We start from the raw sequence: 57,671 nt of genomic DNA, 5'->3' as shown, positions 1-57,671 counted from the left end.
CGGACAGCAAAACGCCCGCCGTCATTGCGTCGGGCTGGCTGCACACCGCCAAATTCCTGACCACCGCGCCGCAGCTGCACCACCTGCCGGCGCTGGACGTGCCAGAAATTGCCTTTGTCGGGCGCTCCAATGCCGGCAAATCCACCTGCATCAACACCCTGACACAGCAAAAGCAGCTGGCCTATGCCTCGAAAAAACCGGGCCGCACCCAGCACATCAACCTGTTTTCGCTCGGCAAGCAGGGCGTGACCGACGCCGTGCTGGCCGATCTGCCGGGTTACGGCTACGCGGCCGTGCCCAAGCAGGACAAGATCCGCTGGCAGCAGGTGATGGCCAACTACCTGGTGACGCGGGAGAATCTGGTCGGCATCGTGCTCTTGTGCGACCCGCGCCACGGGTTGACCGAACTCGACGAAATCCTGCTCGACGTGATCCGCCCGCGCGTCGAAGCCGGCCTGAAATTCCTGGTGCTGCTGACCAAGGCAGACAAGCTGACGCGCGCCGAAGGTGCCAGGGTACTGTCCATTGTGCGACTGCAGGCCGGCGGCGGCGAGGTCAAACTGTTCTCCGCACTCAAGAAGCAGGGCGTGGACGAGGCGAGCCAATTGCTGTGGCAGTGGGCGCACCCGGCTGGCACCGCACCCGCGACTCCCGCGCCGCCCGAAAACCCTGCACTTGAGGGAGAAACCGACGCCTAACCCTTGATCCACGGGCGCTGGCAGCTACTGGACTTATAGCAAGGCGAGCACCCATGATCGACACGTTTCTGCAACCCCTGCCGCACGGCATCACCCTGAGCTGCCGGGCCACCGGCCAGCGCGGCCGTCCCGTGCTGATGCTCCTGCACGGCTTCCCCGAAGCCGCCTTTGTCTGGGACGAAATGTTGCTGCACTTCGCCCGGCCCGAGAACGGCGGCTACCGCTGCGTGGCGCCGAACCTGCGCGGCTTCGAGCAATCCAGCGCGCCCGTGGAGGTCAGCGCCTATCGCCCCAAGCACCTGGTGCAGGACATCGCGGCGCTGATCGCGCTGGAAACGGCCACCGCAGGCGGCGCGCTGGCCTGCCTGGTGGCGCACGACTGGGGCGGTGCGGTGGCCTGGAACCTGGCGAATCAGCGGCCCGAACTGACAAAAAAGCTGGCCATCGTGAATTCGCCGCATCCCGGCACCTTTTTGCGCGAGCTGCAGACCAATCCGAAACAGCAGGCCGCCAGCGCCTATATGAACTTCCTGATCCGCCCCGACGCGGAGCAGCGGCTGGCAGAGAACGACTTCGAGCGCCTGTGGCCCTTCCTGACCAGCGGCCATGGTGGCGGCGGCACGCCGTCGTGGCTCACCGAATCGGTGAAAAACCAGTACCGCGCCGTCTGGGGCCCGCGCGCCGATGGCGGCAGCGGCTTGACGGGCGGCTGCAACTACTACCGCGCCTCCCCGCTGCGCCCGCCCCGGCCCGAGGACCCGGCCGCAGCCAGCGTGACCTTGCCGCGCGAGATGCTGACGGTCGCACTGCCGACCCTGGTGGTGTGGGCGCTGGACGACATCGCCCTGCCGCCCGAGTTGATTGACGGGCTCGGCGACTACGTCGCAGACCTGACGCTGCACACCGTGCCAGGGGCCACGCACTGGATCGTGCATGAGCAGCCGCATCGGGTCGCCAAGTACCTGCAAGACTTTTTGCTACGATATAGATAGCTAAATGCGTAGACAGGGTAAAGGCTACAGGCCTTAAATGCTCAAGAATTGAGAAAGCCGGCGCGACCCGTCAATACACTGACGGCTCACCCGGCGGGCGCGTCTTGAAGCGCTTGTGCACCCAGTAGTACTGCTCGGGCATGGTGTCGATGTAGTCCTGCAGGCGCCGGTTCATCAGGGCCGTGTCGGCCACCACGTCGTCGCTCGGAAAATCCAGCCAGGCCGGCAGCACCCGCGTCTCGTAACCCTGCGCCGTGATGCGCGTGATGACCGGCACCACCTTGGCGCGCCCGAGCCGGGCGAAGCGCGACAGCGACGGCACGGTGGCAGCCGACACGCCATAGAACGGCACGAAGATCGACTCCTGCGGCCCGAAATTCATGTCGGGCAGCAGATACAGCGGCTCGCCCGCGCGCAGGCTGGCCACGATGGTCTTGGTCCCGTCGAACCGGGTGAACAGCCGGGCGTTGCCAAAGCGCCGGCGCCCTTGCGAGATCCAGGCGTCGACGATCTCGTTGCGCTGCGGCGTGACGATGGTGTTGAAATTGCGCGGCACCTGCTGCGACAGGGCCGTGGCACCGGCGTCCATGCCCAGAAAATGCGGAGCAAAGATCAGGGTCGGCTCGTCGCCGTCGAGCTGCGCCACCTCCCCCGTGAGCTTGAGCCGCCTGAGCGTGACCTGCGGGCTCGCGTGCCAGAGCCAGCTGCGATCCAGCCAGGTCTGCGCAAAATAAATGAAGTTTTGCAGCACCAGCGCCCGCCGTTGCTGCACAGTATGCTCCGGAAAACAGAGCATCAGGTTGGTGCTGGCAACGCGCCGGCGCGGCACCGCGAGCACATACAGCACGCAGCCCATGCCCCAGCCCAGGGCGCGGATCCACGCCAGCGGCAGCCGGCTGAGCCCGCGCATGAACCATATTCCGCCATGACTTGCAATCTTCATACGTCCACAGTTTCCTTGCGCGGCTGCTTGTAGCGCGCATAACCCCACAGGTACTGCTGGGGGCACTCGCGCACCAGCTGCTCCATCTCCCCGTTGATCTGCAGCACGGCCTGCGCCAGGTCCGGCGCCAGCGGCCGGGCCAGGCCGCGAAAGTGCAGACGATAACCCCGGCCCCAAGCCAGCCGCTCGCCCCAGGCCAGCAGCACGGTGGCGCCGCCCTGCTGCGCCAGCCGTGCGGCCAGCGTCATGGTGTACGCCTCGCGGCCAAAAAATGGCGCCCACAGGCCCTGGCCCTCGGGCGGCACCTGGTCGGGCAGCAGGCCCACGGCCTGGCCGCGGCGCATGGCCTTGAGCATCTTGCGCACGCCCGCCAGCGTGGTGGGCGCGGTGTCCAGGCCCGGCCGATGGCGCGAGGACGCCACCACCTCGGCCAGCCAGGGCTGGCGCGCCGGGCGGAACATCACGGTCAACAGGCCGTATTGCGCGCCATAGCGCGCGGCTACGGCCTGCGCGGTGACCTCGAAGCAGCCGATATGCGGCGTCAGGAATACGATCCCTTGCCCTGCCTGATAGGCCGCCTCGATACAGGCCTCGTTGTCCCATTCCAGGCGCACCGGGCCGCCCAGCCACAGGCGCGGCAACTCCGACACCATGCGGCCGGCGTGGCCCACCGCCTGGTGGACTTCGCGCAAACGATAGCCGGCCTGTGCCAGATTGGCCAGGAAGCGGCGGCGATAGGTGGGTGAGGCCAGGAAGGTGAGCCAGCCCATCCACCAACCCAGGAGATGCAGTAGCCATAGCGGCAATATGGACAGGACGCGGAACAGGAAAAGCATGGGTTGACTACAATGCAGGGGTCGCTGAGTTACTGAACAACTTGCAGGGCGACCAGGGCCAGCCAGTATAGAGAAGCTGCGGGCCCGTTAAATAAGTCTGCTAAAGCGTTCGCCAGGGGGCTCCGAAGCCAGAGGCAACGCAACAACGTATGGCCACTCGCAACACAGGAGCTTAAACACAATGGCGAACGACTTCCTTTTCACCTCCGAATCCGTCTCCGAAGGTCACCCCGACAAGGTGGCCGACCAGATCTCGGATGCGATCCTCGATGCGGTCTTCAAACAGGACCCGCTGTCGCGCGTAGCCGCCGAGACGCTGACCAACACCGGCCTGGTGGTGCTGGCGGGCGAGATCACCACCAATGCGCACGTCGACTACATCCAGGTCGCGCGCGACACCATCAAACGCATCGGCTACGACAACACCGAGTACGGCATCGACTACAAGGGCTGCGCCGTGCTGGTCGCCTACGACAAGCAGAGCAACGACATCGCCCAGGGCGTGAACCGCGCCAGCGACGATCACCTGAACACCGGCGCCGGCGACCAGGGCCTGATGTTCGGCTACGCCTGCAACGAAACCCCCGAGCTGATGCCCGCGCCGATCTATTACGCGCACCGCCTGGTCGAGCGCCAGGCGCAGTTGCGCAAGGACGGCCGCCTGCCCTTTTTGCGGCCCGACGCGAAGAGCCAGGTGACGATGCGCTACGTGGACGGCAAGCCGCACTCAATCGACACCGTGGTGCTGTCGACCCAGCACAGCCCCGACCAGAGCGAGACCCCGACGAAGATGAAGGCCTCGTTCACCGAAGCCATCATCGAGGAAATCATCAAGCCGGTGCTGCCCAGGGAGTGGTTGAAGGAAACCCGCTACCTGGTGAACCCGACCGGCCGCTTCGTCATCGGCGGCCCGCAGGGCGACTGCGGCCTGACCGGGCGCAAGATCATTGTCGACACCTATGGCGGCGCCTGCCCGCACGGCGGCGGTGCGTTCTCCGGCAAGGACCCGACGAAGGTCGACCGCTCGGCCGCTTACGCGGCCCGTTACGTGGCCAAGAACATCGTGGCCGCCGGCCTGGCGCGGCAATGCCAGATCCAGGTGGCCTACGCGATCGGCGTGGCCAAACCCATGAACGTCACGGTCTACACCGAAGGCACCGGGGTCATCTCCGACGAGAAGATCGCCGCGCTGATCAACGAGCACTTCGATCTGCGCCCCAAGGGCATCATCCAGATGCTCGATCTGCTGCGCCCGATCTACGAAAAGACCGCCGCCTATGGCCACTTTGGGCGCGAGGAGCCCGAGTTCAGCTGGGAACGCACTGACAAGGCCAATGCGCTGCGCGCCGCAGCGGGCATCCGTTAGCCACCCCGAGGCCCAGACCAGCGACTACGATCGCGCATTCGCGCACTCGCCGCGCAATTTTGCGTGGCGAAAGCTACTCTGAGGCCTCAGCTCTGCCGTCACGCGAGTTCTGCCTGACCAGCAGGACAGGCACGGGACTCATTCGCACGACGAGGTCCGCATCGCTGCCAAGCGCCATGCGGCTGAAGCCGCGCCGGCCGTGTGTGCCCATGACGATCAGGTCGCAGGCGGAAGTCCTGGCCTCGTCCACCACGGTGTTGGCGATCCGGCCTTCGATGATCTCGCGCAATACTGGACTGGCTTGTACGCCCGACTCGCTGGCCAGCTTCTGGGCGCCGGAGAGAAGTTGCTGTCCATAGTCACGCAGTTTCTGCAGTGATGCGTCGAAGCTCGTGACGCTGGACAATTCCACAAGCATCGAAAAGTCATCGAGGACGTACAGCAGACGCAGCCGGGCTTTCTGATCCACAGCCAGGCGAATGGCTTCGCGAAGACCCTGTTCGGCGGTCTTGCTGCCGTCGATGGGAACGAGGATGTGTTGATACATGCTTCTTCCTTGCGAGCCGCGTCACGGATGGGCTCACCGCCGGCCGCTGCGGCGAGTTCATCCATTCTTCGCCAACCGCAAGCGGCGAGGCTTGCGCCAGATCAAGGTCTGCTGTCCCCCGGGGGGCCCAGGCACCCGTTGCGAGGCTATCGCTCACGGCAATGACAATTCGGCCCGCTGCGACGATCGGCGCCAGATCGGGCACCGCCGCCGGCGTTTGATCGCGCACAGGCGAAACGCCGACCGTTCCCGATTGATGGAGACATCGTCTGTCATTGCGCTGCATCAAGGTGTGGGCCAGGTGGTTGCGCGATGCTGGCTCATCGTCGTCGCTGGCAGTTTCCCGGATGCGGCGACGTGGATGAGGAGCGGCTCCATGATCATGCAACCCTTTTCAGCATACGTTCTGGCCGTCGCGGCGCTGTTCGGCGTGCCAGCCCATGCTCAGTCGCGCGGAGAACTCCTGTACGCGACGCACTGCATTGCCTGTCATACGACGCAGGTGCATTGGCGAGACCGGAGACTGGCCGAGGACTGGAACAGCCTGCAGGCGCAAGTAGTGCGTTGGCAAGCCACGGGATCGTTGAACTGGAGCGAGGAAGACATCGTCGCTGTCACACAATACCTCAACGATCGCTTCTATGGATTCAACCCGCCCTCCGCTGCGCCCGTGGTCCTGACGCCGGCGGGAAGCGAGCGCCCCTGATCGCGGTATGAAGAACCGGGTACAGCTCAACCTGGGAACCGTGCTTCTCGCGATCGCGCTGATCGTGATTGCGTGGGACTACTGGGAACAGAGTCGCAGCATCGAGATGGTTCCCTACAGCGCTTTCGAGGAGCAGTTGCGGGAAGGGAAGATCGCGGAGGTCACGGTCGGTGATTCGATCATCACCGGGCGCCTCAAGATCCCCGAGAGCGGCGGCAAGCAAACCGTGGCGGCGATCGTGATGGAGCCGCAAATGGCGGAGCATCTCGCAGGCTTCGGAGTTCCCTACCAGCGGGTGCGAGGCTCGAACTGGCTGCAGGGCCTGCTTTCCTGGATTCTTCCCGCCCTGCTGCTCTTTGGCCTCTGGAGCCTTGTGCTTCGGCGTGCCGGTGGTGGCATTGGCGGCGGGCTGCTGGGCATCGGCAAGAGCAAGGCAAAGATCTACATGGAGAAGAGCACGGGCGTGCGTTTCGCGGACGTTGCCGGCGTCGACGAGGCAAAGTCCGAACTGCAGGAGATCGTCGACTTCCTCAAGAATCCGAAGGAGCACGGACGGTTGGGCGCGCGCATCCCAAAAGGGGTGCTCCTGATGGGGCCCACCGGCACCGGCAAGACGCTGTTGGCGCGCGCCGTGGCGGGCGAAGCGGGCGTTGCCTTCTTTTCGATCAGCGGCTCGGAGTTCATCGAGATGTTCGTCGGCGTGGGGGCGGCGCGGGTGCGCGACCTGTTCGAGCAGGCCCGCGCGAACGCGCCCGCCATCATCTTCATCGACGAGCTCGATGCGCTCGGCCGGGCCCGCACCGCCTTCCCGATGGCCGGGGGACAGGACGAGCGCGAGCAGACGCTCAACCAACTGCTGGTGGAACTCGATGGCTTCGATCCAAGCGTCGGTGTCGTGCTGCTCGCTGCGACGAATCGGCCCGAGACGCTGGATCCGGCGCTGCTGCGTGCCGGGCGCTTCGATCGCCAGGTTCTCGTCGACCGGCCGGACCGCATCGGCCGTGCCGCGATCCTGCAGGTGCATGCCCGCAAGATCCGCCTGGCCGAGGACGTGGATCTCGACCAGGTCGCGGCCATCACGGTCGGATTTGCCGGCGCGGATCTCGCGAATGTGGTCAATGAGGCCGCGCTGATCGCCACGCGGCGCAACGCCGATGCGGTGACGCTGGCAGATTTCACGCAGGCGATCGAACGCATCGTTGCGGGGATCGAAAGAAAGAACCGCATCCTTGGCCCACAAGAGCGCGAACTGGCGGCCACGCACGAACTCGGTCATGCACTGACGGCATTGGCCCTGCCGGGCGCCGACAAGGTGCACAAGGTGTCGATCGTCCCGCACGGCATCGGCGCGCTGGGCTATACGCTGCAGCGTCCCTCGGAAGACCGGCACTTGCTGCGCCGCGGAGAGCTGCTCGACAGGCTCGCGGTATTGCTCGGCGGCCGCGCCGCCGAATTGCTCGTGTTCGGCGAGCCCACGACGGGAGCGGCCGATGACCTGGTCAAGGCGACGAACCTGGCACGTGACATGGTGCTGCGCTACGGAATGGACAGCGGCCTCGGACCCGTGGTCTATGCCGAGCAGCGTTCTCCTTTTCTGGACTCACCGACCGATGCGGCATCCACGACCACCTCTGCCGCAGCCGGTGAAAAGACCGCGCAGCGCATCGACGATGCCGTTCAGGGCCTGATCGAACAGGAGACCCAACGAGCGACCCAATTGCTCCGCGACCGGCGCGAGATCCTGGACCGGTGCGTGCGCGCACTGATCAACAGGGAAACGCTCGATGAGGCCGAATTGCTGGCACTCGTCTCAAGCCCGGATGCGTCCCGCAGTGCACCTGCCGGAGGCAGCCTGGAGGCGTAGCCGAACTCATGCTGGCGCAATGAGTCTGGTCAACGGCTCGGCGTGCCCGGATCGACGCTTTCGGCCGTCGTCCTGACATTGACGGCCGCGCCGACCCGCTGAGCGGGCGGCGGCTTGTCCATCGTCCCCGACAGAAGACTTCGCAATGCGCCCAGGCTTCGGGTGTTGAGGACGTCGCCCGGTTCCAGCCAGCCGCGTCGCGCCTGACCGATGCCGAAGCGCAGGTTGTCGAACTCGACCGAGCTGTGCGCATCGGAGGCGATGCTCACGAGCACACCTTCGTCCTTCGCCATGCGGCAGGCGATGTCGTTCAGGTCGAGCCGGGCGGGATGTGCATTGAGTTCCAGGAAGCAGCCGCGTTCACGCGCCTTGCGGATCACGCGAGGGAGATCGAAGTCGCAGCCAGGCCGCTCGTCGATCAGGCGCGCAGTCGGATGCGCCAGGATGCTGAAACACGGATGGTCCATGGCGTGCAGCAGCCGGTCGGTCTGCTTGTCGCGCGACAGGTCGAAGCGATGGTGGATGGCGCCGACGACCAGATCCAGGCGCCGCAGGACGGCATCTGGCAGGTCCAGCCTTCCGTCCTCCAGGATGTCCACCTCGATGCCCTTCAGCAGTACGATGCCATCGAGCCGGGCATTGAGCGCGTCGATGCGATCGATCTGTTGTGCGAGCCGGCCGGCGTCGAGGCCATGGGCCAGCGCGAGCCGCGGCGAATGGTCGGTGACCGCCAGGTACTCGAGGCCGCGCGCGCGGGCCGCCGCCGCCATGGCTTCGAGGCTCTCGCGGCCATCGCTCTCGCGTGTATGCGCATGGAGGTCGCCGCGCAGGTCGCTGCGCTGCACCAGCGCAGGCAGGCTGTGCGACAGCGCCGCATCGATCTCGCCGAGCTGCTCGCGCAGCTCGGGTTCGATGAAGGGAAGGCCAAGGGCGAGGTACACGGACGCTTCCGTGTCGCCCGCGATGCGCCGCTCGCCCCGGAATACGCCGTACTCGTTGAGCTTCAACCCTGCTTCGCGCGCACGCTGCCTCAGTGCGATGTTGTGCGCCTTCGAGCCGGTGAAGTAGAGCCATGCTGCGCCGAAGCTTTCGCGCGGAACCGCGCGCAGATCGACCTGCAATCCGCTGGCCAGCACGACACTGGCCCGGGTGCGTCCCTTGCTGAGCACGTGCCGGCCGTCCGCGGCGGACACGAAGCGGTCCATGACCGGGCTGTCGCGTTCGACGGCCGCCACCATGTCGAGGTCGCCCACCGTATCGCGTTGCCGGCGCAAGCTGCCCGCGACCTGGACCTCCAGCACGCCCGGCACCCTGGAGAGTTCCAGGCACAGCGCTTCGCCCACTTGCGTGGCCAGCGAGAGCTTGTAGCGTCGCGGTGCCTTCAGGCGGATGGCCGTGGCCTCAAGGATGGACTGCTGTATCTTCGGCCCGATGCCCTGCACGGTGCGCAATCGGCCTTGCTCGGCGGCCCGATGCAGATCCTGCAATGTTCCGATACCGAGCGCCTGGTGCAGCGCGCGTGCGCGCTTGGCGCCGATCCCCGGGATTTTCAGCAGTTCGGTAACGGCCGGCGGCAACTGGGTGCGCAACTCGTCCAGCAGGGCGCAGTGCCCGGTACGAACGACCTCGCTGATCTTGCCTGCAAGATCAGGGCCGATACCCGGCAGCGCATCGAGGTCCGCGCCGCGGTCGATCATGGATTTGATGTTCGTTCCAAGCTCACCCAGCATGTGCGCCGCATTGCGGTAGGCACGCACGCGGAAGCTGTTGGCACCTTGCACCTCGAGCAGATCGGCGATCTCCTCGAAAACCCCCGCAACATCGGAATTGACGATCGGCATGTACTGAGGCGATCGGCGCCGGGCTGGTGGTCATTGCGACGCCGGGATAGGACCCCAGCCGGCACTGTCTGCGGTAATCATGTGAATCTCCTTGTGGACAGGAATACCGGTGCGCATCGAAACCGCGGGCTTCTGCGCAGAAAAGTCCATCAAAACGAGAAGGCCCGCCATTCCCTACGGAACGGCGGGCCTGGTGAAGGTCCCCACCCAGGCGCCATGGCACACGAGCGGTCTGAGGTTGCCTTCACCCCACGGCATCGGGCAGATACCGCGAACTCCCCGCAACGGGGGAACCCTCACTTTCACCTTCGAGGATCCAGTGTTTCACCTTTTCCTCTCCAGTAAGCACAGTCTAGTTCGGCCCTATGCGGAATGCCTTGATATAGATCAAGGCAATGCTGCGTGTTTTCAAACCTCTGTGGAGCCGAAGGAGCAGAGTAACGAATCGGCATGGAGATTCCCCGGTCACAGTCCGAAGGGATAGGTGTCGGGCAGGCCCTCGGTTGTCTCGGTTTCGAGGGGTGTGACGGCGCGGGTCTGGTCCAGCCAGATGTACTCATCGAATTGCCGCGTAAGCACGGCCTGGAAGTAGTGACTCTGCAACTCGGTCTCGGGCCGGTAGATCACGCCGATCGCGCGCTCCAGCCGCGGCTGCGACAGGCCCGCCACCAAGTCCGCAGACGCCGGGTTTGGCAGCGGCAGGATAAAGCTTGCAACATTCGATTCGTGGCAAAGCCGCTCGTAGCTCCCGGCCATCGATACGCGTACCGGCTTGATCTCCATCGGTCCGTCCCAATCGGATGCCGCGGCGACGGAGCCGGTGTGCGTGCCAAACCCGATCAGGTAGGCGCCAAGGCCGAAGTCCATCCGGCACAGCTGCCCGATGTTGTGTTCGCCGCGATGCGACATCTCGGTGGCCCTCGCATCGCCGACGTGCGAGTTGTGCGCCCAGACAATGGCCTTGCTCTGCGGTCCGTGAAAATCCAGCAAACTCTTCAGGGTCTCGAACATGTGGCCGTCGCGCAGATTCCAGGAGGCGCGCGAGCCATAGTACATCGTGCGGTAATAGCGCTCCGCATTGGCGACAAGGCGGGCATTCTGCACGGCATCGAGAAAGCGTTCGCCGTCCTGCGCGGCGTAGCGCTGCTCCCTGCGCAGCAGGTCTCCCAGCATCGAAACCACTTCTGGTTCGCAGCTGCGATATTGCGCATTCAGCGCCGCGTAGCCATAGCTGGCCGGATCCGACTGCCAGGGCGTCAGGCATCCATAGCGTCGGCGCGCAATTCCGGCAGTGGGCGGATCGACATCCTCCAGGTAGCCGACGACCGAATGGATCGAGTTGTAGAGGCTGTACAGGTCGAGGCCATGGAATGCGACCCTGTCGCCCTCGGCGAGCCCGGCATTGTGGGTCCGGAGCCAATGGATGAAGGTGCGAACCTCCTGGTTGCGCCACATCCACACCGGAAAACGAGCGAAGGCAGACCATTGCGAAGGGCGGTGACCGGCATGGCGCACGTAGCGGTCGATGCGGGCCGCATCGGGCCAGTCGCCTTCGATGGCGATGAAGTCGAAGTCCTTGCGCTCGATAAGTTCGCGCGAAATGCGCTCACGCATCCGATAGAACTCCGAGGTGCCGTGGGTCGCCTCGCCAAGCAGCACGACGCGGGCGTCGCCGATGCGATCGAGCAAAGGCGCCAGATCCACGGATTCGATGGATTCGAACCGTTCGCAAGCCCCGGCGATGGTCTGTGCCAGGAGCGCGTCCGCCGAGCCAGCCCGGGGCCATTCAGCCTGGCGGGAGCGGATCCGTTCGGCGTCTACATCCAGCGGCGCCACCCTGACATCGGCGATATCCTCGACCGTGTAATCGTCGGGCCCTGTACGCGTCACGCGAATCAGTTCCCGAACGGCCGGATCGGTGCCTGCCGATACCACCATGCGTCCCCCTATCGCGAGTTGCGGTTTCAGCGCCCCTACGAACTCCGACCCGCCGGGATTTACGAAGATCGCATCGAAAGGTCCATGCTCCGGCAGCCCCCGGTTGGCATCGGTGTGCACGATCTGCACATGGGCACATCGCAGGCTGTGCAGGACGGCCGCCGCTTTCGCCGCCAATGCGGCGTTCGACTCGATGCTATAGACCTTTGCGGCAAGGCGGCAGAGGACCGCCGTTGCGTAACCAGAACCGGTGCCGATCTCGAGGACCCTCGCATGCTCGCGGATCGACAGCGCTTCGGCCATGAGCGCGACGAGGTAGGGTTGAGGGAGGGTTCGTTCCTCGTCAATCCTCAGCGCTGCGTCCTCGTAGGCAAACTCCTGCAGCGGCTCCGGCAGGAACACCTCGCGAGGCACCGCGCGCATGGCCTCAAGCACGTCGCTAGCGCGCACGCCCCGGCCCGCAATCTGATCTTCCACCATGGCGACGCGAAGTTGCTCAAAGTCGATATTCGACATGATGACCCCTTTTGTTTATCGGAACCAGTTTGAACTCTGATTTCGAAAGCTGGGTTGCGCTGGCTCAAACAGTTGCCAAGGAATCGGCCGTCGTCTGCCACGCTGCCCAGAAATATCGACAACGTCCGCGTAGGCGGCAAGCGCCTTTCTTGAACCTGTTTCAGGTGCGCAGGAAATTCCGGCTTTTCCCGGCTGTGTGCAGACAAGGGACCCGAGGAGGACCACGGTAAAACGAGGCGATGTTTCTTTGATCTGGATCATGTTGATCACGGCATAGGGTCCTAGAGTAACCACATTGCAACCATGTGTGATCCGGATGCTGGACTTTGTCCGATGCGAATGGAACCTTGAAACCCGCGACGCATGTTAGTCATTCACAAGCTTTTTTGGAGAAACCTATGGAGATGAGCAGGCTTTGTACCCGTGAAATCGTCAGCATTGATGCGCAAGCCTCTCTGCGCGATGCCGCTGCGCTCATGGGTGAAGAGCACATAGGGGCGCTGGTGGTGGTCACAGGCGATCAGCCGCCGCAAGTGGCAGGAATCGTCACTGACCGTGATCTCGCTCTCGAGGTGCTGGGGAAGAGACATGATGAAGCGTGTGCTGACGTCCGCATTGGCCAGTTGGCAAAGACTCCGCCTATCGTCATACCCTCCAACGCCACGCTGGGTGAGGCCATCATGTCAATGGAGCGGAGCGGCGTGCGGCGTTTGCTCGTGGTGGCCGACGATGGTGGCGTGGTCGGCCTTGTTTCCTCCGATGATCTTCTCGAAGCCCTCTCACAGGAATTCGAAAGCCTTGCGCGCGCCTTGCGCAACGGCATCATCCGCGAGAAGACTGAACGGCCTGTGGTGTCCGGTCCCGCGCGAACGCGGCTGGTGTATCCCGCCTTCGGTACGGTCGCTGTGCAATAGCGAAAAGCATTGAAAGGCTCCGTCGATGTCTGCCAAGAAATTGTTATTCGGCGAGGATGCCCGCAACAAGATGCGACACGGTGTCGATATTCTTGCCGAGGCCGTCAAAGTGACCTTGGGTCCGCGCGGCCGCACTGTGGTGCTGGACCGTGAGTTTGGCGCCCCGCAGATCGTGAATTCCGGTGTGGTGGTCGCCAAGTCCATCGAGCTGGAGGATCGTTTCGAGAACATGGGTGCGCAGCTCTTGCGGGAAGTGGCGGCACGCACGAGTGAAATGGCGGGCGACGGAACAACGACCGCCACTGTGCTGGCCGATGAGATGATCCAGGAAGGCCTGAAATTCCTGGCCGCCGGCATGAACCCCATGGAGCTGAAGCACGGCATTGATCGAGCGATCGAAATCGTCGTCGCCGAAATCGGGAACATGGCACGCCCATGCACTACCTCGCAGGAAATATCCCATGTTGCCGCCATATCCGCTAACAACGACCATTCCATAGGTGACCTCGTCGCCAGGGCAATCGACAAGGTTGGCCGCGACGGCGCGGTATCGATCGAAGATGGATCCGGTATGGCCAATGAACTTGAGGTCGTCGAGGGCCTGCAGTTCGACCGCGGCTATCTCTCGGCGTATTTCATCAACAACGCCGAGCGCCAGTCGGCCGTACTGGAAGACGTGGCCGTGCTTCTATACGACCAGAAACTCTCGGCTTTGCAGGAATTGGTACCGCTGCTCGAATCGGCGGCCAAAGCCGGGACGCCGCTGCTGGTCATCGCGGAGGAAGTCGAGGCCGAAGCGCTCGCCACACTGGTGGTCAATAGCATCCGTGGCGTGATCAAGACCTGTGCGGTCAAGGCGCCGGGCTTCGGAGATCGGCGAAAAGCCATGCTCCAGGACATCGCATTGGTGACGGGCGGCCAGGTGATCTCGCCGGAAACGGGCCTTAGCCTGGAAAAAGCGCAGCTGGAACATCTGGGCCGGGCGCGTCGCGTCGTGGTCGACAAGGAAAGCACGACTATCGTCGGCGGCGCCGGCGACCCCCAGCGTATTCGAGACCGTATCGACACTCTCAAGAAAGAGCGCGAAGGCCTGGCCAGCGGCTACGACCGTGAAAAACTGGATGAACGGATTGCCAAACTTTCCGGCGGCGTGGCCGTCATCAAGGTGGGGGCCGCGACCGAAACCGAACTGAAAGAGCGAAAGCTGCGGGTCGAGGATGCGTTGCACGCTACACGGGCCGCGATCGAAGAGGGAATTGTGCCCGGCGGAGGTGTCGCATTGCTCCGCGCTCGCAAGGCACTGCAAGGCATCAGCCTGGCGTCGATGGATGAGGATTGCGGGCTGAAAATCGTTGTGCGCGCCCTGGAAGAGCCGTTGCGCCGGATTGTTCTCAATGCGGCGCAGGAGCCCTCGATTGTGCTGGAGCGCGTGAGCTCCTCGGACCAGTACAACTACGGCTACAACGCCGCGAGCCGGGCTTATGGCGACATGCTGGAGATGGGGGTGATCGATCCTGCCAAGGTAACGCGCCTGGCCTTGCAGAATGCGGGCTCCATCGCCAGCCTGATTCTCACCATCGACTGCATGATTGCCGATGCGCCGAAGAAAGAAACTCCCGCAAGCGCCAGCCAGCCTGAAATGTATTGAATAGCAGACGGCGGGCAGGATTCTTGCTGCCCACCTGTATCGGTGGGTCGGACTGATCGAGCCGAGTGTCGATTCCCATTTAACCTTGTATCCAAGCTTCATATATATCAAGGACTTAGGATCAGGTTACGCAGGGAGTCTTGAACCATCGTTTCACTTAAGTCTGAATTTTCTGGCGTTTTTCTCACTTAACTCTGAATTTTCCCCAATCGCAAAGGCTGAGTCCTGCTGCGTCAAGAGCTGGCCCGGCCTGTATCACCATGATCGGCACTCCGCGTGCAGTTGCCTAACCGACGCATTCACGGCGCGGCGCGTCAAATTCGCTCGCTCCAAAACTTCGTTGACACTAACCACCGCCGAGTCAGAGCGCAGACGCAACAGCAAATTTCGAACCGCTGGCTGGCACGGACCCTATGGCGCCAGGGGCTTTGCGAGAAACACCTTACACATTACTGCCTGCAGAGCTATGCAGACTGCAGACGTTGGCGACGAGCAGGAACTGGCCGCTCAGGCCCCTCGCACAGAACGTCCCGGCTTGGTCGCCGGTATTGCCGCCGAGGTGCACGAAGGTGTCCGGCGCAGCTTCAAGTCACACGTTCGTCAAGTACGAATGATCAGAAACCGTCGTGGGGAACCTTATTCCACTGCCTTGAATGTCCGCGGAAATGTCGCGGCCTGGTCCCTGTTGCGGATCCGATACCCCATGGCAACCCTGCCGAAGGGCCCCTGCGCCATCCCGGCTTCTTCCAGAAAGCCGGCATCGAGCATGCGCTTCCTGAATGCACTCTTGTCCACAGCGCGTCCCAGCACCACTTCGTAGGTATGCTGCAGCTGCGGCAGAGTGAAAGTCTCAGCCAGGAGAAACGCCGGCAGTGATGTGTACTCAACCTTTGCGCGCAACCGGGCAATGGCCGCCGCCAGGATCTGGGGGTGATCAAATGCCAGGCGCTTTCGGTTTACCTCATCGACTTGCACCCACTGCGAATCGGCCGACCCCCGCCGGCCGGCCTTCTCGTGATCGGTCGGCACGTGAATCAGCGCGAAGTAGGCATGCGTGGCGGACCACCCCCGGGGATCGCGGACCGCATCGCCCCAACTGCCCAACTGCTCAAGGTAGGGCGCGCTCACCCCCGTCTTCTCCTTGAGCTTGCGCGCCGCGCAATCCTCCAGTGACCGGTCCTTCTCCACGTTCACAAACCCGCCCGGCAGCGCCCAGCGCCCCGGAAACGGCTCCTGGGCGTCGTCGGGCCGGCGCACCAGCAACACCTTTAGCGCATCGTCCAGCACAGAGAAGATCACCACGTCCACCGTCACCAGCGGGCGCTCGAAATCCAGGTTGTTGGCGCGAGAGCGAATTTCTTTCATGAGGCCTTGACTTTACCCATTAAGGTTGTACTATACAACTCATATTAGGTTGCACAGTACAACTCAAGAAAGGAAGAAACCATGCTCGGCATCCAGTTCATCAAGACCCAGCCCACCACCCACCTGATGCAGTTCCGCAAGGGCCGCCTCGTGCGCGAAGGCGCCGGGCTGTCGTTCTTCTACTACGCCCCCAGCAGCACCCTGGTGACGGTGCCGGTGGCCAGCCAGGACAGCGCTTTCATGCTGGAGCTGGTGACCAGCGACTTCCAGAGCGTCACCGTCCAGGGCCAGATCAGCTACCGGGTCAGCGAGCCCAAGCGTACGGCAGCCCTGATGGACTTCTCCCTGACCCCCACCGGCAAAGGCTATGCCTCGGAAGACCCCCTGCGCCTGGGCGACCGGGTGGCGATGCAGGCCAAGGTCATCGTCCAGCAGGCGGTGCAGGCGCTGGACCTGAAACAGGCGCTCAAGGCCTCGGCCACCATCGCCCGGGCCGCCCAGCAGCAACTCGGCTCGCAGCCCGAGATCCAGGCCCTGGGCCTGGAAATCCTGGGTGCCTCCATCGTCGCCATCAAACCCACCCCGGATATAGCCCGGGCGCTGGAAGCCGAGGCCCGGGAATCCAACCTCAAGGCGGCCGATGACGCCATCTACCTGCGCCGCATGGCCTCGGTGCAGAACGAGCGCTCGATCCGCCAGAACGAGCTCGACACCGAAATCGCCGTCGAGCAGAAAAAGCGCCAGATCCAGGAAACCCAGATGGAGGCCAAGGCCGCCGTGATGCGTCGCCAGAACGAGCTGCGCGGCGAGCAAATGGGTGCCGACATCGAGCTCGAGCAGCGGCGCAAGGACCTGGTCGAGGGCCAGGCCGACAACACCCGCAAGCTGGCCGAGGCCGAAGCGCACAAGGTCAGCACCCTGATGCTCGCCCTTGAAAAAACCGATCCCCGCGTGGTCCAGGCCTTGGCCGCCGCCGGCATGCAGCCCGGCCAGTTGATCGCCCAAGCCTTCGGCGGCATCGCCGAGCGGGCCGAGCGCATTGGCCAGCTCAATGTCTCGCCCGATCTGCTGAACTCGCTCATGAGCGCCGCACCGCAGCTGCCCACGGGCGTGCGCAAGGGGGCGGCGTGAGCGTCAATGCTGGCTCAGGACGGATCGCCGGGGGCGTCGAGCGCAAGGTGGTGCTGGTGACCCGGCGCACCCGGCTGGAAGAACTGGTCGCGCGTCACAACACCCTGGCGCAAGCCAGGTTCTATGTGGAGCACCTGGGCGCCGACTTTGGCGACTACCTCGCAGAAAGCGAAGCCTATGCCCACAGCCTGCGCATCACAGTGCAGGCACTGGAGGGCTGGGGCCGCTACCAGGTCCTGGATCGACCGATGCTGTCCAACTTCGTGTTCGCACCGTCGGACATCGTGGTGGCGCTCGGCCAGGACGGGCTGGTGGCCAACACCATGAAGTACCTGGACGGCCAGCCCTTGATCGGGCTGAACCCGGAGCCCAGCCGCTGGGACGGCATCCTGCTGCCGTTTGGCCCGGCGGAGCTGGCCAAGGTGCTGTCCGAGGTTGCCGCGGGAAAGCGGCCGGTCAAGGCGGTGACCATGGCCGAGGCCCGGATGTCGGATGGCCAGACACTGCGCGCGGTCAACGACTTGTTTATCGGGCCGCGCAGCCATACCTCGGCGCTGTATGAGCTCGGCTACGCCGGCCAGACCGAGTTTCAGTCTTCCTCCGGGCTGATCGTCTCCACGGGCCTGGGTTCGACCGCCTGGATGAAAAGCGTGGTGACGGGCTCCATGGCGCTCGCCCGGTCCATGGGGTTGGTGGGGGATCAGTTCGCTTACCAGCCGATGCCCTGGGATACGCCCACACTGGAGTTTGCCGTGCGCGAGCCGTTTCCGAGCCGGGCTTCGCAGACCAGCCTGGTCTATGGCCAGTTCGGCCGGGAAGAGCCGCTGCGCGTCCGCTCGCGCATGCCGGACAACGGGGTGATCTTCTCGGATGGGATCGAGGCGGACTTCCTGCGGTTTACCGCTGGCATGGAGGTGACGGTGTCGATTTCGCCGGTGCAGGGTAGGCTTGTTGGGTAGGCGGTGGTTTGGCCCTGCAAGAGCCAGCAACCTCGTCCAATCTCAACGGGGATCCGCATGAAAAAAACGATCCAGCTTCTCATCATTGATCCGCAGAACGACTTTTGCGATTTACCTGCCGACTGGTGTCCCGTCGATGCCACCACGGGCGCCCCCTTGCTTCCCGCCTTGCCGGTGGCAGGCGCTCACGCGGACATGCTGCGTCTGGCCGGCTTGATTCGAGAGGGTGCTGCCGGCATCTCCGCGATCGCGATAACGCTCGACTCGCATCACCGGTTTGATATCGCACACCCCACATTCTGGAAGACCGCGCACGGCAAGGACGTCGTGCCCTTCACACCCATCACAGCGGCACAAGTGCGCGCTGGCGACTACCTCCCACGGGACCTGTCTGCGCTTGCGCGAGCGCTTACCTACCTCGACGAGTTGGAGCGACATGGCCGATACAGCCTGATGGTGTGGCCCGTGCACTGCGAAATCGGCAGTTGGGGCCATAACGTGCACGCGGCTGTCAAGGCGGCGTACAACCGCTGGGAGGACAGCCGGCTCGGCGTGGTGCACAAGATCGAGAAGGGCAGCAACCCATGGACGGAGCATTACAGCGCCCTGCAAGCGGAGGTTCCGGACGAGGATGACCCCGCTACCCAGCTCAACATGGGATTGATCGCCGCACTCGACCGATCAGATTGTGATCGCCGGCGAGGCCAGCAGCCACTGCGTGAAGGCGACGACCGAACACATCGTCGAGAATCTTCCCTCGCGTCAACTGGGCAAGGTCGTTCTGCTCACCGACTGCATGAGCCCGGTCAGCGGATTCGAGGCTCAGCATCAGGCGTTCCTGAATGACATGAGCTGGCGCGGAGTGGTTTTGTCCACCAGCGACAAAATGCTTTCTGCCTTTGTGGCCAACAGCTAAGCGGTGGGCTGCTGCCGATGTAGGCATCGCTGCGCAGTCTGGTGCTGCCCACTTGCTTGAACGACCGGTCTAAGCCTAACCGTCAGGCAGGTTCAGACTGATCTGAGTCATTCACGGTCCAGTGCCTGAACGGCAGCAACCGCCACCACCGGACTTTCGGTGGACAGCGGCTCATATGACCGCTGCGCCCTCGAGACCGGGCACTCAAGGTGGCTCGGTCGTGGTCTCGTCGTGAATGACAGGTCGGGGGCGAAACCAACGGGCGCTGCCGACCCGTTGCGGCCATAGAGACCATCGCAATTGGCGCCATATTGCTGATATCTCAGAACACGAGGGCGGAATGACTCTACCCGTCGCGCCATTTACTACTCCCGTTCCAGCGCCTCCTGTTCTGCAACAAACCCGGCCTCACGCATCGCCTGCCCCAATTCGGGCCATCCTGCCACACAAGCGAAGTGGTGAATACGCTCCAAGGTCCGCGCTGAGGCCCTGACCCGAATTTCCAATGGCACGTCCTCTGGCGACATCCCGTAAGGCTGCAGGGAAAAACCCGCCCCCCTTGCTACAGCTGCGATCGTCGAGGCGATTCGAAAACCTCCCTCGTCAACGTCACCCCAGTGATAGATCGGAGTGGTCGGCGGCAGGCTCTCCAGCAGACGCCTGTACATTGCCCGCCAAGCTGGCGAAGGCATGCCCGCTGTGTAAATCAGAAGCACCTTGTCGTCTTGCCGGCGTTTGGCCTCACTGTGAAACGTGGTCTTGTTCTCGATGGTGATGACCTCCGTGACCAAACTGAGCCCCCCCAGAATGGTTGCCGCCGGTAATCCCATGTAGGGTGCGTCAATCAAGCCGGTCGAGCGATCCCGCGCGATGTGCACGTGTCCGGCCAACAGCACGGGATGCTCTTCTCGGAACAGGCCCAGCTCCTGCCAAACCTGGGCCGTAGCTCTTGGGCTGTCCTCAACGCTGCCACTCAGCAGGATGTCGAGTTGAGGAGTGAGTACCTCAATTCGTTTACTGTCCAGAAACAGCCGCGCGCTGAATTCACGCACCGGGGCAGCAATCGCCTCCTGACTGCGCGCGGCGCAGGCCCGGATGATCTTGGCAGCATCGATCCAGGCGCCCGAGTCTTGAGGGCCCAGTCCCCGCACTTTGGCCATGCTGCGCCAGCGCCCAATCACTTCCAGGATCACTGGGAATTCCGCTTTCAGCTGCTCCAGTTGCCCAATGGTTTGGTTGAGTTGGTCGGCATAGGTGCTGCTGCCCAGAAACCTGGCCAACGCCTGCACGTCCACGAGATCAATGCGCTCAAACAGGCCATCGTTCGGGTTCAGCTTGTCGCGCTGCAAATTGACAGCACCAGCGTCGCGCGCGGCCAGAAACGTTTCATCGCATTCCTGTTTGTATTGCCAGCTCCGCAGCTCTCTGTAGGGCTTCAATTGCGTGGCCGTCAATGCTGGAGCGCGCGTACGTGCTCCGGCTGCATGCTTGTTGCCCGCATCCAGCAGCTTGACCAGCAAGTCCTTGGCAATGGCACTCGCGCTCATGGTGCTGGGGTGGCAACAAGCGGTGCCATGGGCTCCTGGCGGACGGCTAACAGCTCAGCTTCCAGAAGCTCAGGGTAGTACTCCCACATATCCTCCCGGAACTGCTCCCGCATGGCTTCGCTCACCCGCCGCTCTTCCACCTGGATCACATGGCGGGTTTCGTCCTTCATGATCTCGAAGTAGCGGTGCAGGAAAGCGGTGAGCGTGGGCAGGTTCTCGCCCGGGCTGGCCAACAGCACCTGCAAACCGAGTTTTTCGAGGTAGCGCATGGTGGCCACGATGTTGGGCGTGTCCATCTTGTCAAAGGCTTCGTCCAGGAGGATCAGCCGCAGCCCGTCCTGGTTGTTTTCATCCATACGGTAGGCCGAGGACAGTGCCGCGCCGGCGATCACGTACAGCGGTGCGCGGTGTTCGCCACCGGAACCCGGGCCAATGCGCTTGCTCAGGTGTCCGATGGTCTTGGTGACACCGGTGACTGGGTCGTCGGTCTCAATTTCGATGTCGAATTCGAAGAACTCCCGATAGTCATCCAGCGGGCTCTTGACCGCGGCGTTGCCGGTGGTGGTCTTCTCCCGCAGCAGCTCCGCGAACTGGGCAGGGATTTCCCCGGGCTCGCCAAACAGCCCGCCGTCGGCGCCGAAGTCGGCGATGTTCTCGATGAACTTCTTCAGTGGCATTAGGTCTGGGCGAACCTTGACCTGGAACTGGTACCGCTCCCCATTGGTGAAAGCGGGGGAGGCCTTGAGCGCATCGTTCAAGCGCTTGAAGGTGGTAGTCTGGTACTTGAGGTTGGCGTGCAGGGCCAACGCCACGTCCTGACGGAAGGTGTTCTGCGATGCAAGGTAAGCCTCCTGAGCCTGACCTTTGTACTCGGGCAGCTCCGTGTTCTGCAGCCTGGTGACTTGCTGCTCCATCCAGGCCTTGGCTTTACGCCAGTCGGACGTCACCTCATCGCTCACGGCTTCGCGGTGGTCAGTCAGAAAGGTTCCCAGCAGCGTCTGTGCCGGGCCCAGGTGACGCACCATGGAGGCGTTGCAGCGTTTGGACTGGGATTCGCAGTGGTCGGCCATGGCCTGGTAGTTGTCGCCGAATTGCTCCAGCAGCGAGTCCCAGCGATCGGACGCGTAGCCTGGGTCATAGTCGACATGGCCACGGCAGGCCTCATGCACCGATCGTTTGCCTTCGAGCTCCTGCAGCTTGGCAGTGCATTCCTTGGTCAATCGGTCCAGCACCGTCTGGGCCCGTACAACGGCGTCACGGGCATCGCGGGCATCCTTCTCCAATTGCGGCCTGCGTTTTTGCAGTGCCTGTAGCTTGGCGCAGAGGGTCTGGTACTCAGCACTGGTGCTGCCCGAGATGCGCTGGTGGGTGAATTCTCGTTCTGTGAGCGCCTCGTCCAACTGGGCCGCGAAGCCAAGTAGAAGGCGCAGCGTCTCCGGCGACGACAAGCTCTGCACGGCCTGGCGGATCCGATGAATGTCTCCCTGGCGTCCTTGAAGGTCGGCTACTTTTCGGTTCAAGTCACGAGATTCGGCCCTGAGCCCGTCGACCTGCCCTTTGGCACCGGCACCGATCTGCAAGTCTGCTTCTGGTATCAGGCGCAGTCGCTCAAAGTCGCCGGGGCCTACCAGCATGCCGTCTAGGGTCAGGGTCCGCTCGCCACGCAACGCCTCTTGGGCGGTATTGGCGCGCTTGAGGTTACCCAGCTTGCCGCGCAAGTAGGCCACGGCCACCTGATTGCTTCCCTGAATTAGGCTGGCCACCGTGTCGGCCGCCGGCTGGCCTTGCCCAGGCCGCGCTCTGTCGGAGCGTACGATCTTGACGCCATAGATGGTGCGTTTGCCCTGCAAAGCCTGGTAGATGCCAAAGGCTTTTTGTTCTTCCTCCGAGTCCCGCAGCAAGATGGCTTCCACGTTCTTGGCCAAGTAGGCTTCGATCGCAGGCTGCCATTTGGGATCGGTCACCTTCACCAGGTCGCAGACGGGGGTAGGGTGCAATCCATGGTCCGCGAACTCATGCATCAACCGGGCCGTGGATTCGCTGACCTGCGCGCGGTTGGTATTGGCGCGCTCCATGCCCAGGCCGATCGTCGAGAGCCGTTCTTTGGCGAGACGGATATTCTCCTTAACGATGTCGTATTCCTTGCCCAGGTGCGTAGCTGCTGACTGCAGCGTGTCACCCAGACCCCGGACTATCTGTCCCAGCCCATCCTGGTCGACTCGGTTCTGCTCCCACGAGAACTCGCCAAGCTGCTGTGCGGCCAGCGCAAGCGCAGGCTGCCATTGGGCCATCAACTCGTTGGAACTGGCGTTTTGAAGCAATTGCCTGAAGTTGCGCAGTTCCCGCTTCAGCTCTTCTTCCCGGCGGGTGGTTTTTAGTTGCGCCTGCGCCAAGTCTTGCTGGGCGCCCGCGTTCTCAGCATGGTCCGCGTGGGCGCGCTGAAGGCCAGTCAGTTGATCTTCTTCGAGAGTCCAGGTCGCCAGCGCTTCATCGGCGGTCGTGCTGGCTTGGGTGCATTCACCAACCACCTCCTCCTGCTCAAACTTCTCACCTGTCAACTTCTCGTGCGCGGCATTGCTCATCTCGTACGCTGCGGAAGCCTGCAACCCGGTCCACGTGACGGATTTGCGGGCCTCGACCAGCGCCGCGTCAAAGTTCTTGCTGACCTCCAGGCCCTGTTTGATTTTTAGCTCGACCCCCTCGACCAATAGGTTGATTCGTTTGAAGGTCTCCACCAGTTGCTTGAATCTGGCGATGTTGGTGGGGCGATCCTCCAGGACGTCCTGGCGCACGATCTGGTCCACCGACTTGGAGAAGCTCATGCGCAGCGCGAAGCGGAAGGCGCGCGCAAACGCATCATAGGACGCCGGGCCTGCCTTGCCGCGCAGCATGAACAGCACCTGCTTGACATAGCTGGCACCATCGTCGAACAGCGGTTCTTCACCGGTGACCTTGGACTGTTCCAGCAGCCGATGACGGAAACTGCTCCAGGGCAGGGGCATGGTTACACCGTCCATCGTCTGCAGGTGCTCGGACATGGTCAGTTCAATGCCACGGATGACATAGCGTCCCAGCACCTTCTCCGTCTCGTTGCCCAGCGAGGCCTCAATGCACACGCCCATGGAGACCGGCTCATTGGTTTCGGTATCCCGCCAGACCAGCGTGATGTAGGTGGTGGCCTGCGGCCGCGCGCACTGCTCGATGGAGTCGCCATATTGCCCAAGGCAGTAGGACCGCAAGGTACGGCTCTGGTGCGACTTGGCGTCTGCCTGGGCATTGAAGTGCATCAGGTTCTTGTTGGCGCCCATCATGGCGATCTGCACGGCATCGAGCGCCGAGCTCTTGCCGCTGCCATTGCGGCCGAACAGACCAGTAATTTCTTCCAGTCGGAATTCCTGCTGCTCGTACAGCAGAAACTGCACCAGTTTGACGCTCTCAAGCCGCTTCATCATCCCCTCCCTGGTTGTCCTCGATCGCCATGGGCTCGTCGGCGGCACCATCCGCATGCGCCACTTCCCGTGCCGCGCCCCACTGCGCCAGCCGTATCAGGGCAGTCTCGCCCAGCACGTCGACAATGGCCGGGCGGATGGCCACGCCACCGGCAGACTGCTCCTGCAGAGACGTCAGATGACCACTGTCATCGTCCTCCAGCCGACGGGCGATGCCCCAGCGCTTGGCGAAGCGCAGTAGCGTGTCGAGCTCGCCACGAGTGGGCAGGTCGCGCCCGGTCATGAGGTGGAACTTCTCCTGTAGCTCGATGTAGTCGCACAGCACCTCGCCGTCTTCGGTAAGCCCGCCGGCGCGCACGCCTTCGTCGTACAGGCCGCGCAGTACCAGGGCAAACAGCGTCTGGGCCACGGTCGCAGTACTGGCTTTGGCGTGCCGTGGCAGAGCTGTGACATAGCGCAGCTGTCGGTTGATCGACAGGGACACACCCAGCGGGGCCAGCACCTTGGCGAACTCGCGCTCGTAGAGGTCCAGGATGGCATAGGTCACCCGGCTGCTCCGGTCAGAGTGGTAGATCACCTGTTCGGCCACTAGCCGATAGGCTGCAGTCTCAAAGTCTTCGACGGTATAGACACCATCCAGCCTGCTGGCCAGATCCTCCCAATCCCGTAGGTTGCTCATTTAGTCTCCCTGTTTCTAGTCTGGCGTTTGCGCCAGCTCAATGTGAATGGCTTGCCGCTCAAATACGGGTGCTCGGCGGCTTCGTCGCTGGTGTAGCGCAGCTCCATGCCCGGCGCAGACGCCCGGCCTTCCATCTCCAGCCTGGGAATCCGGGAGTTGGTTGCCATGGCCACGCTGGTCAGGGCCTGGAAGGCGCGCAAGTCCTCAATGGATCCGCAAGGCAGAGTCTCGCTACCAGCGGCGACCGTGTCCTGGAGCACTTTCTCGGCATAGGCGCGCAGCTTCATGGGCGTGATGGAGCGGCGCTCCTGGGCGCGGCGCACCAGGTTGCTGATCGCGCGCGTGCGGTCAGAGATGATCACTTGGCGCAAAGGTGTGGGTGCCAGCCGCGGCACCTCCTTGCGTGGCTGGGCCAGGCGGGCGCCTCCCATTAGGGCATCCGGCGGGAACACAGGGGCGACATCGATGTCGGGATTGGCAATCAAGCGGTCCATGGTCTGCCGGAGCAGGTTGTCGATGGGCCGGATCGCGCGCAGCTTGTATTCCAGGAAGGCCAGCGCGCGCCGGTTAGCAACGCGGATCTCTTCGTCCAGGCGCTCCAGGTATTCTTCGATCCGGTCGAGCTCGTAGAGGCGCTGCAGGTCGCGCTGGAATGCGGCTTGGCCTTTTTTGTCGTCCCCGCTGGAGAGGCGGTTCACATACCAGTCCAATAAGCGGCTGCGCTGCTCGGGCCGAGTGTCGATGTCTGTGACAGCGTCCAGGATCTGCTGGCGCTTGGACAAGGGGTGCTCCCGAGTGCGCAGTTCCTGGTAGTCCCCAATAAAGACTTCTTGGATGTACGAGGTAAAAAAGGACCGAACGTACTGGGCCGTGGTGGGCTGCGCGCCTATGGCCACCATCAGGTCGCGCACATTGGTGCCGGTGTTGCGGATGTAGACCAACAGGTTGCGGCACTGTTCGGCCGCCTCTCGCAGCAGGTCGCCGCTGGCTTCACCCTTGTGCACCTGGGCCACAGAAGCGTCGATCGCGCGGATCTTGCCGGAAACAAATACCGGGCCCGTCTCGGCAAAGTTGATCAACTGGGTCAGCAGTTGGCCCACGGCCGGCGCCATATTGACGGTCTTCTCAATGCCGTACTTCTCTAAACGGAACCAGCCAGCCTCGACCAAGCGATTGAAGATGCCGATGGCCCGGATGTTCAGGGGCGTATCGGGCTGATCGCCAGACTCAAGCTGCCATTCGTCGGCGTATTTGAGGTGGTCCTCGATCTCCTGGGTGATCTCGCGCTGAAGGAAGCCGTAGCTGGGCGGCAGAGGCGCGTCGGGACCGAAGCGCCGGCGGTGCAGGTGGCACAGCAGCGCCCAGTAGCCGTGGCGGTTTTGCGAGGCAAGCGGACCGAACAGGCGCTCCGGGATGCGCTGGAAGAGCGCCATGGAAGCTGGGGTTACGCTGGGAACAGCCATTTGCGCACCTCCTCAACGTTCTCCACCGCCAGCTGGTATTCAGGCGGCACATCCTTAGTTATGTCCAGGGCCAGTCGCAGCTCCTGCACTAGATAGGGCAGCATGGCGCCGCGGCAGCTGTGCACGCGCACCGCAGTTCCTTCGAAGTACTCACTCCGGACCAAATTCTGCTGGCCAGGTGTCATCTTTGGATGCGCCTGGATGCGCACTTTCACCACAGCATTCCACTTGGTGTCCTCGGCAACAGTGGATTCAACCTTCTGGTCCAGCAAAGTGATCTTTGCAATGCGCCCGAGCACGAAGTCCCTGAAGTCTCTGGTCTCCAGGCAGTAGCCGCGCATGTGCCAACGCCGGCCCGCCTGGATCAGGCAATGTGGCTCCACGGTCCGCGTGTGCGGCTCGGGGATTCTCATAGAGCGGTACTCAATTCTCAGCCGCGTCCCTTGCTCGACAGCCAGACGGATGCGAGAAAAGGTATGAGGGTTGACCTGGGAGAAGCCCCAAGAGGCCATGGTGACGGGCCCGGCCCCGGGGGAGAGATCCGCATGAATGTCAGCCTCTGCCAAGTAGGCAGCCAAACTCAGATCGGATGTACCAGCCTTGAGATCGGCTTGGGCTCTTTTGTAGGCGGCGGGGGTGACAAAGTACGACTTGCTTTTGCTATCCCACTCGAACCAGTCAGGGATTTCTTCCCGAACTTCTCTGAGAAGTTGGCTCACTCGAATGCCGCTCAGACCGAGGACATCCATGAGTCGACCTCGGCTCAGCCGCCCTTCCCATAGAGCCATGCGGCGCATGACCTTGTAGCGATTTTTCTCGAAAAGATTGGCCTGGCTCATCAGTTCGATTTTGATGGTGTATAAAAATATATAATATATTAAAACATATCATATGAAAATATATACCTTCCAAAGGTGGTGTGCTACCGGGACGGCTTCGGCTACTCGCTCCGGGTAGAAGGAATCCTTTTCGACGCGTGGCCAGGCTGGTCTATGTTGAGTGACTACCGAGGATGTGCTGCAGCCGTCAACTCTGCCATCCTCGAAAGACAGGTGAACGAGGCGGCTGATGCTTAGGTCTGTAAGATCACCGGGGGCAAGCAGCCTGGAGTCAACTTCGCAGCGATTGCCGTCACTCAGCGCCCAACAGCGAGTTCATGGTCTCATCGACCTTCCGGTCATTCGCGCAGGCTCACGGCCGGCCTCTGTCGCGATGGGTCATACTCCCAAAGCCGTTTACCGGCTTCTGCTTCCCCGGCGACTGTGATGGGCGCCGATCGCCGCAGTGAGCGAGGGAACCAGGGAACTTGCGCGGCGTGGCTTGCGTTCGAGATCCGGTCCGGCGGAGTTTTGGAGTTTCATGCACCCTGAAGTGACCTGCGTCTCGGACGTCGAGAATCGCGGACATGTCTACGACCAGTAACAAATCCGCTGCAGCAGCCGCGCCCGCAACGTCCAAGCCGCTCTTGACCGGGCCGAAGCGCCAGCACTTCCTGCCACGCTTCTACCTGGAGAACTTCAGCGTCAACGGCCTTGTCGCGGTTTACGCCCGCGAGCAGGACACCGTGCGCCTCCAGCAACCGGTGAACACCGGTGTCATCGGCCATTTCTACACGATGGAGGACGCCGAAGGGCGCAAGCGGTTCGAGCTCGAGCAGTTCCTGTCGGAGTACGAGGGCAAGGCCAAACCGGTCATCGACAAGCTCGCGGCCCGAGAGGCCATCAATGCCGATGAGCGCTCGGACTTAGCAATTTTCATTGCGCTCGCCGCAACGCGCACGCCAGACGTGGTTGACTCTCTGAAGGCGTTCAACGCTGGCATGGTTACCGACATCATGAAGCGCATGTTCAATGACGTGAATGAAGTGGCGACGCGATTGCGCGAGGACCGAGACTACGCCGGTAAGCCTGATGACGAGGTCATGGCCGAAGCGAAGCTCATGGTCACGATGGCGCAGAACGACGGCCTGAAAGTGTCGACTAACCACCGCTGGGCAGTTGGCATGGCCATCAAAATGGCGCTGGAGATTGCTCCCATCTTCGCAGGCCGTGATTGGCTTGCGGTCCATAGAGACAACGAGAAGAAGTCGTTCATCACCACCGACGCCCCGGTCTTCCTCACGACTGTGGCTCCCCGAGCTAACGGGTTCTGGGGTGTTGGCTTTGGCAATGCGGGCGCTCTGGTGTTCTTCCCGCTGAAGGAGTCATGTACCCTGGCAATGTTTGGCGACAAGGGCGACCTGCGACACACCGAGGTGGGCACTGAGAAGGTTCGCCAGCTCAACCTGGGGATGGCGGCCAAGTGCCAGCGGTTTGTCAGTAAGCGGTCAATGAACCACGTCTTCCCACAGAGGGCCTGAGAGGGGAAGCTACGTGTCCATGTAGAACAACGTGGACACGTATGTCAGAGATCGACACAGAGTTGGTACGGCGCCTGGTCACGGGGCGCAAGAACGATGGCCGGGCCGTGTACGACCCGCAGGCCAAGGCCGAAGTGGTGCGGGCGTGCATGAGGCCTGGAGTCTCGGTGGCACGCATGGCGCTGCAATGCGGCGTCAACGCCAACTTGCTGCGCCGCTGGATAACCCAGAGCATGGGTCTGGACATGAGCGCGGGTCGCGCCAACATGTCCGCAGTGGCCAAGGCCGGCACCGATGCCTTCGTGCCGTTGCAGCTTTCCGCCCCCGAGGCCGCGCCTGTCACTGCGCCTGCGGTCATGGTTCGTCTTCACGCACGATTGCCCAATGGGGTGGAGATCAATCTCAGCGATGCTGGCTTGGGCGAGTTGTCTCCCATCCTTGAACTCCTGGGCCGCCTGCCATGTTCCGGCTCGACGACACGCTGACGGTGTACCTGCACCGCCCGGCCATCGACTTCCGCATGGGTATCAACGGCCTGGCGATTCTGGTGGAGCAGGCACTCGGGATGAACCCATTCGCTGCGGCGGTGTATGTGTTCAGCAACCGCCGACGCAACCGGGTGAAGATCCTGGGCTGGGACCGCAACGGCTTCTGGCTGCTGATGAAGCGCCTAGAGCAGGACCGCTTCATCTGGCCAGAAGAGGCGAAGGTGCCGACGCTGACGGTGGAGCAACTGCACTGGCTGCTCGACGGCATCGATCTGGCGGTCATCCAGAGGCACCCGCAGCGCATCTACCAGAGGGTCGCCTGAGTACTGCGAGATGACTGCGGCCGCAGTCATCTGCGAGGTGTCGGCGATACAAATATTTGCCGCAAAATATCCTGCACAAGGAACCGTCTGAGCGACATATAGATCGAAGCAGGCGATGGTTCAGATGCCCACCGCCGAAGAATATTCAGCCCTGCAGCAGGCGCTGGCCGAAGCCACTCGGCGAAGCGAATCACTCGCTGGCGAATTGCGCGTTGTACGCACAGAGCGCGACCTGCTCAAGGAGCGGCTGAACAAATTCATGCGCCAGATCTTCGCGGCCAAGAGCGAGGTCAGTGGGCTGCATCAGAAGGACATGTTCTTTAACGAGGCCGAGGAACTCGGCGCGAGTGCCCAGCCTGCGCAGGAAGAAGTTGAAGCCGAGGACAACAAGACGGCCGACGTTCCCGGCCACAAGCGTGCCAAGCGTGGGCGCAAGCCGCTGGACCCTGCGCTGCCGCGCGAGGTGGTGCGCCACGAACTGCCCGAGTCCGAGCGAGTCTGCCCCCACGATGGCGCCGCGCTGCAAGAGATCGGCGTCGAGGCCAGCGAACAGCTCGACATCATCCCGCAGCAAGTGCGCGTGATCCGGCACGAGCGGGTCAAGTACGCCTGCCCGTGCTGCGATGGCACGCTGCGCCTGGCGGCCAAGCCCGAGCAAGTCATCCCCAAGGGCCTGTTCAGCGAAGGCCTGCTGGCCTGGGTGATCACCTCCAAGTACGTGGACGGCCTGCCGCTGTACCGCCAGGCGGCCCTGCTAGGGCGCTTCGGCGGCAGCGACCTCTCGCGCAACACCATGGCGGCCAGCGTCGTGCGGGTGGGCCAGGCGGTACAGCCGCTCATCAACCTGCTGCGCGACCTGATGTTGGACGCCCCCCTGATCTTCGGCGACGAGACCGAGATCCAGGTGCTCAAGGAGGCCGGGCGCAGCGCCCAGTCCAAGAGCTACATGTGGGCGCAGATGACCGATGGCTCTGGCGCCAGCGGCACTGGCCCGCCAATACGCTTGTTCGCCTACTCGCCCTCACGCAGCACCGAGGCGGCGCAGCGTCTGTACGCCGGCGCGCGCGAGGGCGGCGTGCTGATGACCGACGGCTACGAGGTCTACAACAAGATCGCTCTGGCGAACAAGCTCGTCCACATTGGGTGCTGGGCGCATTGCCGGCGTTACTTCAATGACACACTGCAGGCGCTGCCCAAGAACAACCGGGGGCCCGAGCAGTTGGCGGCGCAGTTCATCGCATTGATTGGCAAGCTCTACCGCGTCGAGGCCCTGGCCAAAGAGCAGCAGTCTGATGCGAGCGCGCTGTTGCTCCGGCGTCAGGCCCAAAGCGTCCCCGTGCTGGAAGAAATCCGGGCCTTGTTGCTGACCAACATCCATGCGGTGCTGCCTGGCAGTCTGCTGGGCAAGGCACTGCACTACCTGTCCTCGCAGTGGCTCAAGTTGGCGCGCTACGCCCAGAGTGGCGAGTACCCCATAGACAACAACGGCTGCGAGAACTCGATCCGTCCGTTCGTCATCGGGCGGCGTTATGTCCAGTTGGCGATTATGTGGAGTCGCCGCCAGCGGTGCGAGAAGCTGAAGCCCCGACGGGCTTGCGGCTCGATCATGGCCTGTTCCTACTATTCATAACAATCGGTGGTCTCCTATGGTTCCCCAACCTAACCACAGGAGAATTCCATGCCAACCGAGCTGTGCCTGGCACGCCTTGCCCGTCGAGACTGGCTGACTGACGGCCCACTGAGAGAACTCATCGCTTCGTATGTCGAGTCCTTGCAGACCCGGCGCTATGCAGACAGCACCCTCGGGGCTTATCTGCGCTGCCTCGCGCATTTCAGCTACTGGATGAGGGGAGAAGGGCTGACTGCCGAGAGCATCGACCTGGCACTCATCGAGCGCTTCCTACGGCATCACCTGCCCGCTTGCACCTGCCCTGCACCGTGCCGATCCGAGGTGAAGGAGATGCGGGCGGCTCTTCACCATCTGCAGGCCTTGCTGCCCGAGGGGGACGATGGGGTCACCACGACGACCCCGCTTGCCGCCGAGCTCAAGCGCTTCGGCGATCATCTGCGCCACACCTGTGGCCTGGCGCCGCCGACCTGCACCTATCGGGTCCGGCATGTAGAGGCTTTCCTTGTCGGCCGCTTCGGCAGTGACGCCCCCGAGATCCGACTGCTGGCCGCCAGGGACATCGATGCCTTCCTGAACGGCTTGTCCGCCCACTGGAAGCCCGCCTCGCGCAAGGTGGTCTGCACGAGCTTGCGCAGCTATTTACGCTTTCGCGCCATGCTGGGCGACGACACCCGGATTCTGTCCGCGACGCTGCCGGCGATCGCGAACTGGCGGCGACGGCACCCTCCGAAGGTGCTCTCGGACGTTCAGCTCGAGCACTTCCTGCAAGCCTTCGATCTCACCGATCCGGTCGGACTGCGCGACTATGCCATCGCCCGCTGCCTGCTCGATCTCGGCCTGCGAGGGGACGAAGCCGCTCACCTGACGTTGGATTGCGTGGATTGGCGAAACGGGGTCGTGATGCTCCACCGCACCAAGAGCCAGCGCGTGCAGCATCTGCCTTTGCCGGTGCAAACCGGCGAAGCGCTTGGCCGTTACCTGCGGGAAGGGCGTGCGCAGACGGATAGCCGCGCCCTGTTCGTCCGCCACCGTGCGCCCTTTGGCGTCCCCCTCAGCGTGGCGGCCATTCGCAACGCGATGAATCGCGCGTTTGTCCGCTGCGGTATGGCGGATCGGTTCTGCAACACCCATGTGCTTCGACGTTCAATGGCCACCCGGCTGCAGAAGACAGGCGCATCGATCAAGGAGATCGCCGATTTGCTTCGCCACCGCGATCTGAACACGGCCCGGGTTTACGCCCGCGTCGACCTGGAGCGCCTGCGGGCCGTTGCCCTGCCTTGGCCGGGGAGCGAATCATGAACACCGCCACGACCTGGGCGGCTCGGGTTGAAGCGTATCTCGCCTATCGGCGCAGCTTCGGCTTCCAGCTCACCATCGAGGGAGGGCAGCTCGAATCGTTTGCCCGCTTTGCTGACCAACGTGGGTCCGAACGGATCACGCTGGAACTCGCAGCAGACTGGGCACGCGCCTCACGCCATCCTCGTCCGATCAGTTGGGCGCGCCGCATCGAGGTGCTCCGCGGCTTTGCCGCATTCTGCCTGCGCACCGATCCGGACACGATCGTGCCCCCGCGCAACCTCTTCGGCCCGGCCCACCGACGCCTCGTACCGCATATCTACACCGACGAGGAACTGCGAACCCTGCTGGAAGCGACCGACCGCCTGGGGCCTCCCGGAAGCTTGCGCCCGGCCACCTGCCGGACCCTCCTGGGACTGCTGGCGACAGCCGGACTGCGCATCTCCGAAGCGCTCAAACTGACACGAGCCGACGTGGATCTCCAGGCGGGAGTGCTCGATATCCGGGACGCCAAGTGTCACCAGCATCGTTTCGTTCCCCTGCACGCGAGCGTCCCACCGTACCTGCAGGCGTATGCGCAGCTACGGGACCGGCTCGTCTCCGGCCCGTGCTGCGATCGCTTCTTCCTGCGCGACGACGGCCGGCCCGTTGATCAGCGAAGCATGCTCTACGCGCTGCACTTGCTCTGCGACCAGCTCGGTTGGCAGGTGCGCGGGGACCATGCCCATCACCGGCTTCATGACCTGCGCCACACCTTCATCGTCAGCAGTGCCCTGCGCCTGTATGAGCAGGGTGGGGACATCGAGCATGGTCTGCCGGCGCTGTCGATCTACGTGGGCCATGCCAAGGTGGTCGATACCTACTGGTACCTCACCGGCATTCCGGAACTGATGGCCGTCGCCGCCGAGCGCTTCCATCGTTACGCTCAGGGAGCGCCAACATGAACCCGCTACTTGCCGATCCGGCCGAGTTCGCCGCCTTGCTCCAGCGCTTCTTCGCCGAGCGCCTGCTTCAGCAGCAGGCCGTCAGCCCCAGGACCGTAGCTGCGTACCGTGACGCCTTCCGGCTGTTGCTGGAGTATGCCGAGCGCAGGCTCGGCAAGCCGCCCGCCAAGCTGACCCTGGGGGACTTCGATTCAGAGCTGATTCTCGGCTTCCTGGCGCATCTCGAAGCCGAGCGCCATAACGCTGTGCGTAGCCGCAATGCGCGGCTTGCCGCAGTAAGGGCCTTCGCCCGGTACATCGCGGTGCAATGCCCTGCGGCACTGCTGCACGTCCAGCAGATCCTGGCCATTCCGATGAAACGCTTCGACAAGCCCCTGCTCGGGTTCCTCTCGCGGGACGAGGTGCGGGCGCTCCTGGCTGCTCCCGACGCCACAACCTGGTGCGGCCGCCGGGATCGGGTGCTGCTCAAGCTGCTCTACAACACCGGTGCCCGGGTGTCTGAACTGATAGGCATCTGTGTCCACGATCTGGAACTCGACGGCACGTCGTCGGTGCGTTTGCACGGCAAGGGGCGCAAGCAGCGCACTGTTCCGCTCTGGAGAGAAACCGTCGTGGAGATCCGTCGCTGGATCGACGCCGCTGGCCTGCAGAAGAACCAGTCCCTGCTGCCCAACCGCTGGGGAAAGCCGATGACCCGATCGAACGTCGCCGAGAGGATCGCGCGGGCCGTGAGCACGGTGACGCCGCAGTGTCCTTCGCTTGACGGACGGACCATCTCCCCACATACGCTGCGCCACACGACCGCCATGCATCTGCTACAGGCCGGTGTCGACCTCACGGTTATTGCTTTGTGGCTCGGGCACGAGAGTCCGGTAACGACCCACGGCTACGTCGAAGCTGATCTCGCCATGAAGGAACGAGCCCTGGCCGCGATCGCACCCCCAGGAACTCGGCGCACGCGCTACCGTCCGACGGACGCATTGTTGAAGTTCCTGCAGGCTCTTTGATTATGCGCAGTTGCCAGGGGCAGGATGCAGCAAATCGAGCGACCTGCTGGCGGCGACTCCACATAATCGCCAACTGGACATAATTGCGGTTATGGCCAATTGGCCATAAGCGCAGCAACTGGCTCTTCGCCGACACCGTGGCCGGCGCCAACGCCAGTGCCAACCTGTACTCGCTGTTGGAGACCTGCAAGGTCAACGGCATCGATGGGTATCGGTACCTGCGCGCATTGCTGGCTGCGCTTCCCCGCGCCAAGACCGTCGATGACTATGAGGCGTTGCTGCCCTGGCGCCTCGCGATGCCGAGCGTCTGAACGTCAGTCGCGAGCTGCAGTCCACCAGCGCGTCCAAAACCAATCACTTCGCCACGGCCAGCGCAAGGGGCGCGGTTGGTTGACCGCTTACGTTTGTCATCGGCCGCGACGAGGCATTGCTGAAGTCTTTGGCTGAGGCAGCCAGGCTGACAGAGACGAAGTGGAAGCCGAAGATGCAGCGGTCTTAGGCTACCGACGCCACTGGTGTGACAGCCGTTACCAGCGACGGCGCTCAGCGAGACAGTTGGCTGGGTCGTGTGATGTTCCCTTGCACGACGATGGTTACGACTGTGATCTCTGCCGGTGGCGCCGATCTAAGGATTGCAACGCCGTCGGCTGCCGGCCACGGAGCGGAGTCCTTCGGGCTGCAGTCCAGGACATACAGGAGTGCGACGCGCTTACCTTTTGCTACGGCGTAGCTCGCTGCCTGCTCGACGTAGGCTTGGCAGTCCTCCATCGTTCGGATCCTCTCCCTTGCCGACTTGAGCTCGATAACGATTCCTCGAAGGCTCAGATCAGTGATGCCGCCCGCCGCCTTGGGATGCTCCTCCAGGTCAGACCCGATTCGGGGTGCACGCCGCAGTTCCTTCCGCACATGCTCCTGAAAGCGATCTTCCGACCAGACCCCGTCGAACTCGGCATCCTGGACGGCGCGGCCCGCCATGTTGCCCAGGACCGTCAGCAGTTCGAGTACATCGGAGAGTTCCTGCGCACTTGCACGGCCTTCGCGTCGAAGCGTGTCGCGGACGGCCATGATCTTCTGGTCCACAGCCGAGTAGCCGGTGATCGGGTTGGACCTGACGTCGATGCCCTCTACCAAGAGAGTGCGATGGCCCACGATGGCCACCGGCTGCTCCACGCTGGCAGGCTGGAAGGCCGCGGCGTACTTGAACTCAAACGGCCGGGCTTTGAGCCCTTGGGCCACCTGCAGAATCGCCCGCCCTTGTTGGACAAGCGTGAAAGGTGGTTTCCCCGATGGCTTCGCGAATCTGAACTCTGATAGATCATATGTGCTTCGAGGCTCCGCCGACACCGGCGTGAGGATCAAGTGGGTTGCGTTCTCCGGCCACCGAGACACACGTACCTCGATCTCCATGTCATGCATTTCGCGCGGAACAAGGTGGTGGATGTCTGCTGCGGGCTGGCCTCCAAGCTGGAACTTCAAAAACGCCACCAAGAGCTCCTCCGGCTGTGTCGCTGCTTCCTCACCGAGGTCTGACCTTGGTCGCACCTTGAAAACCTCGTCGGCGAACACACCGATCGGCAGTGGAACGCCTCCGAGACCTCTGCACAACGCTTCGAAATCCGCGATCGATGCCATAAGCGGAAGGTTGGTTGATGCGTCCAGTAGCGCCTTGGCCTCCGACTTCTCACCGTACTCGTTGCACCAGAGTCGATACCGCTCGATCGCGCTTCGCAACAGCCGTTCGCTTCCTTCCGAAGCGTCAAGAATCGCCTGGCGCCACTCCACCAAGGTCGAGGCGATACGAAGCAATCCCGCGAAGGCGCCATAGGCGATCGCGGTTGCCGCTCGCCCATACTGAAGCGAAGCGCCGTCCAGTGCAGCGCTTGTTTGCTTCAGCAACTCGGCATCGACTGGTTCGCCGCGGCCGATCCTTGCCAGCGCATCAACTGCCTGAATGCGTGCGAAAAAAACTTGGGAGAGGATTGCGTCTTTCCGCATAGAGCTTCTCATCTTCTTGGAGAGCTTTCTCGAGGCCCTCCCACTCGGACTTCAGCGCTGTCAGTCGCGCCTCGTCACCAGTTGCTACAGCCGCCTCGAACTGCACTGCAACCAGCTGCAGCTGACCAACCCACTTCACTCGCCTCATGGGAACGGTGTCGGGTAAGTGCTCCCACGACGCCTTGGCGGCGGTGACGGCCTGCGCCCAAGCCCCAGCGCGGGTCAGGATCTCGACGATCGCGCCGACGTACAAGGCGCGTCCATGACGACGCACGGCGACCTTGACCAAATCGTCAGCGCGCTTGAGTACCTGCTCATCAGGGATCAGATAGGCCAGCTCCATCGCGTCTTCCTCGCCGTAATCGCTGACGTCTTCGTCCTCGAAGACACGAATGACCAGATCCACATACTCGGGCTCGTCCTTGAGGAACTTGGACATCGAGTTGAGTTCCCGAAGCTCCCGGCTCGCCGAAACTCGGTTGAGGATGCGGATGAAAACCGTTGCCAACTCCCCACGCAGTTGGCGCTCGTCGGCGAATCGGTGGAGATAGAGCTGCATGCATCGGAGCAGAAAGTCTTCAGCGTCCTTCCCCGAGCTGTATACGAGGATGAGCTGAAGCAATGCGGAATCGGCGCTCTGCTCCAGGTGAGGCGGCAGAGGAATGTTACCGAGCGCCGTGGTGGCTGCTTTGTGCACAATGACGTAGGGATCTCGCAGAAGAAGGACGAACGCCTCTAGCACAAGCTCGGGCAGGTCCGCAATTCGTTCCTTGCCTGCCTCGCCCAGGGTCTTGGCCGCCGCAGCCCGTTCGAGCGTAGAGGCTCCCACCAGCCCCGCATAGAGCTCTGGCAAGACGAGGTTCAGCCCTTCAGGCGTCGCGATGAGGTGGTGCGACTCCTTGAGCAGTGCCGAGCTCAAGCCCGAACGACTCTCGTCAATCCTCCCAAGGAACTCGACGTACGACTGCGTGGCAAGCCGATCACCCTGAGCTGCCTTGGCGGCCATGTCAGAGAAAGACTCTCGAATGTAGTAAAGCGTCGACCTCGCATTCTGCGCCTCAAGGGCCTGCAGTGGCGTCGTGTTGGCCTTCAACTTCTGCTCACCATCGAATGCCTCTAGTCGGTCGTCGAGTAATGCCGCTGCACCGAGAACGACGTCGAGTGCCTGTCTCGCGGCACCGAGAAGATCGCTGGACCCGGTTCTGAGCATCTGAATGATCTCGGTGAGCACCTTGTCGTTGTGTGAGGTACTTGCGAGCCTCACGATCCTGGAGAGAACCACTCCGGCAACCGTGTCGGTCAAAGTCTCCTTGCCGCGATAGGTAAACCGAAAGACCTCTTCGTAGACGCGTGCTAAGCGAGCTTCACCTTCAGACGAAGCGCCCTCGAAGAAGTCCGCGATCAGTTGGTCCGTCGCCATGGGCTCCTGGAGAAGGGCAGCGGCCAGCGAGCGCTGGAGGTCGCTGCAGACCATGTTTAGCTCTCGGTCCGCTTCGTCTTCATCGATCAGCAGGTGCGCACGAACCAACTTTGCGACCAGTGTCTTTGCAAACCGTCCCAGCAGATACGGGTCGACCGGCGAAAGAACCTTGAGCGCGGCCGTTCCGATGCGGATCCGGTAGGACTGACGCGAGTCGAGCAGCCGTTGAATTCCGCGATTAACGGGCTCAGGCCAGGCTGCGAAGACGGCCAGGAGCGGTTCCGGCTGTAGGTGCCGCTCCCGGTCACCGAACTGGGGGCGGGGAGGACTGGCCAGTCCAACTAGAGCGGGCACGGCAGCTTCCACGGCGGCCTCCTCGGCCAAACTCGGGTTCACCGTGACGATCCTCGCCGCCGTATCGATCGAGTTGTGGTGCACAAGGCAGTTGAGCGCGGCTGCCGTCAGCCGCTTGGCATCTGCCCCAACGTGCCGCAGTACATCGAGCGCCTCAGCCTGGCACCCACCCGCGTCAGATGCAGCCAACTCGAAGAAGTACTCGACGATCGGCGGCGTGAGGATCTCAGGCGCCAGCCTCGCGGTCTCGACGACCCGCGTCCGGGCGTCCTTGGAGCGGCTGTTGTCCAGAGCCTCAAGGTCGTCGAGCAGCGCGCACGTCGCAGCGCTCTGGCTGACTCTCAAAGCGTCGCGCCGCCGCTTTCGGGCATCCCGGGCTGCCGCCGCAGCCGCTTGCGCCCGCTCGGATTCTTCCTTGCGCCTCGCCACTTCGCGGTCACGTTCTCCGACCAGCTGAATGAGATTGGGCAAGCGAACCGCCTGACGCTTGTCGCAGTGCACACAGTTCCGGTCGTAGAAGTCGAGCACCCCGACCTCGAGATACCACCCTGCGACACCTCCTGCGGGCGCGTGGTCGCAGTGCATCCCGAGCATGCCGAGGGGCAAGCCGGTGTACTGGGCAATCAAGCCCGTGCCGCCGTGATTGCGAACCTCGGCATGCGAGCACCAGTTGTGTACGAGCTCCAAGATTTGCTTGTTGCGCTCGCCGGTGCGGACATGTCGCTCGAACTCAGCCTCGTTCATGCCAGCATCGTAGAGCATCGGGGACAAAGGCGGAACTCTAGTAGAAGCTCGAGGCGAGCGGGAGCCTGATGCAGCCCGCAGTACAAGACTTGCGCGGGCGCTACGCAATGTCAGCCTCCGGTACCCGCCGACCTTCGTCCGCCGCACACGACCGACAGCAATGAAGAGGTCCGACGTGCCCCGACGATGACCGACCGGTCATGGCCGGCACCTCCAATTCGGCGCGGTACCATACAGTGGTTGCTCAGGCAGCCGACTGCCTCAGATTTCTGTCTGTTCGGAGATCTCGAGTGCGTCATCGACTTCAATGCCGAGGTACCTCACCGTCGACTCCAGCTTGGAGTGCCCAAGGAGCAACTGTACGGCGCGGAGGTTCTTCGTGCGCCGATAGATCAGCGTCGCCTTCGTCCTTCGCATCGAGTGTGTCCCGTAGTCAGTGCGGTCCAGCCCCAGTTCGTCGACCCAGTGCCCAAGTATCCGGGCGTACTGACGCGTGCCGAGATGGGGCGAGTCGTGGAGCCGGCTGGGAAACAGGAAGTCTTCCGGCTTCAGCCCTGCGAGCTTGATCCACGCCTGCACGGCATCTCGGGCGGCTGGCGTGATCTCGAACTGAACGGGGCGCTGCGTCTTGTGCTGGACGATGATGGCGCGTGTGGCCACCTGGTCGCCGTGGCATACGTCCCGGACCTTCAGACCAACCAGGTCGCATCCGCGCAACTTGCTGTCGATGCCGAGGTTGAAGAGGGCCAGTTCGCGAACCCGACCCCCCATCTGCAGCCGAACGCGCAGGGCCCAGATGTCCTTGAGCTTGAACGGGGCCTTCTGCCCGACGAGCTTCCCTTTGTTCCACGGCTCGCGATGAACAGTGTTGTCTGCGGTACCCATGATGCTCTCCATCAAGTTGAGGGCCACAAAGGATGCACTCGGACGCCGTCACGGCGCCAGCTCGTCTCAAGTCGGATGGATCGGCGCTCGGCGCTGACCGTCAGCTTTGAAGTAGAGGGGCGAACTCACGGACTCGGCCAGGTGCTGCCATTGGTCAGTGCCCGCCTTTTGGAAGACAACTGTTCACGCTCAGACCCCTCCCGGGCAACGGAGGCCGCAGACCCTCGTCAGGGCGATAGAAGTCAAAGATTCCAAACGGTTGTGTAGCCGGCAACTGATGGCGAGAGGGTCACCCTGTTGCCTCTAGCTCCGGCCCACAAAATAGACTGGTCGGCAATGCCGATCGCTAGATCATGAATTGCGCGGTTGGATACGATGCTGATTTGAAGAATTTCAACGATAGGGAGGAGCGCATGTCGCTTGTAAGAACAAAGGAACAATTGGTCAAGCTGCTTGGGCAAGCTGACAATAGCGTGATCGCGCTTTCCGGAAAATGGGGCACTGGCAAGACCCATCTCTGGAACGAGGTTAAGAGCGGTTCAAACGATGACAAGGTCAAAAAGGCCCTCTACGTTTCACTGTTCGGCCTGTCGAGCATCGACCAGGTCAAGCGCAAGCTCATCGAGACTGCCATCCCAGGTGTGGAGTCGCATGGGGGCATGTTCGACGGGTTGAAGAACCTATTCAGGGTCGGAGTCAAAGTCGGTTCGGAACATTACAAGGCGCTGGCTGCCATCAATGACCTGAACGTGTTGCTGATGGCCCCGGTGGTTCTGAGGAACGGTGTGATCGTTATTGACGACATCGAGCGCAAGCATGAAAAGCTTGGCATCGACGAAGTGCTGGGCTTCATCGACGAATACTCCAAGCAGCACGGAGCGCGATTTGTCCTTGTGCTCAATGATGACCAGCTATCGAACAAGGGCGACCAAGAAAAGCTATGGGCGACATTCCGCGAGAAGGTGATAGACCGGGAGATCAGACTATCGACTACCGCCGATGAGGCGTTCTCAATTGCCATAGGGATTGCCAATTCGAAATATGCCGATGCCATCAAGAAGGCGTGCATTGCTTGTTCTCTGACCAACATTCGCATCGTCGTCAAGGTCATCCGCGTGGCAAATCAGATCCTTGACGGCCACGAGTTGGAAGAGGCGATCCAGGCGCGCGTGATCCCACCTATCGTTCTGTTCTCCGCCATCCACTATCGAGGGTTGGAAGATGGCCCGGATTTCAAATTCGCATTGAACGCTGGAAATCCCGATTGGCTGGGGTTCGGGCGCGACAGGAACAACGAGCCGACTCCCGAAGAAAAGCGTGAGGATGGGTGGCGGATGCTGATGCAAGAGTTGGGCATCCATGGTTGTGACGAATTTGAAAAGTGCTTGGTTGAGTTCCTGGAATCAGGCCTGTTTGATGCCGCGAGCATCGAAGTCGTCATCGATGGCTATATCGCTGAGAAGGAAGCGATGGAGACAAGGGAGGGGGCCCACCAGTTCCTCAAACGGGTCTTCTGGGATCACCGAGTAGGTGAAGCGCAGTTGGTCGATGAGGCCACCGTTTTTCCCGCGCGAGCCGGCCTGCTGGATCCCTTCGTCGCAACACAGCTTGAGTCCGCGCTCTCGAAGATGCCGGGAGGGGCAGCGATTGGCGAGGCGATCGTTGATGGTTGGCTCGAAGCATTCAGAGCGACCAATTCGACCGAGGTGAACGATGACAACCCGTTCAACAACCCGCTTCACCCGAAGATTCGAGCAGAATTTGCTGCGATCAAGGCCAATGTTCAGGCCAATGCAACCGTTGTCGATGCTTGCATACACATCATCGAGAAGAGTGGCTGGGGCACGCTTCAAGAGGTCGCCATGCAACGGGCCACTGCGACTGATTTCGAGGCCGCAATCCGCGACATGGCGGATCTCGACAATCTGCGCCGTTTCATGCGTCGCATGATTGAAATGCGGTTGCAGAGTGGGGCGTCAGATCCGCACTTTGGCTCTGCGCCCGAGCGTTTCATGGAGGCTTGTCGGAACATCGCCAATGATGCAAATTCGCCTCGCCTGGCTGGCTTGATAAAGCGCCTCTTTGAGAGTACAGCGTTGGCTTCTGAGTTGGCAAAACCGAGCGCCGAAGGCGGAGAGTTTAGTCAAGGTTAGCGTCGATTGAACGTCGCACTTTTTTTTGAATGAGCACGGGGAAGATATGGTTTAACCAGGCTTCGGCCTCTCAGCTACTTAAGCATGTGGCAGTCCGAGAAAGAGCCTCAAAGCAATAACTCTGAAAGTGAAGGTTCCGACTGTGAAGCACTTTTTGCTACGACTGAGTTGATCGGGACCTTTTTACGTTCTCAAGCGGTCATGAGAAACCTGCGCCCAACGATATATGAAAGGCGCCTTTCGAGCAGTGATTCCGACGACGTCTAGGTCCGCTTTGTCTCGGCAGTACCTGTTCATGAGCCGTGAGAGCGGACTTCCAGCAACCTACCGGCCTGTAACTGACGGCCACTGTCCACTGCTCACATGAAACCCGTCGTTGGGCAGTCGCCAGCCTTGGTGCTCGAATGACCGCTACGTAGCTGTGACCGATAGGTCACGATGCAGCCATGAGCAGCAGCAACCGCTGCGATGCAGACGGCAGCAGCAGACTGGCTGCTGCCCTTCACGCTCGGCGTCTGAATGTCGCCGGTTGCCGAAACCGGTCGTTCATCGTGCCCTGGTTCGGAAGTCGGCTGTACTTTGAAACTTGACGTTCATGACCCGTCGAGCAGATTGCAGCTGACTGTTCCATGCATCGCTCGCCCAACGGCTGCATTCGAAGACAGCGAATTGGAACTCCCGACCCATTGCGGTCCAAGCGGTCTTCAAATTCAGCGCCTGATAGCCGACATTCGCTGATCGCCGCGATCACGGTCGCAATGACTGCTTGCGAAAAACCAAGCTTCGATGTGGTCGTCATGTGTCCACCACAAGCGGTCGATCGAATCAACTCAAAAGCAGTCACTCTGACCGGGAAATCAATCTGACGCAAGCTCAATACGAGTTGTACTGACCTCAGATCGGGGCGCTACTCTTCGGACTCGGCAACCTTGAACCTGTATTTCTCTTTGAGGTGATTGAGCCGTGTGTTCCACTCAAGAAGACCTTCCTTTTGCATTCGGCCCACGACGACGCCCGGAGCTATCCCGACGGCATTGGCAAAGCGCACCACATCATCTTCAGTCTTAAGAAGGTTGCTCAACGCAGCGCTATGACTTGGAGGAATGAGTACATCCCTTGCGAATCTATTCGCCTCATCTTCCTGCTCGTCATCGAGGGCCCCGTCTCCGTCAATGAACATCATGCGCTTGCCATGAAGTATCAAATGCCCTGCTTCATGAAAGAAGGAGAACCACAAATGATCGTTCGTCTTATGCCGCAGACTCAGCATCAAAAGGGCTTTGGAGGGAGAAAGCCACTTTGTTGCGCCACTCACGGGACAGCCTTTGGGTGCGGCGGCAAACACGACGGCCACGCCCACCACCGCACAGGACTCAATCAACTTCGGAACGAATACGTCGGGATTTGCTTCGCTTGCCAATGACCTTATTAGTGTGAGCGATGCCTTGAATGCGGCCTTGTCGAATGGCTGCGTATCAATTCCTGCGGCTTGTCGCTCTCCTTGACGCAACCAAGTGGAGGTCGCCGCGGGGTCAATGGAAAAGCTCTTGGAAGCCCGAAATGCTGCTACCGGTCCTCTGTAGCTCGTCCGCCAAGCATTGGGTGAAGCGACCCCAAAGAAGCGCAAACACTCGGCCACCTGAGCGCCAGCGTCTGAATAGCGATCAATCCAGTGGTGATCGAGCATGTGCCGCACGGGCAACTCTTTTAGCCATTCGCTTTCGTTGGCGAGCGACTTCTCCTCTTCGACACGACCCACCGCTTCTCGGTACTGCGCTTCTCGCGTAAGCCAGAAGCCAGCAGTGATGCCGGTGACCTTCTCCAGCTTGAATGCGGTCTCCTCCGACAGCGCAGCCTTCCCATTGATCAGAAGGCTGACGTGCTTTTCGGTGTATTCCATCCTCTCGGCGAACGACGTCTGATTCCAGCCGTGTTCCTCTAGAAGGTCAGCAATTGAGTCACCCGGCGGAGACATCCAATCTGGGCGAAAGGCCTCGGGCGAATGGTGCGTAGGCATGGCCATTAGTAGATCTCGACTACCTCAAGGATATTGACTTGCGCCCAGTCGACCTGCTTGTCCGACTGGCGAGGTATCGGCGTGACCGCCGATGCGACGACCAAGCGATGTGTCGCGGACAGCATAAAGATAACCCGCCCGCGCCGGGAGTACGAGGGACGGCCGAGGTCGACCTCGCGTATATCGGAGGCGGCCCGAATGTCAGACAGGCGCGAACGCAATTTGCGCGCCGCCGCCTCACCCAGAAGGCGTTCGGCTGCGGTTCTGCGTTCACAGACAACTCGCAGCTCAGGCGAGGCAAATCGCAGGTCGAGAGGCATACATGCACGCGATCATACCGTTTACCGATCTGGCCCACAAGTTTTCGAGGTACTTGAATTTTATTTACCGGTTTGGTAAACTATTTCTGTCGGCATCCCGCCGCGAATTTTTTTTGGAGATTTATCTATGACGGATCACCCGAAGAAGTTGGTTACCATCATCGTCGAGGGCATTCAACACCAGTGGCCCAAGGACGAGATCACGTACGCCGAAGTGGTCACCCTGGAGGACCCCCAGTACCCACAGCACCCGGAACGCGTCTACTCGGTTACCTACGAGAGGGCCCACGGCGAGAAGAAGGGTGTGCTCTCGCTGGGCGGCTCCGTCAAGGTCAAGGAAGGGATGGAATTCTTTGTTAAAGACACTGGCGAGTCGTAATCCCGACCTCAAGGCGCTCCTCGAAAAGGGCTACGCGCTGGCCGTCGACACCAACTGCCTCGTCGTCCGAGATATTCCGTATCTCGACGCGAACGGGCAGTTGCAGTGGGGTGCCATGGTGTCGAAGCTCGTTTCCGAGGACGACGTCAACTTCCGCCCCAACGACCATCAGATCTTCTGGGCGGGCCCGCGCCCGTACGGCCTCGACGGGCAGGTTGTGCGTGGTCTGGGCGGTGGTGCCGCGCAGCTTGTTCTGAGCGAGCACTGCAGCGACGTGGTCGTGCAGCAGAGTTTCTCGCACAAGCTTAAGGACAAGGGCGGCCAACCCCGCAACTACGTCGATCACGTTGAGAAGATCGACAGCTATTTGACGATCATCGCCGGGCCGGCAATGCAGCGGTTTGGCGCCGACCCTTACACCTTTCGAGATTGCGAGGAGGAGGTGGCAAACTCGGTCTTCAAGCTGCGCGACACGTTGACGAGCCGCGCCGAGATCACCGATCTTGCCAAGCACTTTGAGAACGACGTGGTCGCGATCATCGGTTTGGGCGGCACCGGCTCCTACGTGCTCGACTTCATGGTCAAGACGCCGGTTCGGGACATTCGGGGTTTCGACACGGACAGATTCTTCGTACACAACGCGTTTCGCTCGCCCGGGCGTCTGGATGTGGGCGAAGGTAGCGAGCTGCGGCAGCTGAAGGCCGACGTCTATCAGAGGCGCTACGAAAATTTCCGTCACGGCCTCACCATCAAGCCGCTGTTCATCGACGAGTCGTCGGCCGCGGAGTTCGACGGCGTGACTTTTGCTTTCGTTTGCGTCGACAAGGGTAGCTCGCGCAAGAGAATCTTCGACTTGCTGATCTCGAAGAACATCGCGTTCATTGATGCTGGCATGGGTCTCAACCGTAAGCCCGGCCCCATTAGCGGTACCGTGCGCACGACCTACTTCCCGCAAGATCTTGGGCAAACCGTGCGTGCAAAGGGCTACGCGCCCGAGACCGATCCGGCCGATGACGTTTATAAGACCAGCATCCAGATCGCCGAGGTGAACGCGCTCAACGCGGCACTGGCGGTCCTGCGCTTCAAGCAGATCCGGGGGTTTTATGTGGGCCCGCCGGCGCTCCATCAGCTACTGCTGACTTTCGACAACCTCTCTCTATTGAGTCCCGATGAAGACTGAGAATTTTCGGCTTGAAGAAGTCGAATTCATGCCCGCAAAGTTGGAGCCGGGAATTCTGTATGCCTCGCAAAAATACCGTACCGCCGCCCATCTGTGCGCCTGCGGTTGCGGCGAGAAGGTGCGTACCCAACTCGGGCCGCTCGGATGGCGCCTCACCAACGGCCGTACTGGTCCGACCCTCTTTCCGTCCATCGGCAATTGGCAGAAGCCTTGTCGCTCCCACTACTTCATCAGCAATGGCAGGGTTCTGTGGCGGAGCGACTGGACGGACGAAGAAGTGCTGGAGGGGCGGCGTGCTGAGGAGCAGCAGCGCGATGCGTACTTCCACAATCACCAAGGCGGGTGGCGGGAACAACTTAGAAGTTGGCTGAAGCGGCGTCGATGAGGCCGACAGTCGATGTGCGTTCGGGGATCTTCAGATAGGATCGCCGCACACAATCGCGAAACGGTGCGTGAACTCGATCGAAGTCTCTCACAACTTCGACAGGCAATGAGACCAGTGGGAACTTAAATATCGCTGTTCGATCGGAGTATTGCGTCTGGAGCGCTGGCTGCCCAAACGCACATGGCCCCACCACCTGCAAGCCGAAGCAGGGTGCCGAAGTCTGTCGTGCCTTTGCTTGACGTTGGTCACCAATAAACCTGGCGCTCGCCACCTGCAGGGAACGCTGCATTTCTGCCGTTGAGCCTGGATCCGATCAAAGTCAACTTGGGGCACCCAAAGGTCCTCGGCGAAGTTTCGGTACGTAGCATTGTGCAGCGCACCTGATTCATTGCTCCATAGCGGTCACTTGCGTGTGTCAGCAGATGGCCGGCAGTGTGAGTACGAGGCCACGGCGGGAAGCTAACTCTCGATGCGTGGGCCTGGCCAGCCAAGGTCAGCTGTCAGCGGAGCCCGTGACCTCACACTGCCGGCCAGAAGCCGACGGTCGATATCATTGCCGATACCGGAGTTTCAACGTCATAAAGCCTCAACTCTTTGGCTGTGGCCACAACTGCCGCGCTCAGGAACCCTCGCCCCTGTCGCGCTGGTCTATCCCTTCATCACGGGCAACTTGCTGATGATGGATGCGCCGTTGACGCCCTGCTCGGCCAGCTTTTTTGCGACGATGGCCGGATCGGTGAACAACGGGCCGTCATAAGTCAAGCTGAGAACTACCTTCCGGAGTCGATCCAGCAAGTCCATCAATGCGGCCTCGGCCAGTAACCGAGGGCCGAACGCGATGTCCTCTGCACGATCCGCAGCGGTGACGTTCGTGGTGAACACCGGCACCGGCTTGGGCATCCCGGGAGCGAGTTGTTCATTGCACCATTGCCAACTCAGCACCAGCTGCGCTGCATCCGTCTTGTGGATCGGAGCGTATTTCTCGCTCTTCGCCTCAATGCAGGCGCCGCAATCGTCGAACAGCCAGAGCACGTCCGGTCCGCGGCCAGTCTCCTTTTCTGGTCGACTGCTTGCAGCACCCAGCAGCTCGCCTAGCTCATGCAAGCCCCGCTCCACGGTCTCGGCGGTGTTCCCGTATGAAAGTTTCGCCTTGACCTCGTCTAGGCGAGCCAGCGCTGCGTTCGCAGAGGCGTAGGGACTGAACGCCTGGCAAACCGCGACCGCCTGCTCGGTGAGCCGAGCGAACTTGCGATCGGCTACCTGCTCCGGCCGCGGAAACTTTGTGTTTGCGGCAAATACGGCCCTGTATGCGTCCGACGCCAGGGCGGGATCAAACTGATGCAAGTACGTCGCGACCCAATACAGGAGCTCAGCCTTCTGGATCGGATGCAGTGAGCCATTCGCGGCCTCGCGCAGTCGCGTGATGGCACCGTGGAAGTTCTTCGCCTTTGCCATGTTCCATCCGTCGCGCAAGGCCAGCGCTGCGGCTTCGTACGCCGTAAGAGTGGCTGCGCGGGGTTGCTTGCCGACCACCTTGACGCGTGCCCTGTGGGCATCCTTCCAGCCCTCGTTGCGGGAGAGCAGCGCATTGGCCATCTCGGGGATGATGGCCGCAATCGGCTTTCCACCCAGCCCCGCCTTACTCGCAAGCTCCCGCCCAAGATCGACCTGAAGGCGCGTTCGGTCTTCTAGCAAGGTCGCCACGTTCTTTCGCCCGATGAAGGCAGCAATGTCAGGTCCGACGAGCAGGACGGCGGCGTAGTCCGCGCTCGAGCGCACCGCCCTTCCCAGTGCCTGTTCGAACTTGTTGACAGTACGTACTTCGTACTCGGGGCTATCCTTTTGACGGTAAGCGTCGACCTGATCAATGATCCGATCGCCACTAGGCACTCCATCGATCACCAGAATACGGCAGGCGTCATCAGGCAGATCGACACCATCGAATCGCTGCGCGAAGACGAAGTAGTTCCCGTTCGTCGTGCGAAGCTTCTCAAGCGCAGCATCCACCTCTTTGGCCTGCGCCAGAACAGCTCCAGCATCCGTCCAAGCCTTGGCCTGCGCAGCCGAGGACGTGAGCACCACGACATTCGTCTGCTTGGCCAACAACGCGCAAGCTACCGCTATCTCCTGTTTCTTGCTCTCGGGGTTGACGAGTGAAGTCGGCAAGATCATCCGCTCGCCGGCTCCCTCGTCCTCCATGGGCTCGATCAGCCTGGCGTATGCGGCCGGGTCGCAGCCCAGGGCAGAAATCAGACCAGAGATGTCCTTGATGCTTGCGGACATAAACAATCGGTGCTTGGCGCCTGCGTAAGCGGGAACGTCCTCCACCGGTGGGATCTGGAGTGCAATCTCGGCCCCTGTTCCCGAGATGCAGCAGCGCGCGAGCTCGATATAGCGGGCGATGTTGCCCCAGGTGAACAGCAGGGGCGGAGCGTCCTTGCCGGGGTCCAGCAGCTTAGCCACCTCACCGGAGACTCGCGACCAGACCCAGTAGGGCACCTCATATGTCGAGCCTGGATCGTCTTTACCGATCCCAGCCCACGTCGCCGCGTCCGTCTGTTCGCAAAGCGGTCGGAGCAAGTTCCGCAGGGCGCCGAAGAACTCGGGCGGCACCGGTACGGTGAAGAACTTTCGTACGCGATCTGCGCCCGCATGCACGTCATCCATGATGATGGTTGACGGTCTGATCGACCTGGACTCGAACACTGAGTTCGCCGTGAACAGCTTGTCGTAGGTGCAAGCCAGGACCGCATCTCCGCTCAACGCGCCATACGGCAGTCCACTCTTCGGGAACGTAGAAACGGGCACTCCGATGGCCTGCCCCGATGAAACGACCTGCTCTACCAGCTGCGTGGTGGGGCAAAGATAGACGACCGGGTCACCCTTGTACTTCCGCCTCATCATCTCGGCATACACCAAGCCCAATACCGTCTTGCCTGACCCGGTGCTTAGCTTCATGATGACATCACGTTGGGTGAGCTGGGCATCCAGAGCGGCCAGTGCGGCAAGCTGGGCCGGACGCAAGCTCGTGTGAGTGGTCTTGCGATCCAGCTGTTTGAAGAGTTCGGCCAAGGTGGCCGGCACCTCGGCTGACGAGTTTTTCGCGAGCGATTCGAAGTCGAACATACTTTCTTCCCTGTGCTGTTAGCTGCGACTTGTGTGCGCAGTCCAACAGGTTATACGAAATGTAGGGGTTCAGAACTTTCAGCCCCGCTAGGACTTGCTTTTGCGCATCGGCTGCCAGACCACGTGTTGGTTCCTGATACACGCCATGTCTCCAGCTAGAGTGGAGTGCAGGGGCCACGGCCGTAGGAGGTCAGGCCGCTCTTGAACGACCGTTATTGAATCAGTCTGACGGGCTGCTTTGGGTCGTCAAGCGCTGGTCCCGAACGACCGCTTCTATGATGACTCTTTTGTCAAGCCGTTTTTGATGACGACATCCAGCGTTGAACTTCATGGTCCGCGGATCACGGAACCCATTGGCGGACTTGGTTGATGACCGTTTTCGCGCGACTCGAAGTGGCCGCTGCATTCTGATCCAAGGTCGGGGTGTGATGAGCGTTCAAGCCAGTGCTTGGACGAACTTCTATCCGTGCAGGGTGTATTTACCCAGCACCCAATGCGGCATACGCACAAAGTGCGCTGGCAAACCCCAGTTACCGGCGCGCCCCATCTGAGAAGACGGTCACTGTGCTGTGACCCACGGTCGTTGCGGGCGCGTCGACCTTTGATCATGATGCGTTCCATGTCAAGCCGTTTGTTTAGGTTCAGGCCTGCTTGGCCTCAGGCTGTGGTTGGCTTGAGCACCGCCCCGTTCGGGATCTCGCCGTGCTCAAGGTAGCGCCACAGTGCGATCGCCAGCCTCCGCGCCAGCGCCACGATGCCGATACGACGCATGCGCTTGCCCCCAGCCGCAAAACGTCGGTTGAACCACTGGGTCAAGGCACTGTCAGGCTGCAATCGCAGCCAACCCCACGCCAACTCCACCAGCAAGGCGCGCGCTCGCTTGTTGCCGGCTTTGCTGATGCCTTGTTCGATCTGGCTGTCGCCACTGGCGTAGGGCGTGGGTGCCAGCCCCAAGCAGCCCGCCAGTTCACGCCGGTTGGAGAAACGCCGCCAGCCGAACAGCTCCTTGACCAGGATCCAGGCACCCTTCGGTCCGATGGCGCGCAGCTGGGCCAGGTGCGCCACCAGCGGCTGCTTGCCAGCGGCCAGCTCCTGGCGCCGCGCGGCCTCCAGCGCCTTGGCCTGCTGCTTGACCAGCGCCAGGCGTGCGCTCTCGCGCTCGATCTCGGCGCGCAATGCCGGTGGTACCTGCCCGCAGTGCCGCTCGCACCAGCGCCCCCAGTCACGCCCGCCAATGATGACGTGGGGGCGCAGGTTGTGCAGAACCAGCAGCGAGCTGATGCGGTTGGTGTGTGCGGTGCGCTCTTTCGCCAGTCGTGCCAGCTCGCGGTGCGCGCGCCGTGCGTCCTCATCCTCGGCTGATGGTTCGTGCAGCACCGACCACACGCGCTCGCCCGTGCGATGGCGCAGCAGCATCGTCAGCAGCTTGTCGCCGTCGAGCCGGTCGGTCTTGGCGCGCCTGGCATGCCGGTTCACCTCGATGCTGGCAGAGTCGACCACGATGTTGTCGATGTCCTGCTCAACCAACCAGCGGTGCAGCCACCAGCCGTCGCGTCCGGCTTCGTAGCAGGAATGCACCTTGGACTGCGCCTGGAGCTTGCAGCGCTCCTTGGCCTTGGCTATGCACTGTGCAACTGCGACCGTGTCGCCGGCCTCCACGCTGTATCGGCCGGGGCCACGGCGGCCATCGCTCAACGTCAGCTGCCACTTCTTGTCACTCAGTTCAAAGCTCATGTACAGGTCGGCCTGGATCGCCGCCGCCTGGTCCTGTACCACTGTCTCGTGAAAAATAGACATTTCAGATCTCCTGGTCGATGTCAACTATCTTGACCGCTCGGCGACAACTATTCTGGCCGGTGGAAGCGGGGAATGAATTTGATTGTTTATGTGGTTGAGTGAACCTTTCGCACAGGCGGGGCATGCCCCGCCTGTGCGGCGCGGCGACGGTAGCTCTGCACGTTCATCTCCAGAATGGTCGAGTGATGCACCAGCCGGTCGACGGCAGCCAGCGTCATGGCTGGCTCCACGAACACCTCGCCCCACTGCGAGAACGGGGTGTTGGCGGTGATGGCCAGACTCTTGCGTTCATAGCGTTCGGATATCAATTCAAACAGCACCGAAGTCTCGGCCTGGTCGCGCCGCACGTAGCTCAAATCGTCCAGAATCAGCAAGTCAAACCGGTCCAGCTTGGCCAGCTCCTGCGGTAGACGCAAATCACGCCGCGCCGCCTGCAAGCGTTGCACCAGGTCGGAGCAGCGTGTGAACAACACCCGTCGACCTGTATCAATCAAGGCATGCCCCAATGCACATACCAAATGGCTTTTGCCTACGCCGGGCGGCCCGAACAACAGAACGTTGGCGCCCCGGTCTATCCATTCGGTGCCCTCAGTCAACGCCATGACCTGTGCTTTGGACACACTGGGCACAGCGGTGAAGTCAAAGCTGGAGAGCCGTTTGTCCGGGCTCAGAGCGGACTCATTGCGGTGGCGGTCGATGCGCCGAGCCTCGCGCTCGTTGATTTCGTGTTCCAGTAAGGCCTCCAGCAACCGGTGTGCGGGCCAGCCCTCGGTGTCGCACTGTGCGCACAGGTCACCGGCCAACCGTTTGATGGTGGGCAGACGCAAATCCGTGAGCATCATGCCCAGACGGGGCGAAGTTGGAATAACTGTAGTTGTCGTTGTTGACGCTGTAATTGACGCCGTGCTCATAGGGCCACCTCAAACAGGTCGTCATAAACGGCCAGCGTTGGCAGTGTCACGACCACCTGTGGGACATCTCCTTTGGGCGGTGCCAGCAACTGAGTCAAGGCGTTGAGGTCCGGCAATTGGTCCAGCTCAATTAACTGCTCCAGTTCCTGGGCCAATTGGGCTTCATGCCCGTCAGCGGCCAGGACCAGCAGGCCCACCATTGTTTTGCAAGCTTCGCGTTCAGGCCTTTGGGCGGCCAGTCGCTCCCATGTCTGGCGATACACCGCACGAGGGAAGGCGGCATCGCGCAGCACCCAGCGGGCAAATGCACCAGGCTTGCGTTTCAAAGCACCCACCAAATGCCGGTAGTCGATTGCGCGCCCAACGCGCTGCCCCTGAGCAGGCCTTGCCCTTGGTAACTTGAGGACGCATTGGCCGCCCAGCCAGCACTCCACATGCTGGGCATACTGGCGCACCATCAGCCGGTGACCAATGAGCTGGCTCGGCACGCTGTATAGAACCCCCTTGAGGGTGAAGACGGCGTATTTGCTGACCCTGGCAGGAATCTCTTCAAACTCGGCGGTGCGGCGCACCGGCAAGGGTTTGAGCATGGCGCGCTCGGTGACCAGGAACTTGGCCGCACGCGCATTCATGCGTTGAACGATGGTATCGACAAACGTTTCGTAATCACTGCGCGCATCAAAGCTGCGACTGCCACGCAGACGCAATGCCTGGTCCAGTGCCGTCTTCAGGGAGTTGTTGCGTGATTCAATGGAGCCGTTCTCGTTGGATTGGCCCGGGTTGCAGCGTGTGGCACGCAGCCCGTAGTGGCTGCACAGGTCGGCGTAGCGCTGGGTGAGCGCCTCTTGTTCGGCCAGATTGTTGAATGCTGCCGACAGGCTGTCGGTGCGGTGTTCTTCGGGAACGCCGCCCAAGGCCCACAGAGCTGCCTGCAGTCCGGTGGACAGTGCCATGAAGCTCTCGCCGGAATCGATGACCGTGACGTGGCGCCAACCGGAATAGGCCAGTGCAAATTGATACAGGCGGTGGGCAAACACAGCGCCGTCAATCTCCACATTCAGGTCGTCGGCTACGGTGAAGTCCGACAGGCCTTGGCGCCCCGGTGGATGTTCCTGGGCAAAGTAGACCTCGCGCTCGCAACCAAACTTGGAACGCCATAGGCGTATGCGCCGCTGCAGGGTGCGCAGCACGCTGGTGTCCCAGCGGCCTGGATAGCGGCGCTGGAGTTCTTCAAGCAGGGTGACGGCATTGAGCCTGGCATCGGCTTGCAGCAGGGGCACGACCTCACTGTCCCAAACGGAACTCAGCGGGTCTTCCCGGGTACGCCAGTTTCGTGCGGGACGTTGCGAGGGCAGGCTTTGCGCGTCTTCGATGCGCCGGGCGCTTCTCTCACTGATGCCGGCTTTGGCGGCAGAAGCTGCCTGGCTGAGCTTGTTGCGGTGTTGCTTGTACTTGTGCACTTGGTGGTCCGTGATTCTCTTGCCGGGCATGCCGCCTACCTTCGATATCTGTTCGAAGGTCCAACGGTAGCCCCGCCTCCCGGACCCGCCCGGTGTCGGCCTCTACCCGGCCAACATAGTTGTCGTCAACCGGCCAGGGTAATTGTCGTCAACCAGATCTCCTTCGCAACGAAGTTTGAAATCCTCTTTTTAAGCTCAAGCCGTCTTGATTGAGTAGTCCCACATAGCATCTGACCGCAAATCATTTAAGTTGCCGGTAAGGGGACACCGGCCATCGAAAACAACCGCCGCGATACAGACGGCAGCAGCAGCCTGATTCCAGACTGTCGAATATTGGAACTGCCTGATCTAGATCGGACAATCAAGGCTACAGGTGTTGGTCAGCAATGCGCCTGCGATTTCGATGGGACCGCCACCCGCGCCCGGCCAGAAGCAGCCACTGAGAAAAGCCTCCTCCCGGATCCGGCCACCGAGTGCGAATGGGAAGTACGAGATTGGAACCGGATCGGCCTATTGGCGATTGGTGCGATGCGGTGTAGCAATACTTGCCATGCCAAATAGTCTGGCCTAATCTTGAAAGGTAAGATGCATCTGCGCGAGTGGACACGGCTGCATCAGAGATCAGTCTACAAACGCCGGCCACAAGAAAAGGACTCAAACTTCATGGCTTCAGTGAGCGCGCAAACACGGCAGACCCTAACGAGTATTTCTGGTCTCATCCAGGCGAACCTTGTGAGCCAGGCTTCCGTTGAAGTGACGAAGCTGATCCGACATCTCGGGCCGCAAGAACTGGTCCTCGCGTCTCACGACATCCGCAATGTGATTGAAGGATTTCAGAAGCAACGTCGTCGTGACCTGCGGGAAGAACTAGATCAGCGACTGGAAAATGTGGCTTCAGCGCCGAGGGTGAGCGATGGCACCACCGTCCGGAGTCAGGTGTCACCCGCTTCGACCGAGCACCTGCTCAGCACGCGTGTTGACGCGATGCTGCTAGAACTAGCAAACAATCACATCTTCAAATGGTCTCCCCACTACCGGGACGTAGTGCGATTCATCGTTGACAGCGCTCTGAACGAGTTTCCTGATTCGGGTTCCATCGAAGCTGAACTGACCTTGATCTCGGAGCGGTTCGCTGCCCACTCAAAGACAATCTTCGGCCGCGGCTATACGTTTCAGATTAGGCGGGGACTGACGCCCACAGTTGCTGAACTCAAATCGATCAGCGGACTTCAGGCATTTCTTGATTTGGTGGTGTCCGTCTACCTCGATAGACGCCAATCCGTACACTCTGCAACCGACGCGGCCATATTGTGGGGGCTTACCTCCGGGATGCTGTCGGGGATCACTGGCGGCTACGGTGCAGCCGACCTCGGCGGCGTGGCTGGGTGGCAGCTCCTCGCCAAGAACCCTCGAAGCTGGGTTCCACCGATTGGGTTCTGCCGAGGCGGGGATCTAATAGCGTTCTTCGAAGAGTTCCCAGCCTGTCATCGGGACGAAGACCTATTCCGCGCCCTCGCGGGCACACTGCTGGCTATCGACCGTCTGGCGCACAAGTTCTATGGCGATGACGTCCTTCTGCCTAGGCTGAGCCGCATGTCAGTCCAGTCGCCCGTACGCTTGGACATCACACTCGCAGCTAAACGAGGCACTCGGCGACAAGACCTTTTGGTGACCTGCTTCTGGCAAGGCAAGCTGCAATCGAATCAGCCACTCACGGCTGCTCAAGCACTTCACGCAGCCGTTGTGGTGGCAGCGCTGGATGATCGGGTCGCTCGCTGGGTTGAGCATGAAGCAGTTCCTGGCATCGTTAACACCGAGGGACACGCAGCAGAACTCCAGCAGATCCACCACCTTTCGGAGTTGATCTTTGCGTGCCTCGAGGCTCAAGAGATTCGGGATGACGCCTACGGCGCGCCGAGCGTGATAACACATAACTACGCGGGTGATTTCCCGCTCGATGACCCTGACTTCCGACGCCAGTTCCTGGTGCAGCGGCACAGTGTGAAGCTGCTGCTACAGGAGTTCGACGGCAACACCGGCATTCATCTGTGGTGCAGCGTGCGGCGCTCGGGCAAGACAACAGCCGCACAGGAGCTTGCGGACAGTAGCGGCGGCTCTGTTGTGGTAACGCAGACCATGGACCGAGTGCCGAGGTATCCCCTTCAGAACATCTTCGCGATTCGCGTCAGAGAGGCCTTCAAGGCTGCAAGCGACCTGCCGGACGACTTCTTCGCCAAGGTTGTCCGGGAGTGTGCGCTGGCAGCGACCGCGGTCGACTCCGGCGATAGCCGCATCGTCTTCATCATCGACGAGTACGAGTCCCTGTTCGAGTCGATCGACGCGTACTTACGCAACGACAGGGCATTGAAGGTGATGGTGGCTCTGCCATTGCTAAGCCAGATGGTGGACTTCGCGACTCGCAACCTCTTGATCTTCATGGGTCAACGACCGGACGCCTACTTGGTCTTGTCGGCTCAAAACCAACTCAGCCCGCTCGTTCGCCAACTTAGCTTCCCGCTGTTCGAGCACGTTGAGGGCGTGGCAGACTCCGAGTTCTCACAGCTCTTGCGTTATGTGCTCACGGAGAAGCTCCCGTTTGACACTTCCTTTGCCGCGGCCGTCTATGAAGAAACAAGCGGCCATCCCTACTTAACCGTCAACTTAATGGTGGACTTCTGCGACTATCTGATCGGTAACAGGTATCGTTTAAATGAAGCGGCGTTGAACAGGCAACAATTCGTCGATTTCACGCGGGACCGACTGGCCGTTGCGGCGTTGAAGCGCAGCCCACACTACGAGTTCTTCAACGGCCAAATGGCGGAGTACCTGAGCGAGCAGGCTCGCAGCGACGAGCCTTGGCTCTGTGCAATCGCGACTACCCTTCGGACGCTTGCCACGAAGCACCCCAAGAACTTCACCTGCGCGTTCAGCAGCTATGAGCAATGGGGTGCGCCAATCGGTGTAGTGGCGCGGATGACTGCGGCCCGCCTGCTCACGACCGGCGCGCAGGCTAACTTTCTCAAGGACACCGGTGGGCAGGTCTCAGCGGGCGTGCGTCTGCTCGCCCGCCTCGCCGGCGCTGCAGCTCCGAAGTTGAACTGATCATGCAGTACTCGTCGCAGCAGATCTTCCAACTCGTCCAAGCTGTTCCTTGGAAGCCCAACAGCTGCATCCGGATGTTTTGGGTGCGCTACGCTGAGGGCTCTCGCGATGAAATGGCCGAACGCCTTTGGACCTGGATCAACAAGGAAGCGGTCGTCCCTATGGTCCTCAGAACTGCCGGCTTCAAGGACACTAATGCGGTCTTGGCTGATGCGATGGAGCTGTTCGAGGCCAATCGAGTGCGCATTGAGCCTCTTGCGGCTGACGCCCCGGAGCGCATGACGTTCCTGATTTTGTCGAAAGAAGACTTCCGGCTGGTGAATGCCAGCTCGCCAATCGAGCTGCCCGACTGGTTCCCCGTGCTGCCGGCGAGGGCCACTTTCTTCTCAGTGAACGACTTGGGGCAGTCTGCCGAGATTAAACCCCTTAACTTCCCAGAAGCTCGGATGGACCACGTCGCCGAGATGCTGTTCGAGCTTGAGTCCGCGATTTGCGGCAAGCTCGGCGAGATCTATGCCAGCGATGCGGGACGAGTTGCGCTGTGTGTCGATGCCCTGCAACCCAGCACCCCTAAGTGCGTCGATGCACAGGACACGCTGCAGCTGTTCTCCGCACATCTTGATGCAGCAGCGGGCGATCCGCGCGCCTATCGCCCGAATGCCGCTCCCAGTTCCAAGTTCCTTGCAGCCCGCATCCTCAAGCTCGTGCTCGGACACCCACCCAAGCAGCTGGCCACCGCAGCGGAAGAACTGGGCCGGAATCTTCGCGGCTCGGGAGCTATCGCCCTAAAGCCAACCTTCTTCGCCGTCATGTGGCGGCCGGCAAACAAGATGTCGGTCGATGCTACCAACTGGCACGCCATTCTGGTCGCCTTCTTTCAGGCCTACCAGCTGATGAACGCACATGCGCATGCGGGCGAGTTCCCTGCCTATGCGGTCGCACTGCAGTACGCCAACTCTCTGAACCTCCGTCAATTCCCGCGCGATGCCAAGGGCTTCGTCGAGACGCTTCAATAGTGCGCTCCTCGCGGCATGCTGGTGGCTACACCTCTGTAGCAAACGTCCGACTGCGTGCCGAC

General features: G+C 61.7%; 41 protein-coding genes and 3 pseudogenes (1 of these 44 only partly in view). 24 read left to right on the top strand and 20 right to left on the bottom strand.

What is annotated here, in order from left to right:
- Positions 1-698 carry the 3' portion of a ribosome biogenesis GTP-binding protein YihA/YsxC gene (gene yihA, locus EUB48_RS03740; RefSeq protein WP_142817679.1) on the top strand. Its footprint begins 73 nt before the window's first position, so the window shows 698 of its 771 coding nt (coding positions 74-771); its start codon lies off the left edge, out of view; its stop codon occupies positions 696-698.
- Positions 699-751: 53 nt separating this feature from the next.
- Positions 752-1,690, top strand: coding sequence for an alpha/beta fold hydrolase (locus EUB48_RS03735; RefSeq protein ID WP_142817678.1), 939 nt, complete (start codon positions 752-754; stop codon positions 1,688-1,690).
- 70 nt (positions 1,691-1,760) lie between these two features.
- Here the strand turns inward: EUB48_RS03735 and EUB48_RS03730 are convergent, their stop codons facing one another.
- Together EUB48_RS03730 and EUB48_RS03725 are read right to left on the bottom strand one after the other, a co-directional pair.
- Positions 1,761-2,633, bottom strand: coding sequence for an LpxL/LpxP family acyltransferase (locus EUB48_RS03730; protein WP_142817677.1), 873 nt, complete (start codon positions 2,631-2,633; stop codon positions 1,761-1,763).
- Positions 2,630-3,469, bottom strand: a complete 840-nt coding sequence (locus tag EUB48_RS03725) for a lysophospholipid acyltransferase family protein (protein ID WP_142817676.1) — start codon at positions 3,467-3,469, stop codon at positions 2,630-2,632. The genes EUB48_RS03730 and EUB48_RS03725 overlap by 4 nt, the downstream gene beginning before the upstream one ends.
- A gap of 181 nt (positions 3,470-3,650) precedes the next feature.
- On the opposite strand from EUB48_RS03725, the gene metK reads away from it, so the two are divergent.
- Positions 3,651-4,835: a methionine adenosyltransferase gene (gene metK / locus EUB48_RS03720; RefSeq protein ID WP_142817675.1), complete on the top strand. Its 1,185-nt coding sequence runs from the start codon at positions 3,651-3,653 to the stop codon at positions 4,833-4,835.
- 73 nt (positions 4,836-4,908) lie between these two features.
- On the opposite strand, the gene EUB48_RS03715 is transcribed toward metK, so the two are convergent.
- Positions 4,909-5,382, bottom strand: a complete 474-nt coding sequence (locus EUB48_RS03715) for a universal stress protein (RefSeq protein WP_142817674.1) — start codon at positions 5,380-5,382, stop codon at positions 4,909-4,911.
- A 376-nt stretch (positions 5,383-5,758) separates the two neighbouring features.
- On the opposite strand from EUB48_RS03715, the gene EUB48_RS03710 reads away from it, so the two are divergent.
- Entirely contained in the window at positions 5,759-6,088 is a 330-nt protein-coding gene (locus tag EUB48_RS03710) for a cytochrome c (protein ID WP_142817673.1), read from the top strand.
- Between the two features lie 7 nt (positions 6,089-6,095).
- Positions 6,096-7,952, top strand: a complete 1,857-nt coding sequence (gene ftsH / locus EUB48_RS03705) for an ATP-dependent zinc metalloprotease FtsH (protein WP_142817672.1) — start codon at positions 6,096-6,098, stop codon at positions 7,950-7,952.
- 29 nt (positions 7,953-7,981) lie between these two features.
- On the opposite strand, the gene polX is transcribed toward ftsH, so the two are convergent.
- Both polX and EUB48_RS03695 read right to left on the bottom strand, forming a co-directional pair.
- Complete coding sequence (gene polX, locus EUB48_RS03700; RefSeq protein WP_142817671.1) at positions 7,982-9,793, bottom strand: DNA polymerase/3'-5' exonuclease PolX; 1,812 nt, start codon at positions 9,791-9,793, stop codon at positions 7,982-7,984.
- 465 nt (positions 9,794-10,258) lie between these two features.
- The gene (locus tag EUB48_RS03695; RefSeq protein WP_142817670.1) at positions 10,259-12,247 is read right to left on the bottom strand and encodes an erythromycin esterase family protein; all 1,989 of its coding nucleotides are present in this window, start codon (positions 12,245-12,247) and stop codon (positions 10,259-10,261) included.
- Positions 12,248-12,645: 398 nt separating this feature from the next.
- On the opposite strand from EUB48_RS03695, the gene EUB48_RS03690 reads away from it, so the two are divergent.
- On the top strand, positions 12,646-13,161 hold the full coding sequence (locus EUB48_RS03690; RefSeq protein ID WP_142817669.1) for a CBS domain-containing protein: 516 nt from the start codon (positions 12,646-12,648) through the stop codon (positions 13,159-13,161).
- Positions 13,162-13,186: 25 nt separating this feature from the next.
- Entirely contained in the window at positions 13,187-14,809 is a 1,623-nt protein-coding gene (groL, locus tag EUB48_RS03685; RefSeq protein WP_142817668.1) for a chaperonin GroEL, read from the top strand.
- A 636-nt stretch (positions 14,810-15,445) separates the two neighbouring features.
- Here groL and EUB48_RS03680 read toward each other — a convergent pair.
- Positions 15,446-16,174, bottom strand: coding sequence for an NUDIX hydrolase (locus tag EUB48_RS03680; protein WP_142817667.1), 729 nt, complete (start codon positions 16,172-16,174; stop codon positions 15,446-15,448).
- An 81-nt stretch (positions 16,175-16,255) separates the two neighbouring features.
- On the opposite strand from EUB48_RS03680, the gene EUB48_RS03675 reads away from it, so the two are divergent.
- The 3 genes and pseudogenes from EUB48_RS03675 to EUB48_RS03665 all read left to right on the top strand — a co-directional run bounded on the left by EUB48_RS03675 (position 16,256) and on the right by EUB48_RS03665 (position 19,180).
- On the top strand, positions 16,256-17,305 hold the full coding sequence (locus EUB48_RS03675) for an SPFH domain-containing protein (protein ID WP_142817666.1): 1,050 nt from the start codon (positions 16,256-16,258) through the stop codon (positions 17,303-17,305).
- Positions 17,302-18,264: a diacylglycerol kinase catalytic domain-containing protein gene (locus EUB48_RS03670; protein ID WP_244618319.1), complete on the top strand. Its 963-nt coding sequence runs from the start codon at positions 17,302-17,304 to the stop codon at positions 18,262-18,264. The genes EUB48_RS03675 and EUB48_RS03670 overlap by 4 nt, the downstream gene beginning before the upstream one ends.
- Positions 18,265-18,321: 57 nt before the next feature.
- Positions 18,322-19,180, top strand: a pseudogene (locus EUB48_RS03665) (cysteine hydrolase family protein).
- A gap of 365 nt (positions 19,181-19,545) precedes the next feature.
- Here EUB48_RS03665 and EUB48_RS03660 read toward each other — a convergent pair.
- Genes EUB48_RS03660 through EUB48_RS03640 form a run of 5 tightly spaced genes read right to left on the bottom strand, consistent with a single transcriptional unit; the run spans position 19,546 to position 27,157 of the window.
- On the bottom strand, positions 19,546-20,727 hold the full coding sequence (locus EUB48_RS03660) for a Wadjet anti-phage system protein JetD domain-containing protein (RefSeq protein WP_142817665.1): 1,182 nt from the start codon (positions 20,725-20,727) through the stop codon (positions 19,546-19,548).
- Positions 20,724-24,176: an SbcC/MukB-like Walker B domain-containing protein gene (locus EUB48_RS03655; protein ID WP_168226694.1), complete on the bottom strand. Its 3,453-nt coding sequence runs from the start codon at positions 24,174-24,176 to the stop codon at positions 20,724-20,726. Before EUB48_RS03655 ends, EUB48_RS03660 begins: the two co-directional genes overlap by 4 nt.
- Positions 24,163-24,855: a DUF4194 domain-containing protein gene (locus EUB48_RS03650; protein WP_142817663.1), complete on the bottom strand. Its 693-nt coding sequence runs from the start codon at positions 24,853-24,855 to the stop codon at positions 24,163-24,165. The genes EUB48_RS03655 and EUB48_RS03650 overlap by 14 nt, the downstream gene beginning before the upstream one ends.
- A complete protein-coding gene (locus tag EUB48_RS03645; protein WP_142817662.1) occupies positions 24,852-26,318 on the bottom strand; it encodes a Wadjet anti-phage system protein JetA family protein in 1,467 nt (488 codons plus the stop codon). Before EUB48_RS03645 ends, EUB48_RS03650 begins: the two co-directional genes overlap by 4 nt.
- The gene (locus EUB48_RS03640) at positions 26,300-27,157 is read right to left on the bottom strand and encodes a WYL domain-containing protein (protein WP_142817661.1); all 858 of its coding nucleotides are present in this window, start codon (positions 27,155-27,157) and stop codon (positions 26,300-26,302) included. Before EUB48_RS03640 ends, EUB48_RS03645 begins: the two co-directional genes overlap by 19 nt.
- A 566-nt stretch (positions 27,158-27,723) precedes the next feature.
- Between EUB48_RS03640 and EUB48_RS03635 the strand changes: the two genes are divergently transcribed.
- The 8 genes and pseudogenes from EUB48_RS03635 to EUB48_RS03600 all read left to right on the top strand — a co-directional run.
- The gene (locus EUB48_RS03635) at positions 27,724-28,677 is read left to right on the top strand and encodes a DUF4238 domain-containing protein (protein ID WP_142817660.1); all 954 of its coding nucleotides are present in this window, start codon (positions 27,724-27,726) and stop codon (positions 28,675-28,677) included.
- A gap of 41 nt (positions 28,678-28,718) precedes the next feature.
- Positions 28,719-29,162 (top strand): IS66-like element accessory protein TnpA, encoded by a 444-nt coding sequence (gene tnpA / locus EUB48_RS03630; RefSeq protein WP_142817659.1) that lies wholly within the window; start codon positions 28,719-28,721, stop codon positions 29,160-29,162.
- On the top strand, positions 29,138-29,488 hold the full coding sequence (gene tnpB, locus EUB48_RS03625; protein WP_142817658.1) for an IS66 family insertion sequence element accessory protein TnpB: 351 nt from the start codon (positions 29,138-29,140) through the stop codon (positions 29,486-29,488). Before tnpA ends, tnpB begins: the two co-directional genes overlap by 25 nt.
- 115 nt (positions 29,489-29,603) lie before the next feature.
- Positions 29,604-31,016 (top strand): annotated as a pseudogene (tnpC, locus tag EUB48_RS03620) (IS66 family transposase); the annotation flags it as partial.
- Positions 31,017-31,166: 150 nt separating this feature from the next.
- The gene (locus EUB48_RS03615) at positions 31,167-32,417 is read left to right on the top strand and encodes a tyrosine-type recombinase/integrase (RefSeq protein ID WP_142817657.1); all 1,251 of its coding nucleotides are present in this window, start codon (positions 31,167-31,169) and stop codon (positions 32,415-32,417) included.
- Positions 32,414-33,358 (top strand): tyrosine-type recombinase/integrase, encoded by a 945-nt coding sequence (locus EUB48_RS03610; RefSeq protein WP_142817656.1) that lies wholly within the window; start codon positions 32,414-32,416, stop codon positions 33,356-33,358. Before EUB48_RS03615 ends, EUB48_RS03610 begins: the two co-directional genes overlap by 4 nt.
- Positions 33,355-34,365: a site-specific integrase gene (locus EUB48_RS03605; RefSeq protein ID WP_142817655.1), complete on the top strand. Its 1,011-nt coding sequence runs from the start codon at positions 33,355-33,357 to the stop codon at positions 34,363-34,365. The genes EUB48_RS03610 and EUB48_RS03605 overlap by 4 nt, the downstream gene beginning before the upstream one ends.
- Before the next feature lie 110 nt (positions 34,366-34,475).
- Positions 34,476-34,676: pseudogene (locus EUB48_RS03600) on the top strand (transposase domain-containing protein); the annotation flags it as partial.
- A 232-nt stretch (positions 34,677-34,908) separates the two neighbouring features.
- Here EUB48_RS03600 and EUB48_RS03595 read toward each other — a convergent pair.
- The 3 genes from EUB48_RS03595 to EUB48_RS03585 all read right to left on the bottom strand — a co-directional run bounded on the left by EUB48_RS03595 (position 34,909) and on the right by EUB48_RS03585 (position 39,763).
- The gene (locus EUB48_RS03595; RefSeq protein WP_142817654.1) at positions 34,909-36,360 is read right to left on the bottom strand and encodes a hypothetical protein; all 1,452 of its coding nucleotides are present in this window, start codon (positions 36,358-36,360) and stop codon (positions 34,909-34,911) included.
- Complete coding sequence (locus EUB48_RS03590) at positions 36,305-38,878, bottom strand: hypothetical protein (protein WP_142817653.1); 2,574 nt, start codon at positions 38,876-38,878, stop codon at positions 36,305-36,307. Before EUB48_RS03590 ends, EUB48_RS03595 begins: the two co-directional genes overlap by 56 nt.
- A 261-nt stretch (positions 38,879-39,139) precedes the next feature.
- On the bottom strand, positions 39,140-39,763 hold the full coding sequence (locus EUB48_RS03585) for a tyrosine-type recombinase/integrase (protein WP_142817652.1): 624 nt from the start codon (positions 39,761-39,763) through the stop codon (positions 39,140-39,142).
- A gap of 413 nt (positions 39,764-40,176) precedes the next feature.
- Here EUB48_RS03585 and EUB48_RS03580 point away from each other — a divergent pair, with 413 nt between their 5' ends.
- Positions 40,177-41,916 carry a P-loop NTPase fold protein gene (locus tag EUB48_RS03580; RefSeq protein WP_142821073.1) on the top strand — a complete coding sequence of 580 codons (1,740 nt, stop codon included), beginning with the start codon at positions 40,177-40,179 and terminating at the stop codon, positions 41,914-41,916.
- 907 nt (positions 41,917-42,823) lie between these two features.
- Here EUB48_RS03580 and EUB48_RS03575 read toward each other — a convergent pair.
- Together EUB48_RS03575 and EUB48_RS03570 are read right to left on the bottom strand one after the other, a co-directional pair.
- Complete coding sequence (locus EUB48_RS03575; protein WP_210411691.1) at positions 42,824-43,939, bottom strand: helix-turn-helix domain-containing protein; 1,116 nt, start codon at positions 43,937-43,939, stop codon at positions 42,824-42,826.
- Positions 43,939-44,253 (bottom strand): killer suppression protein HigA, encoded by a 315-nt coding sequence (locus tag EUB48_RS03570; protein ID WP_142817651.1) that lies wholly within the window; start codon positions 44,251-44,253, stop codon positions 43,939-43,941. The genes EUB48_RS03575 and EUB48_RS03570 overlap by 1 nt, the downstream gene beginning before the upstream one ends.
- Before the next feature lie 127 nt (positions 44,254-44,380).
- Here EUB48_RS03570 and EUB48_RS21260 point away from each other — a divergent pair, with 127 nt between their 5' ends.
- Genes EUB48_RS21260 through EUB48_RS03560 form a run of 3 tightly spaced genes read left to right on the top strand, consistent with a single transcriptional unit; the run spans position 44,381 to position 46,197 of the window.
- The gene (locus tag EUB48_RS21260) at positions 44,381-44,632 is read left to right on the top strand and encodes a multiubiquitin domain-containing protein (protein ID WP_168226693.1); all 252 of its coding nucleotides are present in this window, start codon (positions 44,381-44,383) and stop codon (positions 44,630-44,632) included.
- Positions 44,607-45,812, top strand: coding sequence for a ThiF family adenylyltransferase (locus tag EUB48_RS03565; protein WP_168226692.1), 1,206 nt, complete (start codon positions 44,607-44,609; stop codon positions 45,810-45,812). Before EUB48_RS21260 ends, EUB48_RS03565 begins: the two co-directional genes overlap by 26 nt.
- Positions 45,802-46,197, top strand: a complete 396-nt coding sequence (locus EUB48_RS03560; RefSeq protein WP_142817649.1) for a ubiquitination-like system serine protease family protein — start codon at positions 45,802-45,804, stop codon at positions 46,195-46,197. Before EUB48_RS03565 ends, EUB48_RS03560 begins: the two co-directional genes overlap by 11 nt.
- Before the next feature lie 648 nt (positions 46,198-46,845).
- Here the strand turns inward: EUB48_RS03560 and EUB48_RS03555 are convergent.
- The 4 genes from EUB48_RS03555 to istA form a co-directional block, all read right to left on the bottom strand.
- Positions 46,846-49,323: a helicase C-terminal domain-containing protein gene (locus EUB48_RS03555; protein WP_142817648.1), complete on the bottom strand. Its 2,478-nt coding sequence runs from the start codon at positions 49,321-49,323 to the stop codon at positions 46,846-46,848.
- A 657-nt stretch (positions 49,324-49,980) separates the two neighbouring features.
- Positions 49,981-51,120 carry an IS110 family RNA-guided transposase gene (locus tag EUB48_RS03550; RefSeq protein WP_142817647.1) on the bottom strand — a complete coding sequence of 380 codons (1,140 nt, stop codon included), beginning with the start codon at positions 51,118-51,120 and terminating at the stop codon, positions 49,981-49,983.
- Positions 51,121-51,206: 86 nt separating this feature from the next.
- On the bottom strand, positions 51,207-52,031 hold the full coding sequence (gene istB / locus EUB48_RS03545; protein WP_142817646.1) for an IS21-like element helper ATPase IstB: 825 nt from the start codon (positions 52,029-52,031) through the stop codon (positions 51,207-51,209).
- Complete coding sequence (istA, locus tag EUB48_RS03540) at positions 52,028-53,521, bottom strand: IS21 family transposase (RefSeq protein ID WP_142817645.1); 1,494 nt, start codon at positions 53,519-53,521, stop codon at positions 52,028-52,030. The genes istB and istA overlap by 4 nt, the downstream gene beginning before the upstream one ends.
- Before the next feature lie 555 nt (positions 53,522-54,076).
- Between istA and EUB48_RS03535 the strand changes: the two genes are divergently transcribed.
- Both EUB48_RS03535 and EUB48_RS03530 read left to right on the top strand, forming a co-directional pair.
- Entirely contained in the window at positions 54,077-56,593 is a 2,517-nt protein-coding gene (locus EUB48_RS03535; protein ID WP_142817644.1) for a hypothetical protein, read from the top strand.
- A 2-nt stretch (positions 56,594-56,595) separates the two neighbouring features.
- Positions 56,596-57,609: a hypothetical protein gene (locus EUB48_RS03530; RefSeq protein ID WP_142817643.1), complete on the top strand. Its 1,014-nt coding sequence runs from the start codon at positions 56,596-56,598 to the stop codon at positions 57,607-57,609.
- Positions 57,610-57,671 lie beyond the last annotated feature (62 nt).

The organism is Rhodoferax sediminis, assembly GCF_006970865.1.
GTDB classification, from domain to species: Bacteria; Pseudomonadota; Gammaproteobacteria; order Burkholderiales; family Burkholderiaceae_C; genus Rhodoferax_A; species Rhodoferax_A sediminis.
Note: the sequence above shows the minus strand (reverse complement) of the source record. Positions and strands in the feature narration are given on the sequence as shown.

Coding starts and splice junctions, on each gene's coding strand:
- EUB48_RS03735 (WP_142817678.1), top strand. CDS start 752: ATGATCGACACGTTTCTGCAACCCCTGCCGCACGGCATCACCCTGAGC.
- EUB48_RS03730 (WP_142817677.1), bottom strand. CDS start 2,633: ATGAAGATTGCAAGTCATGGCGGAATATGGTTCATGCGCGGGCTCAGC.
- EUB48_RS03725 (WP_142817676.1), bottom strand. CDS start 3,469: ATGCTTTTCCTGTTCCGCGTCCTGTCCATATTGCCGCTATGGCTACTG.
- metK (WP_142817675.1), top strand. CDS start 3,651: ATGGCGAACGACTTCCTTTTCACCTCCGAATCCGTCTCCGAAGGTCAC.
- EUB48_RS03715 (WP_142817674.1), bottom strand. CDS start 5,382: ATGTATCAACACATCCTCGTTCCCATCGACGGCAGCAAGACCGCCGAA.
- EUB48_RS03710 (WP_142817673.1), top strand. CDS start 5,759: ATGATCATGCAACCCTTTTCAGCATACGTTCTGGCCGTCGCGGCGCTG.
- ftsH (WP_142817672.1), top strand. CDS start 6,096: ATGAAGAACCGGGTACAGCTCAACCTGGGAACCGTGCTTCTCGCGATC.
- polX (WP_142817671.1), bottom strand. CDS start 9,793: ATGCCGATCGTCAATTCCGATGTTGCGGGGGTTTTCGAGGAGATCGCC.
- EUB48_RS03695 (WP_142817670.1), bottom strand. CDS start 12,247: ATGTCGAATATCGACTTTGAGCAACTTCGCGTCGCCATGGTGGAAGAT.
- EUB48_RS03690 (WP_142817669.1), top strand. CDS start 12,646: ATGGAGATGAGCAGGCTTTGTACCCGTGAAATCGTCAGCATTGATGCG.
- groL (WP_142817668.1), top strand. CDS start 13,187: ATGTCTGCCAAGAAATTGTTATTCGGCGAGGATGCCCGCAACAAGATG.
- EUB48_RS03680 (WP_142817667.1), bottom strand. CDS start 16,174: ATGAAAGAAATTCGCTCTCGCGCCAACAACCTGGATTTCGAGCGCCCG.
- EUB48_RS03675 (WP_142817666.1), top strand. CDS start 16,256: ATGCTCGGCATCCAGTTCATCAAGACCCAGCCCACCACCCACCTGATG.
- EUB48_RS03660 (WP_142817665.1), bottom strand. CDS start 20,727: ATGAGCGCGAGTGCCATTGCCAAGGACTTGCTGGTCAAGCTGCTGGAT.
- EUB48_RS03655 (WP_168226694.1), bottom strand. CDS start 24,176: ATGAAGCGGCTTGAGAGCGTCAAACTGGTGCAGTTTCTGCTGTACGAG.
- EUB48_RS03650 (WP_142817663.1), bottom strand. CDS start 24,855: ATGAGCAACCTACGGGATTGGGAGGATCTGGCCAGCAGGCTGGATGGT.
- EUB48_RS03645 (WP_142817662.1), bottom strand. CDS start 26,318: ATGGCTGTTCCCAGCGTAACCCCAGCTTCCATGGCGCTCTTCCAGCGC.
- EUB48_RS03640 (WP_142817661.1), bottom strand. CDS start 27,157: ATGAGCCAGGCCAATCTTTTCGAGAAAAATCGCTACAAGGTCATGCGC.
- EUB48_RS03635 (WP_142817660.1), top strand. CDS start 27,724: ATGTCTACGACCAGTAACAAATCCGCTGCAGCAGCCGCGCCCGCAACG.
- tnpA (WP_142817659.1), top strand. CDS start 28,719: ATGTCAGAGATCGACACAGAGTTGGTACGGCGCCTGGTCACGGGGCGC.
- tnpB (WP_142817658.1), top strand. CDS start 29,138: ATGTTCCGGCTCGACGACACGCTGACGGTGTACCTGCACCGCCCGGCC.
- EUB48_RS03615 (WP_142817657.1), top strand. CDS start 31,167: ATGCCAACCGAGCTGTGCCTGGCACGCCTTGCCCGTCGAGACTGGCTG.
- EUB48_RS03610 (WP_142817656.1), top strand. CDS start 32,414: ATGAACACCGCCACGACCTGGGCGGCTCGGGTTGAAGCGTATCTCGCC.
- EUB48_RS03605 (WP_142817655.1), top strand. CDS start 33,355: ATGAACCCGCTACTTGCCGATCCGGCCGAGTTCGCCGCCTTGCTCCAG.
- EUB48_RS03595 (WP_142817654.1), bottom strand. CDS start 36,360: ATGCGGAAAGACGCAATCCTCTCCCAAGTTTTTTTCGCACGCATTCAG.
- EUB48_RS03590 (WP_142817653.1), bottom strand. CDS start 38,878: ATGAACGAGGCTGAGTTCGAGCGACATGTCCGCACCGGCGAGCGCAAC.
- EUB48_RS03585 (WP_142817652.1), bottom strand. CDS start 39,763: ATGGGTACCGCAGACAACACTGTTCATCGCGAGCCGTGGAACAAAGGG.
- EUB48_RS03580 (WP_142821073.1), top strand. CDS start 40,177: ATGTCGCTTGTAAGAACAAAGGAACAATTGGTCAAGCTGCTTGGGCAA.
- EUB48_RS03575 (WP_210411691.1), bottom strand. CDS start 43,939: ATGGCCATGCCTACGCACCATTCGCCCGAGGCCTTTCGCCCAGATTGG.
- EUB48_RS03570 (WP_142817651.1), bottom strand. CDS start 44,253: ATGCCTCTCGACCTGCGATTTGCCTCGCCTGAGCTGCGAGTTGTCTGT.
- EUB48_RS21260 (WP_168226693.1), top strand. CDS start 44,381: ATGACGGATCACCCGAAGAAGTTGGTTACCATCATCGTCGAGGGCATT.
- EUB48_RS03560 (WP_142817649.1), top strand. CDS start 45,802: ATGAAGACTGAGAATTTTCGGCTTGAAGAAGTCGAATTCATGCCCGCA.
- EUB48_RS03555 (WP_142817648.1), bottom strand. CDS start 49,323: ATGTTCGACTTCGAATCGCTCGCGAAAAACTCGTCAGCCGAGGTGCCG.
- EUB48_RS03550 (WP_142817647.1), bottom strand. CDS start 51,120: ATGTCTATTTTTCACGAGACAGTGGTACAGGACCAGGCGGCGGCGATC.
- istB (WP_142817646.1), bottom strand. CDS start 52,031: ATGAGCACGGCGTCAATTACAGCGTCAACAACGACAACTACAGTTATT.
- istA (WP_142817645.1), bottom strand. CDS start 53,521: ATGCCCGGCAAGAGAATCACGGACCACCAAGTGCACAAGTACAAGCAA.
- EUB48_RS03535 (WP_142817644.1), top strand. CDS start 54,077: ATGCATCTGCGCGAGTGGACACGGCTGCATCAGAGATCAGTCTACAAA.
- EUB48_RS03530 (WP_142817643.1), top strand. CDS start 56,596: ATGCAGTACTCGTCGCAGCAGATCTTCCAACTCGTCCAAGCTGTTCCT.